We start from the raw sequence: 43,549 nt of genomic DNA, 5'->3' as shown, positions 1-43,549 counted from the left end.
AATACAGCCCGATTTACTTTGTGATGAATTATTTTAAAGATTAAGAAAGTATTGACTTTTGTTTATATAATAACTTGTTTTAACACTACTTATTTATATACAATATCTTATCAGGTATTATTTAAATATTTACTATAATAAAATAAAAATAAGTTTTATTTGTTTTTGACAACCCTAAATGCGAACAAAAAGCATTTAGGGTTATTTTTTGGTATTAGGATTAAAGGATTTGAATGTACCGTCTTTATAGAAAAACACTATTTTTTCAATAGTATCATCAAAATAAATATCCTGATTCTCTTCTCTGTTTGTAATAGGAGCACTTTTTTTGTCTTCAGGAATACTTTCTGAAAACAAATCCTCATCAGCTGTAGTTTTAGGTGTTGGAGCAGCAGGAGTCGGGCTAAAATGGGTTGTTGACTCTAATTCAGTTGGTTTAGAATTAGTTTTTGGAAAACTTCCTTTACCGTTTAAAATCCAATATAAATCTATCTCGGGATAAACATCTAGAATTTTAAGGATAAAATCTAAACTGGGTTTGTTTCTTCCTGAAAGAAGGTGAGACAAACTGGAGCGCTGTACTCCAATTTTATCTGCAAAAGCAGAAGCATTTACACCATAATAATCCAGTATAATTTCGAGTCTTTTAATAAAATCGTCAGTGTTTACCATTGTGAATTATGATTTAAAATAAAGTATTTACAAATGTAACTAAAAGCAATTCAAATAGCAAATTTACAGCTGTAAACAATATTTTAAAAGGAGTTTATTGTGATGTTTTACTTTAGTTAATATATATTAAATAACTGAAATTTAAATTATTAAACGTTTATTTGAATTAGTGTAACATTTGTCAACTAATAACATCACTTTTGAATTAAATAACTAATAAATGTTGTTTACAGAATTAAAATAATATTGCTTTTTAGGGTTTACAAATGTAAAAATAAAGATGTTTACTTTTGTAAATCAAATATATTAGATTATGAATTTAGAGCAGTTGTTTCTTGATAACAAGGAAAAAACGATTGAAGGCAGGTATTTGACATTAGAGTCTATTGAGCCTATTTTAAAAAGAATTAATACGGATAGCCAACTTTCGATTGTTGGGAAATCAGTTCAAGGAAGACCAATTTATAAGTATGTTATTGGTACTGGAAAAACTAAAATTTACCTTTGGTCACAAATGCATGGTAATGAAAGTACCACTACAAAAGCATTATTTGATTTTTTGAATGTACTGCATAACGGTTCTGATTTGGCTAAAGATTTGTTAGCTAATTTTACTTTTTGTTGCTTACCAATGTTAAACCCTGATGGAGCGACTTTGTATACACGTGCTAATGCTAATGAAATAGATTTAAATAGAGATTCTCAAAATTTAACGCAGCCAGAAAGCAAGGTTTTAAGAGCGGTTTTTGAGGAATTCCAGCCTGATTTTTGTTATAATTTGCATGATCAACGTACTATTTTTGGTGTTTCAGATACTGGAAAACCAGCAACTGTGTCGTTTTTAGCGCCTTCTTTTAATGAAGAAAGGGAAATAAACGATTCAAGACAAAAAGCGATTAATTTAATTGCTGGAATGAATGAAGTTTTACAAGAGTTCATACCAGGACAAGTAGGGCGTTTTGATGATTCGTTTAATATTAATTGCATTGGCGACACTTTTCAGTATATGGGTGTACCAACTATTTTGTTTGAAGCAGGGCATTTTCCAGAAGATTATCAAAGAGAACTAACTCGTAAATATGTTTTCATGTCTTTAGTGTCGGGTTTTAAAATACTTAACGAAAACGTTATAGAAACTAATAGAACGAATGAATATTTGAATATTCCTCAAAATAAAGTCGTTTTTTATGATTTTATATACAAAAATATTAAAATAAATTATGACGGTAATGAAAAAATAACGAATTTTGCTGCACAGTATAAGGAAGAGTTGGTTGATGGAAACATTAGTTTTAATGCTTATATTGCTAAAGTTGATGATTTAGAAGATTTTTTCGGTCACGAAGTATTTGATGCTCAAGGTGCTACTTACGAAGATGAAGATGGAAATTTCCCAAAAATAGATCAAAAAGCAAATTTTTGTTTGGATAAAAAACTTAAATTTGTTAATGGATTGGTAAAAAAGTAATTTTTTGTACGACTTTGTCATTTTTATGTATATTTTTATGCTTTAAAATGATAATTAATAATATAATTAGAGAAATATGAGTAAGTTCCGTTTAGATGAAGTAGATCATCAGATATTAGACATGTTGATAGACAATACGAGAGTTCCGTTTACGGATATTGCTAAGAAATTATTAATTTCAGCTGGAACAGTGCATGTTAGGGTTAAGAAAATGGAAGATGCTGGTATCATAATGGGATCTTCACTGGTTCTGGATTATGATAAATTAGGCTATTCATTTATTGCTTATGTAGGCGTGTTTTTGAATAACACTTCTCAAACTAAGTTTGTTTTACAACGCATTAACGAAATTCCATTCGTTACTGTTGCTTCTGTAACTACAGGAAAATTTAATATTTTCTGTAAAATTAGAGCGAAAGATACTAAACATGCTAAGGATGTGATCTTTATGATTGACGATATTGATGGTGTTTATAGAACTGAAACTATGATTTCTCTTGAAGAAAGTATCAACGATAAAAAGCGTTTGATGCACACTATCTTCAAAAATATGTAATTGACTTGAATGGTTTTTTTTTAATAATACCTCAAGTTGACTCTTGGGGTTATTTTTTTTCAACAACAACAAAACAACATAATTAACTAAATAAATTCAACATAATTTATGTATACGCTCCCTAAAATAGAACGTTTCAACCAAAACGTTCTCTCTAAATATAATATTTACAATAGCGTTTTCATCACTTTACCTTTTGATTCTATAGATAATACAGGTGCTTTATTGCCTTTATTCACAGATGTTTGTGAAACAGGTTTCAAAAAAATGGAAACACCAAAGGAAATTTTTGAATTTTTCTCTAAAAAATATTTACACACTGATGTAGAAGCTGACAAAATAGACTTAATGTTTCGTTTTATCCAGTATATCGAACGTCAAATTGTATTATTTGATGCTGTAGAAGATGCTGCTTTTCCAATTGTAAATAATATGGAAGGGCGTGGTTCTCTTAGAGATATCAAAGAAAAAGCAGATGCAAAAGGCAAAAATGATGAGTTGATTGAGTTTTTAGAAAACTTTAATGTAAGAACGGTTTTAACAGCGCATCCTACTCAGTTTTATCCGGGAGCAGTTTTGGGTATTATTAATGATTTAACTCAGGCTATTCGCGATAATAATTTGCTTCAAATCAAACAATTATTAGCTCAACTAGGAAAAACTCCATTTATAAAAAATGAAAAGCCAAATCCTTTTGACGAAGCAGTAAGTTTAATTTGGTATTTAGAAAATGTATTTTATGACACCGCTGGTGATATGATGCATTATTTAGAAACCAATATTTCTGATGGTAATATTAAAAATCCTATTATTCAACTTGGATTTTGGCCAGGAGGCGATAGAGATGGAAATCCATTTGTAACTACAGATATTACTTTAAAAGTAGCGGAACGTTTGAGAACTTCAATTTTGAAATGTTATTATTTCGAAATGAGAAACTTAAAAAGAAAACTAACTTTCTCAGGAGTTGATGTTTTAGTTGCTGAACTTGAAAATAAATTATACCGTTCTGTTTTTTATTCCAGAGGCGAAATTTACATCACTTTAGAGGAATTTAAATCTCAGTTAAATAAAATTAAGACTATTATTGTTGAGCAGCATCAATCTTTATATGTTGATGAATTAGAAGCTTTACTAATCAAAATAAACTTGTTTGGATTCCATTTTGCGACTTTAGACATCCGTCAAAACAGTAAAATTCATGATGCTGTATTTAAAGATGTTTTTGATTATTATTTAGAAAATGGTAAAGATGTTTTTCCTAAAAACTACTACGAATTATCTGAAACAGAAAAGTGTGAGATTTTAACAAATGTTAAAGGAGATCTTATTCCTTCTGATTTTGAAAATGAAATGACTAAATCAACGATTGAGTCTATTCAAGCAATTAAACAAATCCAACAGAGCAACGGAGAGTTAGGAGCAAACCGTTACATTATCAGTAATAATGAGAATGCAGTGAATGTGTTGGAAACTTTTGCTTTGATTCGTTTGAGCGATTGGGAACATCCTTCAGTTGATATTGTGCCTTTATTCGAATCTGTAGATGATTTGCAAAACGCACATAATGTGATGGAGCAATTGTACACAAATCCAGTTTATGCAGCTCATCTTGCTGATAGAGGAATGAAGCAAACTATTATGCTTGGATTCTCTGATGGTACAAAAGATGGTGGTTATTTAATGGCTAACTGGAGTATTTATCAGGCAAAAGAAGAACTTACTGCTATTTCCAGAAAATATGGAGTAAAAGTAATTTTCTTTGATGGACGTGGAGGACCACCTGCTCGTGGAGGAGGAAAAACACATAAATTTTATGCTTCTTTAGGACCAAATATTGAAAACAAAGAAATTCAAGTAACAGTTCAGGGACAAACGATTAGTTCTAATTTTGGAACTTTAGATTCTTGTCGTCATAACTTAGAGAATTTATTGAGTGCCGGAGTTACAAATCAGGTGTTTAATAAAGAATTAAATAGGTTATCAGCTGATGATAAATCAGTGATGAATCAATTGTCCGATATTGGATATAAAAAATATTTGAGCTTTAAAAATCATGACAAATTCATTCCGTACTTAGAAAAAATGAGTACGTTGAAGTATTATGCAAAAACGAATATTGGAAGCCGACCTTCTAAAAGAAGTAAATCTGAAAAGTTAGATTTCAAAGATTTAAGAGCAATTCCGTTTGTGGGTTCTTGGAGTCAATTAAAACAAAATGTTCCTGGTTTTTATGGTGTAGGAACGGCTTTAAAATACTTTGAAGAAAGTAATCAATGGGATAAAGTTCAAGACTTGTATGATGGTTCAATGTTCTTTAAAACATTATTGGAGAACAGTATGATGTCATTGGCAAAATCATTCTTCCCATTAACGGCTTACATGAGAAACGATCCTGAATTTGGAGAGTTTTGGCAAAATATTTACGATGAATTTTTAGAAACAAAAAGATTGTTGTTGAAAATTGCTGGACATAAAGAACTGATGGAAAATTATCCTGATGGAATGGCTTCAATTCAAATTAGAGAGCGTATTGTATTGCCATTATTGACAATACAACAATATGCTTTATTGCGAATCAACGAATTGAACAAAGAAAGTGTTCCAGATGATAAATTAATCAAAGTATACGAGAAAATCGTAATGCGTTCATTGTTTGGAAACACTAATGCAAGTAGAAATTCAGCATAATATTCGATTATGAAAGCAACAGATATCCCAGAAAACGAATATTCTGTATTTAATGCTACTTATATCAAAGCATCAGGAGATGAAAATTTATATGAAGACTTAGAAATAAGTCTTCATGATTTTATTCGTTTTGTTCAGGATATTCCAATGGATAAATTTGATTACCGTTATGCCGAAGGCAAATGGACGATCAAAGAAATTATTCAGCATATTATTGATACCGAACGTATTTTTAGTTATCGTGCTTTGCGAATTTCAAGAAATGACAAAACACCATTGCCTGGATTTGAAGAAAATGATTACGCATTAAATACCAATGCTAATGACAGACATTTACAAAGTTTGTTGACCGAATTGTCCATTGTTCGTCAAAGTACTTTGTCACTTTTTAAGAGTTTTTCAGAAGAACAATTAAAAAGAATTGGAATTGCTTCTAATCATGAAATATCGGTGCGAGCAATAGGTTTTATTATCATTGGACATCAAAAGCATCATCAAAAAGTGTATAAAGAAAGATACCTGTGAATCATTCAAAACAAGTAGACCAAATTTTCAACTTGTTTTCAAAAGACATCGTATTAGCGGGACTTGTAGAAGGCATTACATAATAAGTAATACCTTTTATTTGCCCGAAATTTTTAATAAAATAGCGGTGACTTTCTTTTCCGTTGAAGATGATTTTTTTGATATTTGGATATTGTTTGAATAAGTTTTCGAAATCATTTGGCTTATGATTTTTAATGTGAATGTCTAAACTTCCTTCACGTTCACAATTTTCCAGAACATCCCAAATTCCAATTTTATTGGTTTGTAATAGTTTTATTTTTTCTTCGAAAACGGTAGCAACTGGTAATTTGTCAAATAAGGTATAAATTATTTTCCAGAAATGATTGCGAGGATGTGCATAATATTCTTGTTTTTCTAATGAAGCAATTCCGGGCATGGTTCCAAGAATTAGAATTTCGGTTTCGGCGTTTACAAAAGGAGGAAAGGAATAAATCATAATTAGTTATTGTTTTCTTCTTTCTCAAGAATTGCTAAAGCTAGTCTTATTTTTCCATAATCTATTTTTTCTTCAAAATAATCAAAGTAAGGTTTTAAAGCAGCGGGTTTTTCTAGTTTTACACGAGCTGCTGCTACTAAATTGATTTCTTTCTTTGAAACAAATTGGTGTAAATCAATTGAAGCTCCATCTAGATATAGTTTTGCTAAGTGCGACATAATTGTACTAAGACCTAATTTTCGCTTTGCTGCAATGTCTTCGGTTGAAAAACCATCTTGGTATAACGCTAAAGTTTCTTTGTAAGTGCTGGACTCTTTTTTAGACTTTACTTTTTTGTCTTTTTGAAACGCAATAATGGTTTTAATAAATACATCGCCATATTTTTCTAATTTGGCTTTTCCTACACCGTCAATTGCAATAAGTTCATCTTCACTCATCGGACGATTGATTTCCATTTGGCGTAAAGTTGCATCGCTAAAAATAACATAAGCAGGCACGTTTTCTTCTTTAGCTATTTCATAGCGCAATTTGCGTAAGCTTTCAAACAATGAATTGGCAATTGTTTTAGTTTTGGTTTCTTTGACTTCGGTTTTATTCGTATTTGCTTTTTGTACGGTGTTGAGTTGTACTTTTTCTTTTTCGAAAAGTACTTTTCTTGCCAAAGGAGTTAGTTTGATTTTATTTTGCTGGTGGAAAGCAATTTCGCAATAACCTAAATTAATCAATTGAATCAGGTATTGGTTCCAGTCGTGCCAAGAGGTTTCAATGCCTACACCGTAAGTTTTTAAATTCTGATATTCTTTCTCGTAAATGTATGCGTTTTTAGAACCTCTTAAAAAATCAACTATAACAGGCAAAGGTTCGGATTCCTGAAGTCTAATAATAGCTGAAAGTGCTTTTTGAGCAATGATAGTTCCATCAAAAAAGGCGGGTGGATTTTTACAAATATCACAATTACCACAATTTTCGGTGACAATTTCGCCAAAATAAGAAAGCAATATTTTTCTACGACAACTCAGTGCATCGGTATATTGTTTCATTCTTTCGAGCTTTGCCAATTGAATTTCAGAATTTTGCCCATGTGAAGCAAATTTCTGCAACTGAATCAAATCGCCATAACTTTCGAATAAAATAGTTTCCGAATTCAATCCGTCACGACCTGCACGACCAATTTCCTGGTAATAACCTTCAATGTTTTTAGGTAAATTATAATGAATTACCCAGCGTACATTGGATTTGTCGATTCCCATTCCAAAGGCAATCGTAGCACAAACCACCTGACATTGATCGTTGATAAATTCATCCTGCGTTCTGGAACGAAGTTCGCTGTCTAAACCAGCGTGATATGCTTTCGCATTGATTCCTATTTTGCTGAGTTTTTCGGCAAGTTCTTCTGTTGTTTTTCGGCTCAGACAATAAATAATTCCAGATTCAGTTGGTTTGGATTCTATAAAATCCATAATCTGTTTGACTCTGTCTAAAGCTGGACGAACTTCTAAGCTTAGATTTTTTCGATCAAAAGAAGAAATGAAAACAGCTGGGTTCTTTAAATTTAATTGATTGCTAATATCTTGACGTGTAGCTTTATCAGCAGTAGCAGTTAAAGCAAGAATTGGAGTAGAAGGGAAGCGGTTCTTTAAGTAACCTAAGTTTGTATAAGCAGGTCTGAAATCATGTCCCCAGGACGAAATACAATGTGCTTCGTCAATAGCAATGAGACTAATTTTTATCAAATTGAAAGCATTTTCTAAATAAGTCAAACTTTCGGGCGCAACGTAAACTAGCTTTACTTTGTTGTTTTTTAAGTTATCAATATGTTGTTGCTGTTCGGTTTCAGTTTGTGTGCTGTTGATAAAACAAGCCTTAATTCCATTTGCTTTTAAGCTGTCCACCTGATCTTTCATTAACGCAATAAGTGGCGAAATCACGATAGTAATTCCGGGAAATAATAAGGCAGGTAATTGAAAACAAATGGATTTTCCTCCACCTGTAGGCATAATAGCTAAAGTATCATTGCCATTTAATATCGTATTTATAATTTCTTCCTGATGGGGTCTGAATTTTTCAAATCCAAAATTTTCTTTAAGTGTTTGGTGCAAGACTTGGGAAGTAATCATTTTTAAGAATGCTAATTAGTTTTTTGTGTTTTAGAGATAAAAAAAGGAACTCTTTTTGGAGCTCCTTTTTTATGTTGTTATGAATTAATTAATCTTCATCATCTTCGTCTTCATCATCAGCAATGTCTTTATCATCTGAATCTTCATCGTCTTCATCTAATTCAGGTTTGTCAAGATTGTCATCGTCATCGTCGTCATCGTCGCTAATATCGTCATCGAGATCCAAACCTTTTATTGGAGTGATTGGTTCGATAACATCATCGATTTCATCATCTTCATCAAAATTTTCGATTCTGTCAGCAAGTTTAGTACTTACTTTTACTAAATAAGCTGTGTCTTCAGTGCGAACTTCAACCGCTTCTATTAATTCGTTTTTAGCATTTCTAAAACGAATGATATCTTCGTCGTCATATCCATCAGGAAATTTTTCAACTAATAAGTTTAAAATTTCATTTGTCAGCTTAGCGTACTCAACAATAACTCTTCTCATAAAAATGGTATTATAAATCTAATAAATAAGCAAAAATTAATGGTGCTACAATGGTAGCATCTGATTCAATGATAAACTTAGGTGTTTTTATGTCTAATTTTCCCCAAGTAATTTTTTCGTTTGGAACTGCTCCAGAATATGAACCATAACTGGTTGTAGAATCTGAAATTTGGCAGAAATAACTCCAAAACGGAATATCGTGCATTTCCATATCCTGATACAACATTGGAACTACACAAATAGGGAAGTCTCCTGCGATACCTCCACCAATTTGGAAAAATCCAATACCATTGCTGCTGTTTTTTGGATACCAATCTGCTAAGAAAGTCATGTATTCAATACCTGATTTCATAGTTGATGCTTTCAATTCTCCTTTAATTACATAAGAAGCGAAAATATTTCCCATTGTACTGTCTTCCCATCCTGGAACAATAATAGGTAAATTTTTCTCAGCTGCAGCATACATCCAGCTATCTTTTAAGTCAATTTCGTAATATTCTTCTAATACTCCGGAAAGTAACATTTTGTACATGAATTCATGAGGAAAATAACGTTCTCCTTTGTCATCCGCATCTTTCCAGATTTTGTAGATGTGTTTTTGTAATCTACGGAATGCTTCGTGCTCAGGAATACAAGTATCTGTTACACGATTTAATCCTCTTTCTAACAAGTCCCATTCGTCCTGAGGTGTCAAATCACGGTAGTTAGGCACTCTTTCATAATGAGAATGCGCTACTAAATTCATGATATCTTCTTCAAGATTTGCTCCAGTACAAGAAATAATTTGAACTTTATCTTGGCGTATGATTTCGGCGAAGATTTTTCCAATTTCTGCTGTACTCATTGCACCAGCCATACTTACCATCATTTTAGCACCATTAGCTAATTGTTGTTCGTAAGCTTTTGCGGCATCGACTAAAGATGCAGAATTGAAATGTAAATAATGCTTTTCAATAAACTGACTGATCGGTCCTTTACTCATTTTATGGGGTTTAAATATTTTGTAAACTCATTGTATTTGAATATAAATGCGCTCAAATATAAACAAATTATAAGTTTACTAATTGTGTGTTTTGTTAATTATTTTTTATTTGTAACCTAATATTTTTAATACGTCTTCAGAGGTTTGTTGTTCTGAGAATACTTCTGTTGCTAATATACCATTTTCATCTCTATCTATTAAGATATGTTTGGGTTGTGGGATCAAACAGTGGTGCAATCCACCGTATCCACCAATGGTTTCCTGGTAAGCACCAGTATTGAAAAATCCAATATATAGTGGTTTTTCTTTGTTATATTTTGGTAAATAAATCGCATTCATGTTTTGCTCCGAGTTGTAGTAGTCATCACTATCACAAGTTAGACCTCCTAATAATACTCTTTCATAGGTATCATTCCAGCGGTTTACGGCTAACATGATAAAACGCTTGTTTATAGCCCAGGTATCTGGTAAAGTAGTAATGAATGAAGAATCAATCATGTTCCACTTTTCTCTATCATTTTGTTGTTTTTGATATAAAATTTGGTAGATTGCTCCACCGCTTTCTCCTACAGTAAACGAACCAAATTCAGTAAAAATATTGGGAACATCCACTTCAGCTTCATCACAAGCAATTTTAATTTGATTGATGATTTCGTCAATCATGTATTGGTAATCGTATTCAAAAGCCAGAGAGTTCTTGATTGGAAATCCTCCTCCAATATTCAAACCATCCAGAGTAGGACACTCTTTTTTCAACGCAATGTAAACTTTGATACATTTTACCAATTCGTTCCAGTAATAAGCCGTATCGTTTATTCCTGTATTGATGAAAAAATGCAGCATTTTTAATTCAAGATTACTGTTTTCCTGAATTTGTTTTTTGTAGAAAGTAACTATGTTTTTATAACCAATTCCTAATCTTGAAGTATAAAACTCAAATTTAGGTTCTTCTTCGGCAGCAATTCGAATTCCAATTTTAAATTTTCCTTTAATTTCAGCCTGAAGCAAATCTAATTCTTCGTAGTTATCAATAATTGGAATAGTATTTTTATGACCATTATTGATTAAACGCGCAATATTACTAATGTATTCGTCTCTTTTAAAACCGTTGCAAATAACATAAGTACTCTTGTTGATTTTACCGTTTGTCAATAAATTTTCAACGATATTAATGTCAAATGCAGAAGAAGTTTCAACGTGTATATTGTTTTTGAAAGCTTCATTCATAATGTATTCAAAATGGGAGCTTTTGGTACAATAACAATAATAGTATTTTGCTTCGTATTTGTTTTTTTCCATCGATTTTCTGAACCAGGCCTTTGCCTTATTGATGTTCTCTGAAATCTGAGGCAAATAAGTAAACTTTAATGGCGTGCCATATTGCTCAACCAATTTCATTAAATCGATATTGTGAAATTGAAGATTGTCTTTGTTTAGTTTAAATTCCTCTTGTGGAAAGTAATAGGTTTGATTAATTAGATCAGAATATTTTGTATTCATTAGAATTTTAGAGTTTTAATTTATTTTATAGATTAACGATATATTTATTAAGCTATAATTCAAACTCTAATATTTGCATATATAATTTGCAGTTTTTCGCTTTCTACTTTTAGATACTGAAAAATATCAAAGTTAAATGGACTAATCACTAAATTGAAACGTTTCAATATTCCTAAGAAAGAATCATTGTTAACGCTTTGATTTGAGTTATAATTTCTTTGTTTTTGATCTTTTTTCATTGCGGCAAATGTAGAAAATAAAATATAAGTGATGCAATCCTTTTTTATAAAAAAATAGTTAAGATTTGTAATCTTCAAAGGCTTCAAGAATTAATTCATTCTCAACAGCTTGATTGATTATTATCTTTCCAATACCTTCAATTAATGCAAACTGAATGCTTCCGTATTCATTTTTTTTATCATGTATTAACAAATCTAAAATCGGTTGAATATCTTCTTCTTCAAAAACAATGTCTTCGTAAATTGATTTTATTACCGTTTTAATTTGAATGTATTCTTCTGTAGAGATAAATCCTTTCTTTAAAGAAATGTAACTTTCAAGAATCATTCCCACAGCAATAGCTTCACCGTGAAGCAAGGTTGTCTTTGTTTCACTTTCCAGAAAATAACCTTCGATGGCATGACCTAAAGTGTGTCCAAAATTTAATGCTTTTCGGATGTTTTTCTCAGTTGGATCTTGTTTTACAATTTCATTTTTAATTTCAACCGATCTAAAAATTAATTCGTCAAGAGTACTGAAATCAATTGTTGAAATATCCAGAAATTCTTCCCAGTATTTTTTATCATAAATCAAGCCGTGTTTCAACATTTCGGCAAGACCTGAACGCATTTCGTTTTGAGGAACCGTTTCAAGATATTCAGTGTCAATAAGAACCATATTTGGCACATTAATTACACCAATTTGGTTTTTTAAATTTCCTAAATCCACGCCATTTTTCCCACCTACCGAAGCATCAACCATAGAAAGCAAAGTAGTAGGAATGTGAATAAAATCAACACCACGTTTAAAAGTAGAGGCTACAAATCCACCTAGATCAGTAACAACACCACCACCAAGATTCAGCACAATACTTTTTCTGTCACCTCCAAGTTCCGTAAGTACTTTCCAAATTTCAACGCAGGTTTCTATGTTTTTATTTTCTTCACCTGCTTCAAATTCGATAATTTCAACATTCAAATCGGTTTCAATGTAAGGCAATAATTTTGGTAAACAAAACTCATTCGTTTGACTATCTACAATTATAAAAATGTTAGAATATTTGTTCTCAGCTAGATGAAGATTTAAAGCTTCATATCCTTTTTCGTTAAAATAGATTGGGTAGTTATTGGCTTGAATTGTTTGCATCGTCATTAATTAAATTGAAATGCAAAATAAGGTAATTTCTAGTAATTAATGTTCATAACTCTGGCTATATTTGTTTTAAATAACAAAAAAAATGAAAAAGATATTCGATAATACCCAAATTGCTTTTGCTTTAAAAAGTAGTGACCAATTGAATGCATCTTATTTTCTTTTTAAATTGATGGCACTGAAACCATTGGTCAAAATAGGAAAGAAAATTATCAGTCTGGCTTTGCAATTGAATTTACCAGTAGAAAGTTTAATTCGAAAAACCATCTTTAATCAATTTTGCGGAGGCATAAACGAAGAAGATTGTCTTAAAGTAGTTGATATTCTTGATACTAAAGGTGTTTCGTCTGTTTTAGATTATGCCGTAGAAGGAAAAGCTAATGAGAGTGAATTTGATAATGCACTTGAAAAAATGCTGAAAATAATTGAATTTGCCAAAGAACGTCAAGCCATTCCATTCGCAGTTTTTAAGCCTACCAGTTTTGGAAGAATTGATTTATATGAAAAAATTGGTAACAAGAAGTTTTTAACTGCTGCTGAACAAGTAGAATGGAGTAGTGTAGTGGCTCGTTTTGATTTAGTTTGCAAAGCAGCACATCAAAAAAGTGTTCCTGTTATGATTGATGCCGAAGAAAGTTGGATGCAATATGCTGCTGACGAATTGATTCTGGAAATGATGCGTAAATATAACAAAGAAAAAGCCATTGTTTACAATACTTTGCAAATGTACCGTTGGGATCGAATGGATTATTTAAAAACTTTACATCAAACAGCTCAGGCAGAAGGATTTTTTATCGGAATTAAATTAGTTCGTGGTGCTTATATGGAAAAGGAAAATGAGCGTGCCGAAGAACAGAATTATCCATCGCCTATTTGTGCTAGTAAACAGGAAACGGATTTAAATTATGATACTGCTTTAGAGTATATCACTAATAGTTTGACTGTTTTTTCTCTTTTTGCAGGAACCCATAATGAAACAAGTACTTATTATTTAATGGAATTAATGCAGAAAAAAAACATTGCGAATAATGATATTGGAATTTGTTTTGGGCAACTGTACGGTATGAGTGATACCATAAGTTTTAATTTGGCAGCCAATGGATATAATGTTGCGAAATACCTTCCTTTTGGCCCAGTTAAAGAAGTCGTTCCATATTTAATTCGTCGAGCTCAGGAAAATACTGCTGTTGCTGGACAAACCACTCGCGAATTAGAAATGATAAAGAAAGAGCGTCAACGAAGAATAAAAGATGCTTAATTATAAAAATTTTGCTTTTAATTCCGGTGTTGGAATCATGCAGTGTTCTTTTTTACCATACCATTTATAGCGATTCTTGGCAATATATTCGTAAATAGAGTCATTAATTTTCTTTGGAAAAAAGTTAAAACTAGCTAGAAAACCATAAAATCCGCCCAATTGAGAAGCTATTTTCAAAGCGGCTTCTGATTTGTAGTAATAAGCAATTCCAGGTTCGTACAAGATGATGCTATCGGTTATTTTTGGATTAATGCCAATGTAATTACAAATTTCCAAGCCTAAGTCAGATTGCAAAGCTACAAACCGAAATACATCTTTTTTATCTCGCTCAATAATAAACTGCACCGCCGAATTGCACAAATTACAAACGCCATCAAAGAGGATTATTTTTTTGTTTTTGGGTAAGTTTTGCATTTTTTTTAGGTTATTGCGAGGAACGAAGCAATCTCATTTTCTATTTTATATACTGGATTTGCTCGTGTTAGTGTGATTGCTTCGTTCCTCGCAATGACTCTGAACACTGCTTTCTGCAAGCTATTTCTTCACCGCTTCCACCAAGTCCAGTTCATCCAAATTTACTTTAGAAGTAAAAATACCATAATTGACTGTTGCTTTGTTTTTTTCAATGGCATCAATACTTCCCACAGCTTTTCCATCTAGCATTCGCACACGATCGCCCACTTTTAGAATTGGTTTTGGTTTTTCAATAACAGGTTTTAGTTTCTTTTCTTTTTTCTCTTTTCGAATTTCTTCTACCTGAACCGTAACTTCAGCAATCACTTCTTTTTTCTTCTCAATTATGGCTTTGCTTTCTTTTGGAGTGGCTTTTTTACGTTTCGAATTTTCGATTTCAACTATCTTTAAAAACTCGCCAATCAATTCCTTTTTGTTTTTATTATTGAAATATTTTTCGGCAATATCTTCTATTTTTTGACCAATATAAATCGTTTTTTGATTGCTGTCATACAATTCCTGATAGCTTTCTAATTTCTGTTTGATTTTTACATTGATGGTTTCCATCTTTTTACCTTCTTCACGCGCTCTGGTTTCTTCTTCTTTTAGGTTTTGAGAGGTTTTTTCAAGCTTAGAACGTTCTTTTTGTAAGGTGGCAATGGTTTTGTCAAAACGCACTTTACCCACTTCAATTTTCTTTTTCGCGCGATTGATTAAGCCAAACGGAATTCCGTTTTTCTGCGCTACTTCAAATGTAAACGAACTTCCCGCTTGACCTAATGCTAATTTGTACATAGGTTCCAATGATTTTTCATCAAACATCATGTTGGCATTGGTAGCAAAAGGTAATTCGTTTGCCAGAATTTTTAGATTTGAATAATGCGTGGTAATGATTCCAAAAGCTTCTCGGTGATAGAATTCTTCTAAGAAAATTTCTGCCAAAGCTCCTCCTAATTCAGGATCAGAACCAGTACCAAATTCGTCAATTAGGAACATGGTTTTACTATTGCACTTCTTTAAGAAGTAGTTCATGTTCTTTAATCGGTAACTATAGGTACTTAAATGATTTTCAATAGATTGATTATCTCCAATATCTGTTAATATTCTGTCGAATAAAAAAGTTTCAGATCGCTCGTGAACCGGAATTAACATCCCCGATTGTAACATCAATTGGAGCAATCCAACTGTTTTTAACGAAATCGTTTTTCCTCCGGCATTAGGCCCTGAAATAACAATAATTCGGTTTTCCTGTTGCAATTCAATAGTTTGCGGATAAGTAACTTCCTTTTTTTGTTTGTTTGTCAAATACAAAATAGGATGGAAGGCATCTCTAAAATACAAACGACGTTCCTCAGTAATAGCAGGTAAAATTCCGTTGATTCTGTCGGCATATTTTGCTTTGGCAGCAATTACATCAATATCACTTAAAAATTCCTGATACTCTTTTAATGTTGACAAAAACGGACGAATAGCATTCGATAATTGCTTTAAAATACGGGTAATTTCTTCTTTTTCTTCGTATTCTAAATTGCTTAATTCTCTGGAATATTTCAGTGTCATTTCAGGTTCGATGTAAGCAATACTTCCTGTTTTTGAACTTCCTAAAATAGTTCCTCTTACTTTTCGGCGGTACATGGCCAAAACCGCCAAAACACGACGGTTTTGTACAAAACTTTCTTTGATATCGTCTAGATAACCCAAACCATTATATTGGGTTAAAGCAATACCAAAACTCTGATTTACCTTGCCACGAACCAAATTCATATTTCTACGAATGTCTAATAAAACAGGAGAAGCATTATCTTTTATTTCGCCATATTTATCAACGACTGTATCAATAAGAGTTACAATTTCCTTAGTAAGTTCAACTCGTGAAGCTCTGGCATTGATATTTGGGTAATAATCATCAAATTTTCTCAAGAAATTCAACAAGAAATTTACTGTTGAAGAAAGAGTTGCTATTTTTCTAAAACTGCCTACTTCAAGAAAACTGTCTTCAATAGCCAGGAATTTTATTTCGTGTGTAATGGCATCAAAACCGTGATTTGGAATTGCATTATTATTTTGGAAAGAAGACACATATTCAGAAGTTTGCAGCAAAGCCTGCATCAAACTTTCCTTATCTCTAAAAGGGGTAATTTCAAGTGCTTTTTCTTTTCCAATTTCGGTATTACAAATCTCAGAAATGGTTTCTAGAATTGTTGGAAATTGAAGGTCTTGTAATGTTTTTTCGGTAATACTGATCATTTATTTTCTTTAAGAAAGTACAGCAAAAGTACAAAAAATAGTAGCATCGAATACTGTAACTTAATATCTAATTTTATGAGTAGGAAATATGATTTGAATAAAAAAATTCTGAAATTCGCATAAAAAAAGATATGGATGTTAAAATGCATGATTCTTGGAAAGGAGTTTTAAATGAGGAATTTGAAAAAACGTATTTCAAAGAATTAATTGATTTTGTAAAATCTGAATATACTACAAAGGTTTGTTATCCAAAAGGAAGTGAGATTTTCTCGGCTTTTGATCATTGTCATTTCAATCAGGTAAAAGTGGTTATAATAGGTCAGGATCCTTATCACGGCCCCAATCAGGCCAATGGATTGTGTTTTTCAGTACACGATGGGATTCCGTTTCCTCCATCTTTAAATAATATTTTCAAAGAAATTGAAAATGATTTAAATGCACCAATTCCTAAAACGGGTAATTTAGAACGCTGGGCTGATCAGGGTGTTTTTCTTTTAAATGCTACCTTAACCGTTCGCCAATCGGAAGCGGGAAGTCATCAGGGAAAAGGCTGGGAAAAATTTACGGATGCTGTAATTAAGAAAATTTCGGACGAATCAGAGAACGTGGTGTTTTTACTTTGGGGCGGTTTTGCTCAAAAGAAAGCAGCATTGATTGATGGTTCCAAACATCATATTTTAAAATCGGGGCATCCTTCTCCGTTGAGTGCTAACCGTGGATTTTGGTTTGGAAACAAACATTTTAGTAAAACAAATGAATATTTAAAAGCGAAAAATAAACCAGAAATTGATTGGTCTTAATTCATAACATTAAAAAAGCCATTTAAATTTCGATTGAAACTAAATGGCTTGTACTTTAAAATACTACTTTTTTAGAATTTCTTCTAAAGTAGCTTTGCCTTCTTGGTTTTTTACTTTTAGAATGATTTCTTGTCCTTTTAAGGTTTTGCCTTCAATGATGTAAATTTTAGTGTTTTTTCCAAATTCGGTGTCGCTCTTGTCAAAGTTAACATCTCCAAATTCAAGCGTATTTTTGATATCTGCAACATTTATCCAGGATTCAGATAAAACTTTATTTGCATTTTCAGAATAATGAAACGGTTTATTTCTAAGATCATTCAGTACTCTGGCATTTGGAAAATAATTGCAACGGGTATCTTTTCCACTAAAAACAAGCGCTACAAAAAAGCAACCTAATACTAAGCCTACTAAATAATAGGAAAAACGTTGTACAAACTTCATGGATTTATTTTTTTGGCAAAGGTAATTGAAAGTTTACTTAAAACACAATTAAATTAATGTCGTTGTTAGGCAAATCAAACCAGTCGCCAATGGCTCTGTTGGTAAGAATTCCGTGGTAAGTATAAATTCCGTTTTTTAAGCCTTTATCACAGCGAATGGCACTTTCTAATCCACCGTCTTCGGCAATTTTTAATAAATAGGGAGTAATAATATTGCTAATTGAAAGCGAGGCAGTCTTAGAATAACGTGAAGGAATATTAGGAACGCAATAGTGCAGAATATCGTTTTTTATAAAGGTAGGTTTTTCATGTGTGGTAACTTCTGAAGTTTCAAAACAACCGCCAGTATCAATGCTTACATCAACAATTACAGCTCCTTTTTTCATGTGTTCCACCATAGTTTCGGTAACAACAATTGGACAACGTTCTAAACCACGCATGGCACCAATAGCTACATCACAACGTCTTAACGCTTTCATTAAAGCCTTAGGTTGAATGGTTGAAGTAAAAATACGTTGGCTTAAACTATTTTGCAGTCGTCTTAATTTGGTAATCGAATTATCAAAAACTTTGATATTAGCCCCTAAACCAATAGCTGTTTTAGCCGCAAATTCTCCAGCAGTTCCAGCGCCTAAAATAACAACTTCAGTAGGAGGAACTCCTGTAATGTTTCCGAATAAGAGGCCTTTTCCCTGGGAATTAGCAATCATCAATTCGGCAGCAATTAGGATGGAAGCCGTACCGGCAATTTCGCTTAACGATTTTACAACAGGGTACGTTTCATCTACATCTTTAAGGTATTCGAAAGCGAGTGCAGTAATTTTTTTCTTAGTTAGGGCTTCGAAATAATCTTTTTTCTTAGTTTTTAATTGAATTGCCGAAATTAAAATCGTTTGATTGTTCATCATTTTGATTTCGGCTACCGTAGGCGGTTCTACTTTTAATATCATTGGGCAACTAAAAACTTTTTGAGTGTCTTTTGTTACTTCGGCACCAGCTTCAGAATATTCTCTGTCTGAATAACTGGCATTTTCTCCGGCTCCTGATTCTATCATTACACGATGACCATGACAGACTAAGGAACTCACTGCATCTGGTGTTAAGCAAATGCGGCGTTCTTGATAGCTAGTTTCTTTTGGCATACCAATAAATAGTTCGCCTTTTTTTCTAGCTACTTCCAGCTTCTCTTCCTGAGGTAATAACTGTTGTTTTGTAAATGGAGTTATTGATATTGACATCGTTTTCGGTACAATTAAAAAGTAAAATTACACAAAAAGATTAAAAAAATAAGCTTTATATTCTGATAAAAACTCAATTGAATTTATTTATTAACATAAAACTTCTTTTTGGCTCATTTTAAGGTTTTTATTAAGAAGTATTTTCGGGATAATTTCGAATAATTATAACTTATATAGCTAATAATCAATTACTAATGTGTACTGAATCAAATTAGTCTATTTTTAAGAGACGTTTTCCATCTTCCAAAACTTCAATTGTAACAGTTGAATGTGATTCGGGAATAAGACTCGCAATGTTTTCGGCCCATTCGATAAAACACCAATTTCCAGAATACAAATAATCATCCACACCCATATCTAGTGCTTCAGTTTCTTTTTTTAATCGGTAAAAATCAAAATGGTAAACTATTTGATTATCTGTAGTTTCGTATTCGTTAACTAAAGAAAAAGTAGGACTACTGGTGGCTTCGGTAACGCCCAAAGTTTTACACAATTGTTTGATAAAAGTGGTTTTTCCAGCACCCATTTCGCCATTAAAAAGCATTACTTTATTCGGTCGAGAGGCTATGATTAATTCGGCGACGTTGTCTATTTCGTTTAATGAAAAAGTGATTTCCATGATTTTAGTTTTTTAGTACCTAGCCCTTAGTTTCGCTTTCCGATGCTAAGGACTAAATCCCTACTTCGGATTAAATATCAAACAAGGAATGATCATTTCTTCCAGAGAGATTCCTCCATGTTGATAGGTATTTTTATAATAACTCACATAATGATTGTAGTTGTTGACGTAAGCCAAAAACAAATCATTTTTTGCAAAAATATAAGAACTACTCATATTAATTGCAGGTAAACCAATTTTTTTAGGGTCTTTTACCGCATAAACATCTTTGCTTTCATACGTAAGACTTCGACCGGTTTTGTAACGCAAATTCAAACTGGTGTTTTTATCGCCTACCACTTTTGATGGATTTTTGACGTTGATCGTTCCGTGATCGGTAGTTAGAATCAATTTGAAACCTAGTTTTTGAGCTTGTTGAATAATCTCTAATAAAGGTGAATTCTTAAACCAACTCAAGGTCAATGAACGATAGGCTTTGTCATCGGCAGCGAGTTCTTTAACTACGTCCATTTCAGTTTTAGCGTGCGAAAGCATATCCACAAAATTGTAAACTATAGTCACCAAATCATTTTCTTTTAAAGCTCTAAAACTTTCCACCAGCTTTTTACCCGAAGCCATATTGGTAATCTTGAAATAATCTTCTTTGATATTCAACCCCAAACGTTTTAATTGAGCGGAAAGAAATTCGGCTTCAAATAAGTTTTTTCCGCCTTCATCAGGATCATTTTTCCAATATTCAGGATGCCTTTTTTCCATTTCCACGGGCAATAAACCCGAGAAAACAGCATTTCTGGCATACTGAGTTGCAGTAGGTAAAATAGAATAATAAGGAACTTCTTTTTCTAGTTTGTAATAATCGGCTACTACGCTTTCAAAAGCTTTCCATTGGTCGTAACGCAAATTGTCAATTACAACAAATAAAACTGGTTTGTCTTTTTTCTTCAATTCAGGAACTACTAATTCTTTGAATAAAGTGTGCGACTGAATAGGTTTATCGGCTTTTGGTTCAAACCAGTCTTCATAATTACGCTCTATGAATTTTCCAAACTGAGAATTAGCTTCCACTTTTTGCGATTCCAGAATTTCAATCATACTTTGATCGTTAATATCTTCAAGCTGCAATTCCCAAAACAAGAGTTTTTTATACAATTCAATCCAGTCTTCATAGCTGTTGACCATGCCCATTTCCATAGCAATTTTTCGAAATTCCTTTTGGTAATCTAAGGTTGTTTTTTGAGAAATCAGTTTCGAATTATCCAAATTCTTCTTTAAACTCAACAGAATTTGGTTGGGATTCACGGGTTTGATCAGGTAATCGGCAATTTTAGCGCCAATGGCTTCCTCCATGATATATTCTTCCTCACTTTTGGTAATCATAATCATCGGAATAGCACTTTTTTTCTCTTTCATTTCCGAAAGAGTTTCCAGACCGCTCATTCCAGGCATATTTTCGTCTAAGAAAACAATATCAAAGTTTTCGTTTTCGAATATTTCAATGGCGTCAAGACCATTATTGCAGGTCGTAACTTCATAATTTTTTTTCTCTAAAAAAAGAATATGAGGTTTTAGATAATCAATCTCATCGTCAACCCAAAGTATTTTTATTTTGTCCATAATATATAAATAACAATCAAATTAATAGTTTCACAGAACGTTAAATAACGTCTGTACATTGTGCAAATTAAAGATTTTATAGGCTCCAAGTTCCTAATATTATGATAAAATTTATTCTATTCGTTATTCTCTTAATGTTTGTATTTACGAAGAAAAGAGAACTAAAAAAGAAGAATACTGAAAGCTAATAGCAATCAGAAGAAGAAAGATTAATATTAAAATATCGGAAATATATGACGTGTGTTTGACAGTATTTCAATAGATTTGTATTAAACAAAATAGAAATGAAACCCAGAATCACCGCACTTTCAGAAAAAAAACTAATTGGTTGTAAGCAAAATATGAATTATGCAGCTTATAATTCTGTTTCGTTATGGCAAAGTTTTATGCCTATAAAAAAAGAAATTGTAAATACTGTAAGTGCTGATTTGTTTTCGGTTCAAAAATTTCCAGAAGGTTTTTGGTGTAATTTTAATCCTAATACAATTTTCGAAAAATGGGCTGCAGTGGAAGTGACTGATTTTGAATGCATTCCTGCCAATATGAATTCGTTAGTGATTCCAAGTGGTTGGTATGCTGTTTTTGATTACAAAGGCGATGCGAGTGATGCGCCAGCCTTTTTTGAATCTATCTTTGGTACTTGGTTACCAAATTCGGCTTACGTTGTGGACAACCGACCGCATTTTGAAATTTTGGGTAGTAAATACAAGAAAGGCGATCCGAATTCAGAAGAGGAAATTTGGATTCCCATTAGGTTGAAATAATTACTTGAATTTTTATGGAACGGAAACTGATTTTAGCAGATTTGAACGGATTTTTTATTTTCTTTTCTTGAAAAATTCGTTTTATTTGTTTTTAAATTAATCTGTTTTTACATAGAAATGTGGAATTTAGCCTAAAATAATCTTTGTGATGAATGAAAAACAACGTCTAAAAGAACTTGCTCAACTTTTTCTAAAATTAGGATTCATTGGTTTTGGTGGTCCTGCGGCACATATAGCCATGATGCAAAATGAAGTAGTCGTGAAACGAAAATGGCTCGACGAGCAGCATTTTCTGGATTTATTAGGTGCTACCAACTTAATTCCAGGACCTAACAGCACCGAAATGGCGATTCATATTGGTCATGAAAGAGCAGGAGTGAAGGGCTTAATAGTTTCAGGACTTTGTTTTATTTTGCCTGCTGTTTTCCTCACGGCTGGTTTTGCCTGGCTGTACAAAGAATACGGTCAATTACCCGAAATTCAACCCTTTTTATACGGAATCAAACCGGCTATTATTGCCATTATTTTAGGAGCCATTTTTCCTTTGGCAAAAAAATCATTAAAAACCATTCCTTTAGCAATTATTGGCAGCATTGTTTTAGTGCTATCTCTTTTGCATTTCAACGAAATTGCCTTGCTTTTTGGAGCAGGGTTTCTGTCGTTATTTTGGTTTTCGATACAAAATAAAAATTTGGAGAAAAGGAGCTGGATTCCGCTTGCTCTTTTTCCTGTTTCTCAAACTACTTTGGTAGCAGCCAGTAATTGGAATTTATTTCTGATATTCTTAAAAATTGGTTCTATTCTCTACGGAAGCGGCTATGTTTTATTTGCTTTTTTGGATGCCGAATTAGTTGCCAAAGGTTTACTAACCCGAACCGAATTGATTGATGCCATTGCTGTGGGACAATTTACTCCTGGGCCTGTTTTTTCATCAGTAACATTTGTAGGCTATCAAATTAATGGACTTTCAGGAGCTTTGGTTTCCACCATAGCCATATTTTTACCTTCTTTTGTATTTGTTGCTCTACTGAATCCATTGGTTAAAAAATTACGAAATTATAAACCCTTTTCCGTTTTTCTGGATGCTGTAAATGTGTCTTCGGTAGCTATAATCATTTCGATTTGTATCCAAATGGGAACCGACACCATTACCGATTGGCGTACTATTTTGATTGCACTGGTAAGTATTTTGATAGCCTTTAATTACAAGAAAATAAACAGTGCTTTCATTGTGATTGGAGGTGCATTTTTAGGGTATATTTTGAGTTTTTTATAATCGTTGGAAATTATCAAAAAACAAAAAAGCCATCTCATTTTTGAAACAAGATGGCTTTATGAATATATAACCTAATTTAATTCTGGTACGAGAATTAAGCTTATTGCCATCCGCCACCTAAGGCTCTGTACAATTGAATGATAGCATTATTTTGTTGGTATTTATTCGAAATCAAATCCAATTCGGCATTTAATGCAGCATCTTTAGCAGTCAAAACTTCGAGATAGTTGGCCAAACCGTAAGTTAACAATTCATCAGAAAAATCAGAAGCCGATTTTAAAGCATCAACTTGTTTTTCTCTGATAGTCAATTTATAAGTTTCATTATTGTATTGTGCCAATGCATCCGAAACTTCTTTTCCTGCATTCAATAATGATTGTTCAAATTGCAAATAGGCTCTTTCCTGATTTGATTTTGCAATTTCAAACTTGGTTTTTATTTGCCTTTGATTAAAAATAGGCTGCGTTATTCCTGTAACAACATTACTGAAAAAAGAATTCAAACTCAACCATTCTTTAATATCGATACTTTGTAAACCTCCAGTAGCTGTAATTTTTAATGTTGGGTAAAAACTACTTTTTGCTGCATTTGTCATCTCAAAATTCGTGATCAAATTGTATTCTGCAGCAATTACATCAGGTCTGTTTCGCAGTAAATTTGCAGGAACTCCCAGCGTGATATCAGGTTGCAACGTATGTAAATCAAAAGAACTTCTCTCAATTTTTTGAGGCGCTTGTCCTAAAAGAATACTCATTTTGTTTTCTAAAAGAATACTGTTAATCTTCAAATCAGCTAAGATTACTTCGGTAGCATATTTTTGTGCTTCGGTTTGTTTGACACCAACTTCCGTTACGTTTCCTGATTTTTTAAGAGAAACAATAGTTTCAATACTTTTGTCTCTGTTGATTAGTGTTTCTTCTGCCAATTTAATTTGGGCGTCAACAGCTAATAACTGAAAATAAGTGGAAGCAATATCTGAAATCAATTGGGTTTTTACTGCCTGATTTGCCGAAATACTTTGAAGATAACTTGCATTAGCAGCGCGTTTGTTGCTTCTGATTTTCCCCCAAATATCAGCTTCCCAACCTAAAGTCCCTGTTAATTGGTACTGATTGGTACTTCTGTTTTGAACAATTGCACCAAATTGACTGTTCTTAGAAAGTTCTTGATGCGTCCAGTCGGCACCAGCAGATAATGTTGGAAAGTATCCTGCTTTTCCTTGTTTCATGGAAGCCTCGGCAGCAGCAATGTTTTGTATAGCTATTTTAATATCCAGATTGTTTTCTAATCCTTTTTTGATATAGCCTTGTAAAATAGGATCAGTAAAAACCTTATCCCAGGAAACATTGGCTAATGAAGTAGTGTCGGTCGAAACTACTTCATTGCGGTATAAATTTTCAGTTTTTAATTCGGGACGTTTGTAATCTTTGGCAACAAAACACGATTGCATTAGTACAGCCGAAACTCCTACGAGTACGATTTTATATGTTTTATTTTTCATTGTTATTTTCTAAAAGATTAACATCTGATTCAGTTGTTGTTGGTAAAGGTTTTGTAGAAATACGTTCTTGTAAATTTTGGAATATGATATACAAAATAGGCACTACAAATACTCCTAAAATGGTTCCTATTAGCATTCCTCCAATAGCTCCTGTTCCAATGGCTTTGTTACCAATAGCTCCAGCTCCTTGAGCTAACATTAATGGTAATAAACCAAGAATAAAGGCAAATGAGGTCATCAAAATAGGACGTAAACGTGCCACAGAACCTTCAACAGCAGCTCGAGAAACACTCATGCCTTTTCGTCGGGCATCGGCAGCAAATTCGACTATCAAAATAGCATTTTTGGCGAGTAATCCAATAAGCATGATTAATGTAATTTGCAAGTAAATGTTGTTACTCACATTGAAAAAATAGGCAAAAATGTAAGCTCCTGCTAAACCAATTGGCAATGATAATAATACTGCAAAAGGCAACATATAACTTTCGTATTGAGCAGCTAATAAGAAATACACAAAAATTAAACACAATAAGAAAATGTACAAAGTTTGTCCACCAGCACTAATTTCCTCACGAGTCATTCCTGAGAATTCATATCCATATCCAAGAGGTAAATTTTGACTGGCAACTTCTTCAACAGCTTTAATAGCATCTCCAGAACTAAAACCTTCATTTGGTGCTCCTGTAATTTTTACAGATGTAAATAAATTGAAACGATCGATTGCCTGAGGACCAAATACTTTTTCCAATTTCACAAATTCAGAAATGGGAGCCATTTGTCCGTTGCTATTTCTAACCAATACTTTATTTAACGATTGCGGATCTGTTCTAAATTGCGGCTCTGATTGATAAACCACACGGAATTGTTTTCCAAATTTATTAAAATTCGATGCGTAAACTCCACCATAATACCCTTGCATAGTTCCTAAAATATCAGTAACTGTTAATCCTGATTTTTTGATAGCGGCCACATTCAAATCAATTCTATATTGTGGATAGTTTGGAGAGAATGAGGTAGTAGCATATTGTATTTCAGGACGACTATTTAAGGCAGCCAAAAATTTGCTATTCACTTCACTCAGCTCTTGAATACTTCCTCCTTTTTGATCTTGCAACTGGAATTCAATTCCATTAGAATAACCAAAACCAACCAATGTAGGACGAGCAAAAAACAATACTTTAGCATCTTTTACAGCAGCAGCACGTTTAAATAATTCTTGTACTACAAGAGTAATTTCCTGATTAGCATCTTTACGGTCGGCCCATGGTTTTAATTTTACAATTACCATCCCGTAGTTGCTACCCGTACCACTAATTAGACTTCGACCAGAAATACGCAGCAATTCTTGTATTTCAGGAATATCTTTTACTTTATTTTCAATTTCTAATAATACTTCTTCGGTTCTTTCTAATGATGTTCCAGGAGGAAGTGATACATCTGAAAGAATAGCTCCAGTATCTTCACCAGGTACAAAAGCCTTTGGTGTTATATTTAATAATAAAATAAAAATTCCGGCAAAAACAGCAATTCCTAAAAAGGACAACCATTTTCTTTTTATCAAAAATTCTACTGATCTTTTGTATTTATATGTGGTAGTTTCAAACCCTGTATTAAAAGCGGTGTAAAAGCGTTGTAAAAAGCCTTTTTTCTTTTCTTCACCATGAGGTTTTAAGAAAATAGCACATAGGGCAGGAGAGAGTGTCAATGCGTTAATAGCAGATAATACAATAGAAACTGCTAATGTCAAACCAAATTGTTTGTAAAAAACTCCCGCAGAACCACTAATAAATGAAACCGGAATAAATACAGCAGACATTACTAAGGTAATCGAAATAATAGCACTACTAATATCCCCCATGGCACTATGAGCTGCTTTTTTAGGATCGTGTTCTCCCGCTTCCATTTTAGCGTGAACGGCCTCGACGACCACAATGGCATCATCGACCACAATACCTACGGCAAGTACTAATGCAAACAACGTTAATAAGTTGATGGTAAAACCAAATAAACTTAGGAAAAAGAAGGTTCCTACAATAGCAACCGGTACTGATATAGCTGGAATAAGTGTGGATCTCCAATCTTGCAAAAAGACAAAAACAACAATAAATACCAATATAAAAGCTTCTATCAAGGTATGAATTACTTTAGAAATAGATTCTTCTAAGAAATCATTCGCATTAATTAAAGTGGTGTATTTTACTCCTTTAGGAAAATTAACCACCGATTCATCCATTACTTTCAACGAACCTTCAATTACATCCTGAGCATTTGAACCTGCTGTCTGCGCAATAGCAATAGCGATAGATTGGTGTCCGTTTGTAAATGATTTACTGGCATAATTCACTGCACCCAACTCAATTCTAGCAACATCGCCTAATTTTAGCACTTCACCACTTGGGGTAGAACGCACAATAATTTCTTCAAATTCTTCTGTGCTTTGTAAACGTCCTTTGTATTTTAAAGTGTATTGAAAAGATTGATCGCCGCTTTCTCCTAATTGTCCAGGTGCGGCTTCAATATTTTGATCGGCTAATAATGCCGTAATATCCGAAGGAACTAATCCATAAGCTCCCATTACATCTGGTTTCAACCAAATACGCATCGAATAATCTCTTTGACCAAATATCATGGCCTCACCAACTCCAGGAACACGTTTTATTTTAGGTAAAATATTGATGTTGGCATAGTTTTGAAGAAATGTAATATCATAATCCGGGTTTTCACTGTACACCGATAAAATTAAAATATTATCACTTTGTCTTTTAGATGTAGTAACTCCGGCTCTGGTAACTTCTTGTGGCAATAAGGGTGTCGCACGAGAAACACGATTTTGCACGTTTACCGCTGCTAAATCAGGATTAGTACCTAATTTAAAATAAATATTTACGGATGCTGAACCATCATTATTTGAAGTAGAAGTCATATAAGTCATGTCTTCTACACCATTAATTTGCTCTTCTAGCGGAATAACTACCGAGTTCATTACTACTTCGGCACTGGCTCCCTGATAATTTGCGGAAACCGTTACAGTAGGCGGTGCTATTTCGGGATATTGAGAAACAGGAAGCGAGATTAACCCTAAAACTCCCAATATAACGATGATGATAGAAACCACCGTTGACAAAACGGGTCTGTCAATAAATTTTGAAAACATAATGTGCTATTTAGTCGATTGTTAGTTAACTGCTTTTTCTTCAGAATTGATTATTGTAGCATAATCAACTAATTCAGGTTTGATTAAAGTTCCTTCTGAAACTATTCCAACACCTTCAATAAGTATTTTATCGTTTTCATTTAATCCTTTATCGACTACAAAAAAGCGACCTCCAGGAACGGCACGTACTTCAACAGGAACAGCTTTTACTTTATTGTCTTTGTCAGCTACTAAAACAATACGTTTGTCTTGCATTTCTAATGTAGCATTTTGTGGAATGATGATTACTTCTTTCAAGTTAGTTGGAATTTGAATTGATCCACTTCCACCAGAACGCAACAATTTGTTTGCATTTGGAAAACTAGCTCTTACATTAAATGAACCTGTTTGTGTATTAGCTTGACCACTAAATGTTTCAATTTTCCCTGCTTTTTCATATTTCATTCCATTGCTTAATATCAAATTGACACTTGGCATTTTAGTAATTTTTTCCTGAAATGTTTTCCCAGGAGCATTCATAGTTATGTCCAATTGCTGTTTTTCATTCATTGAAAAATAGGCAAAAATAGTACTCACATCAGAAATTCGAGTTAATGGTTCAGTCGTTTGACTACTCACATAACTCCCTAATCTTAAAGGTAAAGTTCCAACAATTCCATTCACTGGACTTTTGATTGATGCGTAATTTATTTTTGCAACTATACCTTGATAAGTACTTTTAGCACTGGCTAAATTGGCTTTAGCTGTTTCTAATTGTACATCACTAATGATATTGCGTTCTACCAAAGGAATCAAACGATTAACTTCCACTTGAGCAGCAGCAACTTTTGCTTTGGCAGCACTAGCTTCCTGATTTGCAGTTTGTGTTTCTAGCTTAAAAAGCAATTGTCCTTTTTTAACTTCCTGACCTTCTTGAACATATATTTTTTCGATATAACCGTCCACCTTTGCACGGATATCAATATCTGTGATTCCTTCTAAAGTAGCAGGATACTCTGCTAATAAAGTAGTATTTGATTTAGTTACTGCAACAACCTTGTAGGGCATTACAGGAGGAGCAGCTTTTTCTTCTTTTTTTCCACAAGCTACTAATAGTATTAAACTTATAATGGATAATGAAAGTTTCTTCATTGGGATGGATTATTTATTGTTATTATTATTGATTTCTATTTGTTTAAATTCGTTTATGGTTTTAGTAAATACTTTTTCCACTTCGATTACGTGTGTTCTATAAGCTTTTATATTTTCTAAATTGCATTTTTCTTCTGAACAAGAGGCAGTTGCTTCTCTGTAATCGACCATTCGATTGATAATGACCATCTCAGAATCTATCAATTTTAGAAAATTGGCTAAACGTTCACTTAATTTGGCAGGCTTGAAATATTTTTTTCGATCTCTTGCTTTAGTAAAAAAAGAAATTTTCTCTATGTGTAAGAGCAAGTTCAAATTAGTAGAAATAGAACTTTTACTAGCACCCAATTTTTCAACTAAAGATTCAAAAGTCAATCCAGTCTTGCATCCATCAATAATTAGAGTGCCTAATATTCTCGCTGCAAGGGGAGGAATGTTATACAATTTCTCAAAATAGTTTCCGTATAGCTCAATAATTTCTTCTCTTTCTTTTGCAATATCCATGGTGAAATTTTTTGCAAATTTACGACTGGTTCGGTAATTACCGAACTAACCGAACTTAATTTTATGTTAATTTTCTGTAAACTATTTTAGTTGGCGAGAGCCTAATTATGCTTTTTGTCTGAAAAAGAAAGATTTATGATTTAAATAGTCCTTTGAAAAATTAAAATAAGTTGTTGAAAAAATGCTTAATATTGAATTTCGAACAAAGATTAACTAACTCAAACCAAATATATTTAACTATGAAATTTAAAAATTTGAAATATTCATTTGTAATGGTAAGCCTGTTTTCTGCTACTGCGTCTATGGCACAACATCAATTTGTAAGCACTCCGCCAGAGGTTTCTCCGATGCCGATGAAACCTGAAATGACAGAAATATGGGAACCAGAAGTAAAAGTAATTATACCTGCAAAAATTCTTGGTAACGCACCTTCGGATGCGATTATTTTATTTGACGGTAAAAATTTAGATCAATGGGTAAGTAAAAAAGATGCTAATAAACCAGCTGCATGGAAAATTGTCGATAAAGATTATATGGAAATTGTTCCTGGTTCTGGCGATATTCAAACTAAAATGGCGTTTGGAGATTGTCAATTGCATTTGGAATGGAGCGCTGCAGATGTTGTTTTAGATGGAGGACAGGCGAGAGGCAATAGTGGTGTGTTTTTTCAAAACAGATATGAATTACAAATTTTGGATTCTTATAACAACCGAACCTATAGTAACGGTCAGGCGGGAAGTATTTATAAAGATCATGCACCATTAGTAAATGCTGTAAAAACACCATTAGAATGGAATATTTATGATGTGATTTATACGGCACCACGATTTAAAGCGGATGGAAAAATTGATGCTCCTGCAAGAATTACTGTTTTTCTAAATGGTGTTTTGATACAAAATAATGTAACAATTAATGGCTTAACGCTTTATATAGGTTTACACAATTATCCGTCGCCTCATGGTGATGATGTTATTTCGCTTCAGGATCACGGTTCTAAAAATCAATTTAGAAATATTTGGATTAGAAAATTGTAAAAAGAATCAAAAAGAGAATTTTAGAAAAGCTCTTTGAAGTTTGATAAAGCCAAATGACAATTAGTAATTTTACTTTTTTTACAATCTAATTTACTTATATTTGTCAACCTAAAATTCAAGTTGTAGTGAGTCAAATCAATAAATTAAAAATATTCAACGACCCCATTTATGGGTTTATTACCATACCTAACGCTTTAATTTACGATTTAATACAGCATCCATATTTCCAGCGTTTGCGTCGAATTACACAAATGGGTTTGTCTTATTTAGTCTATCCAGGAGCAAATCACACTCGTTTTCATCATGCTCTAGGTTGTATGCATTTGATGCAAAAAGCAGTTGATGTTTTACGTTTTAAAGAAGTATCTATTTCTGAAGAAGAAGAAAACGCGCTTTATATTGCTATTTTGTTGCATGATATCGGGCATGGACCGTTTTCGCATGCTATGGAAAAAAGCATTGTAGAAGATGTACATCATGAGGAAATTTCGTTATTGTTCATGAAACAATTGAATGTTGAATTTGAAGGACAATTAAGCTTAGCCATTAAAATATTCGAAGGAGATTATCATCGAAAATTCATGCTGCAATTGATTTCAAGTCAATTGGATATGGATCGAATGGATTATTTAAAACGCGATAGTTTTTACTCTGGTGTTGCCGAAGGAAATGTTAATTCAGAGCGTTTAATTCAAATGATGAATGTGGAAGATGATTTCTTGGTTATTGAAGAGAAAGGAATTTATTCGGTTGAGAAATTTTTAATGTCCCGCCGATTAATGTATTGGCAGGCGTATTTGCATAAAACCAGTTTGGTGGGCGAATTGATTTTAACCAGAATCTTAAAGCGTGCTAAAGAGTTGACTTTAAAAGAAACTATTTTGCCTTGTAGCGAACCTTTACAGTTTTTTATGCAAAATAAAATTTCGCTGGAAGCTTTTAATACTATTACTTTAGATTTGTTTTCTCAACTGGATGATTTTGATATTATTAGCGCATTAAAATCTTGGCAAAGACATGATGATTTTATTCTGTCTTCTTTAAGCAAAATGATCATTAACAGAGATTTATTGAAAATAAAATTGACTAGTGAAAAAGTAGCTATTGAAGATTTAAATCCGTTAAAAGAGCGTTTTGCATTAGAAAATAACATCAGCATAGTTGATACAAATTATTTTATTTTTAAAGGCAAAATTAAAAATCAGGCTTATGATAAAGAGGCTGAACCCATACGAATCTTGAAAAAAGATAGAACGGTAGAAGATGTGATTGAATCATCCGATCAGTTGAATTTAAAGTCTTTATCAAAATCAGTGACTAAATATTATATCTGTTTCCCAAAACAACTGATATAAATCCACATTTGAAATCTATTTTTTTTATATTTTTGTCGGAATGAAATTTACAGCAGAACAAATAGCGGGTGTTTTAGGAGGCGAAGTCGTAGGGAATCCTCTGGCTGAAGTTCACGAGCTTTCTAAAATTGAGGAGGGAAAAGTGGGTTCTTTAACTTTTTTGTCCAATCCGAAATACAACAACTACATTTATACTACCGAAGCTACAATAACCATTGTCAACAAAAGCTTTATCCCAGAATCTCATTTAAACACTACATTAATCAAGGTAGAAGACGCTTATTTGGCTTTTTCTAATTTGTTAGAATTTTACGATCAAGCAAAAAAAGCCAGTAAACAAGGTGTTGAACCGCATACGGTACTTTCTGAAGACACAAAGTATGGTGAGAATTTTTATTTAGGTAGCTTTAGTTATGTGGGGACGAATGTAAACATTGGTGATAATGTAAAAATTTATCCGAATTGTTTTATTGGAGATAATGTTGTCATTCGTAATAATGTCACTATTTTTGCCGGCGCTAAGATTTATTCAGAATCCATAATTGGTAATAATTGTACCATTCACGCAGGAACTGTAATAGGTTCCGATGGTTTTGGTTTTGCTCCAAATCCCGACGGTAGTTATAAAAAAATTCCTCAAATTGGGAATGTTATTCTTGAAGATGATGTAGAAATAGGATCTTGTACCACAATTGACAGAGCTACATTAGGATCAACAATTATAAGAAAAGGGGTTAAGCTGGACAATCAAATCCAGATAGCTCACAATGTAGAAATAGGGGAGAATACTGTAATTGCTGCTCAAACAGGAGTTGCTGGTTCAACTAAAATTGGTAAAAACGGAATGATTGGCGGGCAAGTAGGGATATCTGGACATTTAACAATTGGAAACAATGTTAGAATCCAAGCCCAATCAGGAGTGGCTAGAAATATAAAAGACGACGAAGTTTTGCAAGGAAGCCCAACATTTGGCTATAATGATTTTAGTAAATCGTATGTTCATTTTAAAAATTTACCTAAGATTATCGCAGAAATTGACGAATTAAAAAAACAAATATTAAACCAAAAAAATGGAAAAAATGGTTAAACAGAAGACCATCAAAACAGAAATATCGTTAACAGGAGTTGGGTTACACACCGGTAAAGAAGTTAAAATGACTTTTAAACCTGCTCCGGTAAATAATGGTTTTACTTTTGTTAGGGTAGATTTAGAAGGGCATCCAATTATTGAAGCTGACGCTAATTATGTTGTAAACACACAACGCGGAACTAATTTAGAAAAATTAGGAGTTAAAATTCAAACACCAGAGCACGTTTTGGCTGCTTTAGTAGGTTGTGATTTAGATAACGTAATTATCGAATTGAATGCTTCAGAACTTCCTATTATGGATGGTTCTTCAAAATATTTTGTTGAAGCTTTAGAAAAAGCAGATGTAGAAGAACAAAATGCTAACCGTAATGTTTATGTGGTAAAAGAAGTTATTTCGTTTACTGATGAAGCAAGCGGTAGCGAAATTCTAGTAATGCCTAGTGATCATTATACGGTAACTACAATGGTTGATTTTGGTACTAAAATATTAGGTACACAAAATGCAACACTAAAAAACATTAGTGATTTTAAAACTGAAATTGCTTCTTCCAGAACTTTTAGTTTCTTACACGAATTAGAATCTCTTTTAAACAATGGTTTGATTAAAGGAGGCGATTTAAATAATGCTATCGTTTATGTAGATAAAGAAATATCTGAAACTACGATGGAGAATTTAAAAGTAGCTTTTGGTAAAGAAACGATTAATGTAAAACCAAATGGAATTCTTGATAATTTAACTTTACACTATCCTAATGAGGCTGCAAGACACAAATTATTGGATGTAATTGGTGATTTAGCTTTAATTGGAACAAAAATTCAAGGGAAAATTATTGCAAACAAGCCTGGGCATTTTGTAAATACTCAATTTGCTAAAAAAATGGCGAAAATGATTAAAATCGAACAACGTAATTACGTTCCTGTTTACGATTTAAATCAAGAACCATTGATGGATATCCATAAAATCATGGCTGTTTTGCCTCATAGACCTCCGTTTTTATTGATTGACAGAATTATCGAAATGTCGGATAATCACGTAGTGGGAATGAAAAATGTAACCATGAATGAAAATTTCTTTGTTGGACATTTTCCAGATGCTCCCGTTATGCCAGGCGTTTTAATTGTAGAAGCTATGGCACAAACAGGAGGAATTTTAGTTTTAAGTACCGTTCCTGATCCAGAAAATTATTTGACTTATTTCATGAAAATTGATAATGTTAAATTTAAATATAAAGTATTACCTGGAGATACTTTAATCTTTAAATGTGATTTAATTACTCCTATTAGAAGAGGAATTTGTCACATGCAAGCGAATGCTTATGCTAATGGAAGATTAGTTGCTGAAGCTGAATTGATGGCTCAAATAGCTAGAAAACAACAATAAATTGAACAGTTTCCCTGTTACTATAGAAGGCTTTAATAGTAATTAAGGTGATTAATTAAAAACAAGAAATAGATGAATCAACCATTAGCATATGTTCATCCTGGCGCAAAAATCGCCAAAAATGTGGTTATTGAACCTTTTACAACCATTCATAATAATGTGGTAATTGGTGATGGTACTTGGATCGGTTCTAATGTAACTATCATGGAAGGTGCGAGAATTGGAAAAAATTGCAATATTTTTCCTGGTGCTGTTATCTCGGCAGTTCCACAAGATTTAAAATTTGGTGGAGAAGATTCATTAGCAATCATTGGTGACAATTGTACCATTAGAGAATGTGTAACCATTAATAGAGGTACAAATGCTTCTGGGCAAACGGTTATTGGAAATAATTGTTTAATTATGGCAGCCGCTCATATTGCTCATGATTGCGTAGTAGGAGATAATGCTATTATTGTAAACGGAGTGCTTTTAGGTGGTCACGTAATTGTGGGTAAATACGCCGTATTAGGTGGTTTAGCAGCTGTTCATCAATTTATTAATATTGGAGACCACGCTATGGTTTCTGGTGGTTCGTTAATTCGTAAAGATGTTCCTCCTTATACAAAAGCGGCTAAAGAACCTTTATCTTATGTAGGAATTAATTCTGTAGGATTAAGAAGAAGAGGCTTTGCAACCGAAAAAATAAGAGAAATTCAGGATATTTATAGAATTCTATATCAAAAGAATTATAATACTACTCAGGCTTTAGGAATTATTGAAGCCGAAATGGAAGCAACTCCGGAAAGAGATGAAATTATCGATTTTATTAGAAATTCATCTCGTGGTATTATGAAAGGTTACAGCGGGAACTATTAATCCTCACCCCAGCCCTCTCCAAAGGAGAGGGAGTTAAATCAGATTATAAAAAAAATATATAATAATTAAGTAACATAATTCCATCCAGTTACCTTCCCCTTCGGGTAGGGTTGGGGTGGAAAAAAAACAACAAAAAATGGCATCTACATCAGATATTAGAAACGGACTTTGTATTAAATACAATCACGATATTTATAAAATTATCGAATTTTTACATGTTAAACCAGGAAAAGGACCTGCTTTTGTAAGAACAAAATTAAAAAGTTTAACAACTGGAAAAGTATTGGATAATACATTTTCAGCAGGACATAAAATAGAAGATGTACGTGTGGAAACACATACTTACCAGTATTTATATGCTGAAGGAGATCAATTTCATTTCATGAATAACGAATCTTTTGAGCAAATTACTTTAAGCAAAAGTATTCTTGACAACCCTGATTTATTGAAAGAAGGAACAAATGTAATGGTTCAGGTGAATACTGAAACTGATTTACCTTTGTCAGTAGATATGCCAGCTTCAATTATTCTTGAAGTAACGTATGCAGAGCCAGGAGTAAAAGGAAATACAGCGACTAATGCTACTAAATCAGCGACTGTTGAAACAGGAGCTACAGTTAACGTACCTTTGTTTATTAATGAAGGTGATAAAATTAAAATTGATACTGCTTCAGGTTCTTACATGGAGCGTGTAAAAGAGTAGTTTAATTGAAGTATTTAAAGATTAAATGATTTTAAACTTTAAGTTAACAATAGCATTTTTTAATCTTTAAATTTTTCAATCTTTAAATTAATTTATGAAATTTACAAGAGCACATTCTTTAAAAGAAATAGCAGCTTTACTTAATTGTGAATTTGTTGGGAATGAAGATTTTCAAGTTTTGGGCATGAACGAAATTCATGTGGTAGAAAAAGGAGATATCGTTTTTGTAGATCATCCTAAGTACTACGACAAAGCTTTAAATTCAGCCGCTACAATTGTTTTAATCAATAAAAGAGTAGATTGTCCTGAAGGAAAAGCGTTGTTGATTTCTGAAGAACCATTTAGTGATTTTAACAAATTAACGCAGCACTTTAAGCCTTTTCAGTTTTCTGGAGTTGCTATTTCTCCAACGGCTGTAATTGGCGAAGGAACTGTCATTCAACCAAATTCTTTCGTTGGAAATCATGTTGTTATCGGGAAGAATTGTTTAATTCATTCGAATGTTTCTATTTATGACCATACGGTTTTAGGAGATAATGTAATTATTCATGCAGGAACCATTCTTGGAGCAGATGCTTTTTATTATAAAAAACGTCCCGATGGTTTTGACCAGTTGCTTTCGGGTGGGCGAGTAGTTATTGAGGATAATGTTGGAATTGGTGCGTTATGTACTATTGACAAAGGTGTTACTTGTGATACTACCATTGGAGAAGGAACAAAAATTGACAATCAGGTTCATGTAGGTCATGATACAGTAATTGGAAAAAAATGTTTAATTGCTTCTCAAACTGGAATTGCAGGATGTGTTATCATTGAAGACGAAGTTACTATCTGGGGACAAGTAGGTATGACCAGCGGAATTACTATTGGTTCAAAAGCAGTAATATTGGCTCAAGCCGGAGTAACAAAATCCCTATCAGGAAATAAAGTTTACAATGGAAATCCTGCACAGGATTCAAGGTCATTTTTGAAACAAATGGCTAATATTAAAAGGATTCCAGAAATATTGGATAAAGTAAAATAATAAAAAAAGCGCTCAATAAATTATTGTATTTTGTTTAAAAAGCCAATAATTTGTGTTGATGCTAACAAATGATTGCAATAACAAACTTTTTTTTGATAAGAAAAGAGCCCAAAATAATTTCGAAAACCTTATTTTTGCATCACAAATTTAAAAATCACATAAAATATATATCATGAGTGTTTTAGTTAACAAAGATTCCAAAATAATTGTTCAAGGTTTTACAGGAAGCGAAGGTACTTTCCACGCTTCTCAAATGATTGAATACGGTACTAACGTTGTAGGTGGTGTAACTCCAGGTAAAGGAGGATCAACTCACTTAGATCTTCCTGTTTTTAATACAGTTAAAGATGCGGTTGAAAAAGCAGGTGCTGATACTTCTATCATTTTTGTACCGCCAGCTTTTGCTGCTGATGCTATTATGGAAGCTGCTGATGCTGGAATTAAAGTAATTATTGCAATTACTGAAGGTATTCCTGTTGCTGATATGATCTATGCAAACAACTACGTTAAAGAAAGAAACGCTAGATTAATTGGGCCTAACTGTCCAGGTATCATCACTCCAGGTGAAGCTAAAGTAGGTATCATGCCAGGTTTTGTTTTCAAAAAAGGAACTATCGGTATTGTTTCTAAATCAGGAACTTTAACTTACGAAGCTGCTGACCAAGTAGTAAAACAAGGATTAGGAATCACTACTGCTATCGGTATTGGTGGAGATCCAATCATTGGAACAACTACTAAAGAAGCGGTTGAGTTATTGATGAATGATCCAGAAACTGAAGCAATTATCATGATTGGTGAAATTGGTGGACAATTAGAAGCTGATGCTGCTAAATGGATTAAAGCTGATGGTAACCGCAAGCCTGTAATTGGTTTTATCGCTGGAGAAACTGCTCCTGCTGGTAGAACTATGGGACATGCTGGTGCTATTGTTGGAGGTTCTGACGATACTGCTGCTGCTAAAAAACAAATTATGAGAGACAACGGAATTCACGTTGTTGATTCACCAGCTGAAATTGGTAAAAAAGTAAAAGAAGTTTTAGGATAATCTCTAAAACCGAATTTAAATAAATTAAGCCTCACATTTGTGGGGCTTTTTTAGCATAAAACAGAATTAAAGAAATACATTTGCACTCGATTAAAATTAGCAACGCTAATTTTGTTTGAAATAAATAAAAAATTAATAATTGGTTTCAAAAAAACAGGCTTTTATTGTCGCTTTTTTTGAAAATTCAATTCAAAAGAGAATACTATGTATAAGGAATTAGAAGGATTCAAAGTAAAAAATCAGTTTTCATTAACAATAGAAGATAGCTTAGAAGAAGTTTGTAACGCTACTGAAGGTTCAGGTGTGTTTTTAGTTTATGATGTTGCTGAAGCAAAAGAATTAATCATGGTAGGTTCTACAGGAACAGTACAAAATGATGGTACTTTGAAAACTAAAAATGGTGGATTGTATGATAAAATTGTAAACGGTCACCAATTTGCAAAAACAGGAAGAAAATATTCTTGGCCTGCACAAATGAAAAAAGAAGAAATTAGCCGTTTAGAAGTAGTTTGGTACGAAACATTTAATGACGATACTAAAGTAATTCCAACTTTTGTAGAAGGACAAGTTTTACAAAACTTTTTAAGCGAAAACGCTAAATTGCCAAGATGGAATGTAGCTTTCTAGTTCATTTTCAATGTAATAAAATAATATTAGGAATAGCCTTGCTTCGGTAAGGCTTTTTTTATAGCATAAATTTTATAAAACAGCTAAATCGTTTATATTTGTATCTCAATTTAGTAAATAAACTTATATCATAATATGAAATTACTTGAAGGAAAAGTAGCCATCATCACAGGCGCAAGTCGCGGAATTGGAAGAGGAATTGCAGAAGTTTTTGCAAAAAGCGGTGCTAATGTAGCTTTTACTTATAGCTCATCAGCTGAATCAGCTTTGGCTTTAGAAAATGAATTAAACGCTTTAGGTATTAAAGCAAAAGGATATAAATCCAATGCAGCTGATTTTAACGAAGCACAAACTTTAGTAGATACTGTTTTGGCTGATTTTGGTACTGTTGATATTTTAATCAACAATGCCGGAATTACAAAAGATAATTTATTAATGCGTATGTCAGAGGCTGATTTTGATCAGGTAATCGATGTGAATTTGAAATCGGTTTTCAATATGACTAAAGCTATTCAAAAAACATTTTTGAAAAAACGTGCGGGTTCAATCATCAATATTAGTTCAGTTGTAGGAGTTTCTGGAAATGCAGGACAAACCAATTATGCTGCTTCTAAGGCCGGTGCTATTGGATTTACAAAATCAGTAGCTTTAGAATTAGGTTCTCGTAACATTCGTTGTAATGCAATTGCTCCAGGATTTATTGAAACTGAAATGACTGCTAAATTAAGCGAAGATGTTGTAAAAGGATGGACAGAAGGAATTCCGTTGAAACGTGGTGGAACTACTGAAGATGTTGCAAATGCTTGTTTATTCTTAGCTTCAGATTTGAGTGCTTATGTAACAGGGCAAGTATTAAATGTTTGTGGAGGAATGTTAACATAAAATTACATTCAAAGATTTAATGATTTAAGAATTTAAAGATTTTTTATATTCGTAAATGTTTAGAATTTTTAAATTATTAAATCTTTCAATCTTTAAATTAAAAAATAAATGACAACTAACACCATTCTATTACTTGTATTTTCTTTAATAGTAGCAGTTGGGTTGTCTTATTTTCAATATTATTACAAAGCCAAGAGTAAATTAAAAATTAATTTGCTGTTGGCTTTTTTACGTTTTTTAGGGATTTTCGGTTTGTTATTGTTGCTGATTAATCCATTGATTACAACCAATACTACTGTTGTTGAAAAACCAATTCTTGCCATTGTTGCTGATAATTCGAGTTCTATTGTTAATTTGAAAGCAGATCAAACAGCTGCCGAATTATATACAAAACTTACATCGAATAAAGATTTAAAAGAAAAATACAATATTCAATCCTATCAATTTGATTCGGAATTTTTACCTTTTCAGAAATTAGATTTCAAGGGAACACAAACCAATTTAGACGGAATTGCTAAAGGTTTAAAAGCTATTAATCGAAATAATTCTTTTCCAACTGTACTTATTAGTGATGGAAATCAAACCTCAGGAAATGATTATGTATATAGTTTTGATGCTTCGAATAAAGTATTTCCTGTTGTTTTAGGAGATACGACAACTGTTTTAGATTTAAAAATCAACCAACTGAATGTTAATAAATATGCTTTTCTAAAAAATCAGTTTCCAGTTGAAGTTTTTCTACAGTATTCGGGAACAAAAAATATAACTGCTGATTTTCAAATTTCGCAGGGAAATTCAGTTCTAAACAAACAGCGTGTTTCTTTTTCGCCAACTAAAAATACAGCGGTTGTAAATGTACTTTTAACTGCAAATAAAATAGGAACGCAGTTGTATAAGGCTAGTTTGATTTCGACTGAAAAAGAAATAAATAGCTATAACAATCATAAAAATTTTGCTGTTGAAATCATTGATCAAAAAACAAATGTTGCTATAATTTCATCGATAAATCATCCTGATATTGCAGCTTTAAAACGAGCAATCGAATCTAATGCACAACGTAAAGTGACTGTTTTTAAACCAAAACAAATCAACCAATTAAATGGTTACAATGTTTTGATTTTATATCAGCCTACATCTGAATTCAAATCTATTTTTGAATCGAATAAATTGGCTCGAATCAATACATTTATTATTACGGGAACACATACTGATTTTGGATTTTTAAACCAGCAACAGAATAATTTAGAATTTAAAATGACTTCGCAAAAAGAAGATTATTTAGCTGGATTCAATTCGCAATTCAATCTTTTTGCTCTTGATAATATTGGTTTCGAAAATTTTCCGCCTTTACAAAATCCGTATGGAAAAATTAAGGTTAATGGAAGCATTAATATTTTACTTTCTTCAAAAATTAGAAATATGGAGACCGAAGCACCTTTACTTGCTTTTAGTGAAAATCAAGGAAGCCGTTCGGCCTTTTTATTAGGAGAAAACAGTTGGAAATGGCGATTAGAAAGTCATATTCAAAATGAATCTTTTGATAAGTACGATGTTTTTATTGATAAAATCGTTCAGTTTTTAGCGAGTACTAATTCTAAAAAATCTTTGATTGTCAATCACGAAAGTTTTTATAATTCAGGCGATGCTATCGAAATTACAGCACAATATTTCAATAAAAATTATGAGTTTGACGAAAAAGCACATTTGAGCATTATATTGGTTAATTCGAAAACTAAAAAAACTACAACTTACGATTTACTGAAAAGCAATAATGCTTACAAAGTTAATTTGGACGGTTTGCCAGCAGGCACTTATAATTTTACAGTAAAAGAATTGAACTCAAAATCGACGTATTCGAGTCATTTTGAAATTTTAGATTTTGATATCGAAAAACAATTTGTAAATCCTGACTTGAATCGATTGAATCAATTAGCTACTTTGACACAAGGAAAAGTTTATTTTCCAAATCAAATGGATGCTTTAATTCAATCACTTTTAGCGGATGAAAACTATAAAACGATTGAAAAAAACAACATCAGTCGTTCGCCTTTGATTGACTGGAAATGGTTGTTGGTTTTAATTTGTAGTTTTTTTGCCATCGAATGGTTTGTTCGAAAATACAATGGTTTGTTGTAACCAATTTTAAATTTTAATACAAAAGATTTCTCTTGAAAAAACAATCAAAAATTTTCCCTGAAAACGGAATCTTTAATTTCGAAAAACATAGCAGAGTACAGCAAATTATTTTTGTTAGTTTGCTTATCGTTTGCTTGACAGGAATAATAAGTCCGCCCATTGCATTATTGCTTGGATTATTGGTTGCTAATATTTCAGGACATCCTTGGTTGCATTTAAATCATAAAATAATTCACGTTTTACTTCAGGTTTCGGTAGTGGGTTTGGGGTTTGGAATGAATGTTACCAATGCTTTACATTCGAGCAAAGAAGGTTTTATATTAACGGTTGTCACTTTGTTTAGTACCATTTTATTGGGAACTTTTTTAGGAAAATGGCTCAAGACAGATAAAAAAACGTCTCATTTAATTTCTTGCGGAACTGCTATTTGTGGAGGAAGTGCAATTGCAGCGATTACTCCAGTTATTAAATCGGACGAAAAGCAAACTTCGGTAGCTTTAGGTGTCATTTTTATTCTGAATTCGATTGCTTTGTTTTTGTTTCCAACAATCGGACATTGGTTGGAATTATCTCAAGAAGATTTTGGACTGTGGTGTGCCTTAGCCATTCACGATACGAGTTCGGTGGTAGGAGCTGCTAATAAATATGGTTCATTGGCTTTGCAAATTGCAACTACAGTAAAACTGGCGCGTGCTTTATGGATTATTCCTATTGTTTTATTAACGAGTTTCTTGTTTAAGAATAAAACCAGCAAAATAAAAATCCCATATTTTATAGGATTTTTTATATTAGCAATGATTGTAAATACTTACGTTCCTCAAGCGGCAATTGTAACGCCTTATATTGTTTCAATTGCTAAAATTGGACTAACAGTTACTTTGTTTTTTATTGGTTCAGGACTAAGTAGTTCCGTTTTACTAGCCGTTGGAATAAAACCTTTAATACAAGGAATTTTATTATGGGGATTTATTGCATCTTTGTCTTTAATTGCAATTTTGTATCTGAATTAAAAAATAAAAAAATTATGAACGACGCTCATTTACACCTTTTAGTAAACCATTTTCCAATTGTTGGAAGCATTCTAGGATTATTGGTTTTATTAGGAGGTTTATTTTTTAAAAACAATTCCGTAAAAAATACGGCATACTGCTTATTTGTTATTGCTGCTCTTTTCTCATTTTTCAGCATGGCTACTGGTGAGGGAGCTGAAGAATTAGTAGAAGATATGCCTAATATTGGTCATAAAATCATCCACGAACATGAAGAATTTGCTGAAAGATTTGCCATCATCATGTATTTACTTGGAATTGTTTCCATTATTGGATTGATAACCAATATTAAAAAACATCCAAAAGCGAGTTTCTTTTCGTATGCCATTTTAGTTATAGCAATAGTTGCCGTATTTTTTTCCACAAAAGTGGGAACTTCTGGAGGAGAAATACGTCATACTGAAATTCGTTCTGAAGAAACGGTTCAGAATAGTAATGTTGAGAGTCCGGAATAATCGATTAATAGAGTTAGAGTCTCTTTAAATTTTTTCCCCTTTAGGGACGGGGAAAAGAAAA

Annotated in this window: 38 protein-coding genes; 21 read left to right on the top strand and 17 right to left on the bottom strand. The window is 32.6% G+C overall.

The window, feature by feature from the left end; genetic code table 11:
* Window positions 1-201: 201 nt before the first annotated feature.
* Window positions 202-672 carry a helix-turn-helix domain-containing protein gene (locus AAGV33_RS14540; RefSeq protein ID WP_373392927.1) on the bottom strand — a complete coding sequence of 157 codons (471 nt, stop codon included), beginning with the start codon at window positions 670-672 and terminating at the stop codon, window positions 202-204.
* A 313-nt stretch (window positions 673-985) separates the two neighbouring features.
* Between AAGV33_RS14540 and AAGV33_RS14535 the strand changes: the two genes are divergently transcribed.
* From AAGV33_RS14535 to AAGV33_RS14520, 4 genes are all read left to right on the top strand, one after another.
* The gene (locus AAGV33_RS14535) at window positions 986-2,140 is read left to right on the top strand and encodes a M14 family metallopeptidase (RefSeq protein ID WP_373392926.1); all 1,155 of its coding nucleotides are present in this window, start codon (window positions 986-988) and stop codon (window positions 2,138-2,140) included.
* A 76-nt stretch (window positions 2,141-2,216) separates the two neighbouring features.
* Complete coding sequence (locus AAGV33_RS14530; RefSeq protein WP_007139244.1) at window positions 2,217-2,696, top strand: Lrp/AsnC family transcriptional regulator; 480 nt, start codon at window positions 2,217-2,219, stop codon at window positions 2,694-2,696.
* Between the two features lie 108 nt (window positions 2,697-2,804).
* Window positions 2,805-5,387 (top strand): phosphoenolpyruvate carboxylase, encoded by a 2,583-nt coding sequence (locus tag AAGV33_RS14525; RefSeq protein ID WP_373392925.1) that lies wholly within the window; start codon window positions 2,805-2,807, stop codon window positions 5,385-5,387.
* Window positions 5,388-5,396: 9 nt separating this feature from the next.
* Window positions 5,397-5,912 carry a DinB family protein gene (locus AAGV33_RS14520; RefSeq protein ID WP_373392924.1) on the top strand — a complete coding sequence of 172 codons (516 nt, stop codon included), beginning with the start codon at window positions 5,397-5,399 and terminating at the stop codon, window positions 5,910-5,912.
* A gap of 1 nt (window position 5,913) precedes the next feature.
* Here the strand turns inward: AAGV33_RS14520 and AAGV33_RS14515 are convergent, their stop codons facing one another.
* From AAGV33_RS14515 to aroB, 6 genes are all read right to left on the bottom strand, one after another.
* Window positions 5,914-6,390 carry a DNA-deoxyinosine glycosylase gene (locus AAGV33_RS14515; protein WP_373392923.1) on the bottom strand — a complete coding sequence of 159 codons (477 nt, stop codon included), beginning with the start codon at window positions 6,388-6,390 and terminating at the stop codon, window positions 5,914-5,916.
* Between the two features lie 2 nt (window positions 6,391-6,392).
* Window positions 6,393-8,507: a DNA helicase RecQ gene (gene recQ / locus AAGV33_RS14510; RefSeq protein WP_373392921.1), complete on the bottom strand. Its 2,115-nt coding sequence runs from the start codon at window positions 8,505-8,507 to the stop codon at window positions 6,393-6,395.
* A gap of 88 nt (window positions 8,508-8,595) precedes the next feature.
* Window positions 8,596-8,997 carry a DNA primase gene (locus AAGV33_RS14505; RefSeq protein WP_373392920.1) on the bottom strand — a complete coding sequence of 134 codons (402 nt, stop codon included), beginning with the start codon at window positions 8,995-8,997 and terminating at the stop codon, window positions 8,596-8,598.
* A gap of 10 nt (window positions 8,998-9,007) precedes the next feature.
* Complete coding sequence (locus AAGV33_RS14500; RefSeq protein WP_373392919.1) at window positions 9,008-9,979, bottom strand: deoxyhypusine synthase family protein; 972 nt, start codon at window positions 9,977-9,979, stop codon at window positions 9,008-9,010.
* Window positions 9,980-10,084: 105 nt separating this feature from the next.
* On the bottom strand, window positions 10,085-11,479 hold the full coding sequence (locus AAGV33_RS14495) for a type III PLP-dependent enzyme domain-containing protein (RefSeq protein WP_373392918.1): 1,395 nt from the start codon (window positions 11,477-11,479) through the stop codon (window positions 10,085-10,087).
* Between the two features lie 297 nt (window positions 11,480-11,776).
* Window positions 11,777-12,844, bottom strand: a complete 1,068-nt coding sequence (gene aroB / locus AAGV33_RS14490; RefSeq protein ID WP_373392917.1) for a 3-dehydroquinate synthase — start codon at window positions 12,842-12,844, stop codon at window positions 11,777-11,779.
* A gap of 91 nt (window positions 12,845-12,935) precedes the next feature.
* Between aroB and AAGV33_RS14485 the strand changes: the two genes are divergently transcribed.
* Window positions 12,936-14,108 carry a proline dehydrogenase family protein gene (locus AAGV33_RS14485; protein ID WP_373392916.1) on the top strand — a complete coding sequence of 391 codons (1,173 nt, stop codon included), beginning with the start codon at window positions 12,936-12,938 and terminating at the stop codon, window positions 14,106-14,108.
* On the opposite strand, the gene AAGV33_RS14480 is transcribed toward AAGV33_RS14485, so the two are convergent.
* Both AAGV33_RS14480 and AAGV33_RS14475 read right to left on the bottom strand, forming a co-directional pair.
* Window positions 14,109-14,522, bottom strand: a complete 414-nt coding sequence (locus AAGV33_RS14480; RefSeq protein ID WP_373392915.1) for a thiol-disulfide oxidoreductase DCC family protein — start codon at window positions 14,520-14,522, stop codon at window positions 14,109-14,111. It abuts the gene before it with no gap.
* A gap of 120 nt (window positions 14,523-14,642) precedes the next feature.
* Window positions 14,643-16,808 carry an endonuclease MutS2 gene (locus tag AAGV33_RS14475; RefSeq protein ID WP_373392913.1) on the bottom strand — a complete coding sequence of 722 codons (2,166 nt, stop codon included), beginning with the start codon at window positions 16,806-16,808 and terminating at the stop codon, window positions 14,643-14,645.
* 131 nt (window positions 16,809-16,939) lie between these two features.
* On the opposite strand from AAGV33_RS14475, the gene AAGV33_RS14470 reads away from it, so the two are divergent.
* Window positions 16,940-17,608, top strand: a complete 669-nt coding sequence (locus tag AAGV33_RS14470; RefSeq protein WP_373392912.1) for a uracil-DNA glycosylase — start codon at window positions 16,940-16,942, stop codon at window positions 17,606-17,608.
* A gap of 63 nt (window positions 17,609-17,671) precedes the next feature.
* Here the strand turns inward: AAGV33_RS14470 and AAGV33_RS14465 are convergent, their stop codons facing one another.
* The 4 genes from AAGV33_RS14465 to porX all read right to left on the bottom strand — a co-directional run bounded on the left by AAGV33_RS14465 (window position 17,672) and on the right by porX (window position 21,519).
* Window positions 17,672-18,049 carry a DUF4258 domain-containing protein gene (locus AAGV33_RS14465; protein WP_373392911.1) on the bottom strand — a complete coding sequence of 126 codons (378 nt, stop codon included), beginning with the start codon at window positions 18,047-18,049 and terminating at the stop codon, window positions 17,672-17,674.
* Between the two features lie 37 nt (window positions 18,050-18,086).
* On the bottom strand, window positions 18,087-19,286 hold the full coding sequence (locus tag AAGV33_RS14460; RefSeq protein WP_373392909.1) for an alanine dehydrogenase: 1,200 nt from the start codon (window positions 19,284-19,286) through the stop codon (window positions 18,087-18,089).
* Between the two features lie 211 nt (window positions 19,287-19,497).
* Window positions 19,498-19,905: a tRNA (adenosine(37)-N6)-threonylcarbamoyltransferase complex ATPase subunit type 1 TsaE gene (tsaE, locus tag AAGV33_RS14455; protein WP_373392908.1), complete on the bottom strand. Its 408-nt coding sequence runs from the start codon at window positions 19,903-19,905 to the stop codon at window positions 19,498-19,500.
* A gap of 60 nt (window positions 19,906-19,965) precedes the next feature.
* A complete protein-coding gene (porX, locus tag AAGV33_RS14450) occupies window positions 19,966-21,519 on the bottom strand; it encodes a T9SS response regulator signal transducer PorX (RefSeq protein WP_373392907.1) in 1,554 nt (517 codons plus the stop codon).
* 284 nt (window positions 21,520-21,803) lie between these two features.
* On the opposite strand from porX, the gene AAGV33_RS14445 reads away from it, so the two are divergent.
* Both AAGV33_RS14445 and chrA read left to right on the top strand, forming a co-directional pair.
* Window positions 21,804-22,283, top strand: a complete 480-nt coding sequence (locus AAGV33_RS14445) for a GyrI-like domain-containing protein (RefSeq protein WP_373392905.1) — start codon at window positions 21,804-21,806, stop codon at window positions 22,281-22,283.
* 148 nt (window positions 22,284-22,431) lie between these two features.
* Complete coding sequence (chrA, locus tag AAGV33_RS14440) at window positions 22,432-23,559, top strand: chromate efflux transporter (RefSeq protein WP_373392904.1); 1,128 nt, start codon at window positions 22,432-22,434, stop codon at window positions 23,557-23,559.
* A gap of 100 nt (window positions 23,560-23,659) precedes the next feature.
* Here the strand turns inward: chrA and AAGV33_RS14435 are convergent, their stop codons facing one another.
* Genes AAGV33_RS14435 through AAGV33_RS14420 form a run of 4 tightly spaced genes read right to left on the bottom strand, consistent with a single transcriptional unit; the run spans window position 23,660 to window position 29,849 of the window.
* Entirely contained in the window at window positions 23,660-25,060 is a 1,401-nt protein-coding gene (locus tag AAGV33_RS14435; RefSeq protein WP_373392903.1) for an efflux transporter outer membrane subunit, read from the bottom strand.
* Window positions 25,050-28,214 carry an efflux RND transporter permease subunit gene (locus AAGV33_RS14430; protein WP_373392901.1) on the bottom strand — a complete coding sequence of 1,055 codons (3,165 nt, stop codon included), beginning with the start codon at window positions 28,212-28,214 and terminating at the stop codon, window positions 25,050-25,052. The genes AAGV33_RS14435 and AAGV33_RS14430 overlap by 11 nt, the downstream gene beginning before the upstream one ends.
* Window positions 28,215-28,235: 21 nt before the next feature.
* Complete coding sequence (locus AAGV33_RS14425) at window positions 28,236-29,345, bottom strand: efflux RND transporter periplasmic adaptor subunit (protein ID WP_373392899.1); 1,110 nt, start codon at window positions 29,343-29,345, stop codon at window positions 28,236-28,238.
* Between the two features lie 9 nt (window positions 29,346-29,354).
* The gene (locus AAGV33_RS14420) at window positions 29,355-29,849 is read right to left on the bottom strand and encodes a GbsR/MarR family transcriptional regulator (RefSeq protein ID WP_373392897.1); all 495 of its coding nucleotides are present in this window, start codon (window positions 29,847-29,849) and stop codon (window positions 29,355-29,357) included.
* Between the two features lie 239 nt (window positions 29,850-30,088).
* Between AAGV33_RS14420 and AAGV33_RS14415 the strand changes: the two genes are divergently transcribed.
* The 13 genes from AAGV33_RS14415 to AAGV33_RS14355 all read left to right on the top strand — a co-directional run bounded on the left by AAGV33_RS14415 (window position 30,089) and on the right by AAGV33_RS14355 (window position 43,488).
* A complete protein-coding gene (locus AAGV33_RS14415) occupies window positions 30,089-30,883 on the top strand; it encodes a 3-keto-disaccharide hydrolase (protein ID WP_373392896.1) in 795 nt (264 codons plus the stop codon).
* Between the two features lie 125 nt (window positions 30,884-31,008).
* Window positions 31,009-32,238, top strand: coding sequence for an HD domain-containing protein (locus AAGV33_RS14410; RefSeq protein ID WP_373392894.1), 1,230 nt, complete (start codon window positions 31,009-31,011; stop codon window positions 32,236-32,238).
* A gap of 40 nt (window positions 32,239-32,278) precedes the next feature.
* Window positions 32,279-33,325 (top strand): UDP-3-O-(3-hydroxymyristoyl)glucosamine N-acyltransferase, encoded by a 1,047-nt coding sequence (gene lpxD / locus AAGV33_RS14405; protein ID WP_373392892.1) that lies wholly within the window; start codon window positions 32,279-32,281, stop codon window positions 33,323-33,325.
* The gene (locus AAGV33_RS14400; RefSeq protein ID WP_373392931.1) at window positions 33,318-34,709 is read left to right on the top strand and encodes a bifunctional UDP-3-O-[3-hydroxymyristoyl] N-acetylglucosamine deacetylase/3-hydroxyacyl-ACP dehydratase; all 1,392 of its coding nucleotides are present in this window, start codon (window positions 33,318-33,320) and stop codon (window positions 34,707-34,709) included. Before lpxD ends, AAGV33_RS14400 begins: the two co-directional genes overlap by 8 nt.
* A gap of 72 nt (window positions 34,710-34,781) precedes the next feature.
* Window positions 34,782-35,567: an acyl-ACP--UDP-N-acetylglucosamine O-acyltransferase gene (gene lpxA / locus AAGV33_RS14395; RefSeq protein ID WP_373392891.1), complete on the top strand. Its 786-nt coding sequence runs from the start codon at window positions 34,782-34,784 to the stop codon at window positions 35,565-35,567.
* 136 nt (window positions 35,568-35,703) lie between these two features.
* Window positions 35,704-36,270: an elongation factor P gene (efp, locus tag AAGV33_RS14390; RefSeq protein WP_373392889.1), complete on the top strand. Its 567-nt coding sequence runs from the start codon at window positions 35,704-35,706 to the stop codon at window positions 36,268-36,270.
* 94 nt (window positions 36,271-36,364) lie between these two features.
* A complete protein-coding gene (locus tag AAGV33_RS14385) occupies window positions 36,365-37,294 on the top strand; it encodes a UDP-3-O-(3-hydroxymyristoyl)glucosamine N-acyltransferase (protein ID WP_373392887.1) in 930 nt (309 codons plus the stop codon).
* A gap of 172 nt (window positions 37,295-37,466) precedes the next feature.
* On the top strand, window positions 37,467-38,339 hold the full coding sequence (gene sucD / locus AAGV33_RS14380; RefSeq protein WP_373392886.1) for a succinate--CoA ligase subunit alpha: 873 nt from the start codon (window positions 37,467-37,469) through the stop codon (window positions 38,337-38,339).
* Window positions 38,340-38,543: 204 nt separating this feature from the next.
* Window positions 38,544-38,966 (top strand): hypothetical protein, encoded by a 423-nt coding sequence (locus AAGV33_RS14375; RefSeq protein WP_373392884.1) that lies wholly within the window; start codon window positions 38,544-38,546, stop codon window positions 38,964-38,966.
* A 135-nt stretch (window positions 38,967-39,101) separates the two neighbouring features.
* A complete protein-coding gene (gene fabG, locus AAGV33_RS14370; RefSeq protein WP_373392883.1) occupies window positions 39,102-39,848 on the top strand; it encodes a 3-oxoacyl-[acyl-carrier-protein] reductase in 747 nt (248 codons plus the stop codon).
* A gap of 108 nt (window positions 39,849-39,956) precedes the next feature.
* Window positions 39,957-41,984 (top strand): hypothetical protein, encoded by a 2,028-nt coding sequence (locus AAGV33_RS14365; protein WP_373392881.1) that lies wholly within the window; start codon window positions 39,957-39,959, stop codon window positions 41,982-41,984.
* 50 nt (window positions 41,985-42,034) lie between these two features.
* Complete coding sequence (locus AAGV33_RS14360) at window positions 42,035-42,994, top strand: YeiH family protein (RefSeq protein ID WP_373392929.1); 960 nt, start codon at window positions 42,035-42,037, stop codon at window positions 42,992-42,994.
* A gap of 14 nt (window positions 42,995-43,008) precedes the next feature.
* On the top strand, window positions 43,009-43,488 hold the full coding sequence (locus AAGV33_RS14355; RefSeq protein ID WP_373392880.1) for a hypothetical protein: 480 nt from the start codon (window positions 43,009-43,011) through the stop codon (window positions 43,486-43,488).
* Window positions 43,489-43,549 lie beyond the last annotated feature (61 nt).

The organism is Flavobacterium magnesitis (assembly GCF_041729735.1).
GTDB lineage: Bacteria > Bacteroidota > Bacteroidia > Flavobacteriales > Flavobacteriaceae > Flavobacterium > Flavobacterium magnesitis.
The sequence above is the reverse complement of the archived record's forward strand: the minus strand, read 5'-3'. Positions and strand labels throughout refer to the sequence as shown.

What these genes read in the sequence shown, in the direction of transcription:
- AAGV33_RS14425 (WP_373392899.1), bottom strand. Translation starts at nt 29,345, where the DNA reads ATGAAGAAACTTTCATTATCCATTATAAGTTTAATACTATTAGTAGCT.
- AAGV33_RS14430 (WP_373392901.1), bottom strand. Translation starts at nt 28,214, where the DNA reads ATGTTTTCAAAATTTATTGACAGACCCGTTTTGTCAACGGTGGTTTCT.
- AAGV33_RS14505 (WP_373392920.1), bottom strand. Translation starts at nt 8,997, where the DNA reads ATGAGAAGAGTTATTGTTGAGTACGCTAAGCTGACAAATGAAATTTTA.
- AAGV33_RS14475 (WP_373392913.1), bottom strand. Translation starts at nt 16,808, where the DNA reads ATGATCAGTATTACCGAAAAAACATTACAAGACCTTCAATTTCCAACA.
- AAGV33_RS14515 (WP_373392923.1), bottom strand. Translation starts at nt 6,390, where the DNA reads ATGATTTATTCCTTTCCTCCTTTTGTAAACGCCGAAACCGAAATTCTA.
- AAGV33_RS14435 (WP_373392903.1), bottom strand. Translation starts at nt 25,060, where the DNA reads ATGAAAAATAAAACATATAAAATCGTACTCGTAGGAGTTTCGGCTGTA.
- AAGV33_RS14485 (WP_373392916.1), top strand. Translation starts at nt 12,936, where the DNA reads ATGAAAAAGATATTCGATAATACCCAAATTGCTTTTGCTTTAAAAAGT.
- porX (WP_373392907.1), bottom strand. Translation starts at nt 21,519, where the DNA reads ATGGACAAAATAAAAATACTTTGGGTTGACGATGAGATTGATTATCTA.
- AAGV33_RS14520 (WP_373392924.1), top strand. Translation starts at nt 5,397, where the DNA reads ATGAAAGCAACAGATATCCCAGAAAACGAATATTCTGTATTTAATGCT.
- AAGV33_RS14500 (WP_373392919.1), bottom strand. Translation starts at nt 9,979, where the DNA reads ATGAGTAAAGGACCGATCAGTCAGTTTATTGAAAAGCATTATTTACAT.
- AAGV33_RS14365 (WP_373392881.1), top strand. Translation starts at nt 39,957, where the DNA reads ATGACAACTAACACCATTCTATTACTTGTATTTTCTTTAATAGTAGCA.
- AAGV33_RS14480 (WP_373392915.1), bottom strand. Translation starts at nt 14,522, where the DNA reads ATGCAAAACTTACCCAAAAACAAAAAAATAATCCTCTTTGATGGCGTT.
- AAGV33_RS14535 (WP_373392926.1), top strand. Translation starts at nt 986, where the DNA reads ATGAATTTAGAGCAGTTGTTTCTTGATAACAAGGAAAAAACGATTGAA.
- AAGV33_RS14540 (WP_373392927.1), bottom strand. Translation starts at nt 672, where the DNA reads ATGGTAAACACTGACGATTTTATTAAAAGACTCGAAATTATACTGGAT.
- AAGV33_RS14465 (WP_373392911.1), bottom strand. Translation starts at nt 18,049, where the DNA reads ATGAAGTTTGTACAACGTTTTTCCTATTATTTAGTAGGCTTAGTATTA.
- AAGV33_RS14385 (WP_373392887.1), top strand. Translation starts at nt 36,365, where the DNA reads ATGAAATTTACAAGAGCACATTCTTTAAAAGAAATAGCAGCTTTACTT.
- AAGV33_RS14495 (WP_373392918.1), bottom strand. Translation starts at nt 11,479, where the DNA reads ATGAATACAAAATATTCTGATCTAATTAATCAAACCTATTACTTTCCA.
- AAGV33_RS14530 (WP_007139244.1), top strand. Translation starts at nt 2,217, where the DNA reads ATGAGTAAGTTCCGTTTAGATGAAGTAGATCATCAGATATTAGACATG.
- lpxA (WP_373392891.1), top strand. Translation starts at nt 34,782, where the DNA reads ATGAATCAACCATTAGCATATGTTCATCCTGGCGCAAAAATCGCCAAA.
- recQ (WP_373392921.1), bottom strand. Translation starts at nt 8,507, where the DNA reads ATGATTACTTCCCAAGTCTTGCACCAAACACTTAAAGAAAATTTTGGA.
- AAGV33_RS14525 (WP_373392925.1), top strand. Translation starts at nt 2,805, where the DNA reads ATGTATACGCTCCCTAAAATAGAACGTTTCAACCAAAACGTTCTCTCT.
- AAGV33_RS14460 (WP_373392909.1), bottom strand. Translation starts at nt 19,286, where the DNA reads ATGTCAATATCAATAACTCCATTTACAAAACAACAGTTATTACCTCAG.
- AAGV33_RS14470 (WP_373392912.1), top strand. Translation starts at nt 16,940, where the DNA reads ATGGATGTTAAAATGCATGATTCTTGGAAAGGAGTTTTAAATGAGGAA.
- chrA (WP_373392904.1), top strand. Translation starts at nt 22,432, where the DNA reads ATGAATGAAAAACAACGTCTAAAAGAACTTGCTCAACTTTTTCTAAAA.
- AAGV33_RS14355 (WP_373392880.1), top strand. Translation starts at nt 43,009, where the DNA reads ATGAACGACGCTCATTTACACCTTTTAGTAAACCATTTTCCAATTGTT.
- AAGV33_RS14445 (WP_373392905.1), top strand. Translation starts at nt 21,804, where the DNA reads ATGAAACCCAGAATCACCGCACTTTCAGAAAAAAAACTAATTGGTTGT.
- sucD (WP_373392886.1), top strand. Translation starts at nt 37,467, where the DNA reads ATGAGTGTTTTAGTTAACAAAGATTCCAAAATAATTGTTCAAGGTTTT.
- lpxD (WP_373392892.1), top strand. Translation starts at nt 32,279, where the DNA reads ATGAAATTTACAGCAGAACAAATAGCGGGTGTTTTAGGAGGCGAAGTC.
- aroB (WP_373392917.1), bottom strand. Translation starts at nt 12,844, where the DNA reads ATGCAAACAATTCAAGCCAATAACTACCCAATCTATTTTAACGAAAAA.
- AAGV33_RS14420 (WP_373392897.1), bottom strand. Translation starts at nt 29,849, where the DNA reads ATGGATATTGCAAAAGAAAGAGAAGAAATTATTGAGCTATACGGAAAC.
- efp (WP_373392889.1), top strand. Translation starts at nt 35,704, where the DNA reads ATGGCATCTACATCAGATATTAGAAACGGACTTTGTATTAAATACAAT.
- tsaE (WP_373392908.1), bottom strand. Translation starts at nt 19,905, where the DNA reads ATGGAAATCACTTTTTCATTAAACGAAATAGACAACGTCGCCGAATTA.
- AAGV33_RS14375 (WP_373392884.1), top strand. Translation starts at nt 38,544, where the DNA reads ATGTATAAGGAATTAGAAGGATTCAAAGTAAAAAATCAGTTTTCATTA.
- fabG (WP_373392883.1), top strand. Translation starts at nt 39,102, where the DNA reads ATGAAATTACTTGAAGGAAAAGTAGCCATCATCACAGGCGCAAGTCGC.
- AAGV33_RS14400 (WP_373392931.1), top strand. Translation starts at nt 33,318, where the DNA reads ATGGTTAAACAGAAGACCATCAAAACAGAAATATCGTTAACAGGAGTT.
- AAGV33_RS14415 (WP_373392896.1), top strand. Translation starts at nt 30,089, where the DNA reads ATGAAATTTAAAAATTTGAAATATTCATTTGTAATGGTAAGCCTGTTT.